This window comes from Streptomyces sp. NPDC058664 (assembly GCF_042716635.1).
In the GTDB taxonomy this organism is placed as follows: domain Bacteria; phylum Actinomycetota; class Actinomycetes; order Streptomycetales; family Streptomycetaceae; genus Streptomyces.
The window spans coordinates 168428-225314 of the sequence record NZ_JBHXRW010000005.1; the positions used below are offsets into that span (position 1 = coordinate 168428).

Sequence of the window (56887 nt, forward strand, 5' to 3'; positions counted from 1 at the left end):
CGGCCGCCCGCAGGTCCGAGGGGTAGAAACCGGACCCGGGCACCAGGACCTTGAGCGCTCCCGCGTACCCGAGCGAGGTGTACAGGTCCAGCTGCCAGTTCACGGCCCCGGCCAGCGCCCCGGCGTACCAGTCGTACCAGTGCGCCACCTGCTCCCGGGTGAACGGCTTCCCCCGGTACGTGCGCTCCCCGGGCCGCCACCCCGGGTAGGGGCTGCTCCGCTGGGCGTGGTCGTCGTACGCCCAGAACTCGCCGGGGCCGTCACTCTCCGACAGGGGGGACGGGTAGGCGAACTCTCCGTTCTCGTTGACGCCGACCCGGACCGCCCAGAAGTTCTCGAGGCCGATCAGCCGGTCCACGGCGCGCGCGTACGCGGCGATGTGTTTCCGTACCGGCCCGCTGAACACCATGTTCGGCGTCTCCGTGGACCGCACGCCGAACTGGTTCACGTAGACGGACTCGGGGAAGGCGTCCGGCAGCCAGGACGGCGGGTGGTTGAGGCCGATCCCCGCCTCCACCCGCAGCCCCGCGTCGCGGAAGGCGTTCAGCCGGTCCCGGACCTCGCGCGCGTACTCCTCGTCGTACTCGCCCCGCTCCGGCTCGAACCTGCTCCAGTCGATCTGGAGGTGGGCCACCCGGATGCCGTGCTCGTACTCGGTGCGCGCCCGGTCCGGTTCGGTCTGGAGGGTGCCGTACCAGTACGGCTGCGGCTCCGGGTGCGGCGCCTCGTCCCGCAGCACGCCGAACACCCCCACGAGCAGCAGGAGCACCGCGAGCAGCGCGGTCGCGGCCGGCGCGCCACGGGAGCCCCTCCACCGCAGCGCCCTCATGACAGCAGTTCCCTGTACAGGGCCGCGTACCGGGCCGCGAACGGCTCGGGCCCGAAGTGCTCCTCGACCAGCGCCCGGCCCCGTTCCGCGAGCACGTCCCAGGAGCGCGGCTGGTCGAGCAGCCAGGCCAGCTGCTGCCCGGTGCGGCGCGCGTCGCCCGCCGGGGCCCGCAGCACCGCGTGGCCGAAGTCGGCGAACTGCGGGAGGTCGCTGAGGATCGCCGGGCGTCCGGAGGCGAGCGCCTGGAGGACGGTGAGCGGTATGTCCGCCTTGCCGCCGAGCACGGGCGGCGGGAACAGCAGCACCTGGACGGAGGCGATCAGCGCGTGCATGTCCTCGACGTAGCCGCGCACCTCGAAGTCCGTGAGCCCCGCCGCACCGGCCCGCTCCCGCAGCGCCTCGTCGAGGACCGCGTTGTCCTGCCCCGGGCGTCCGCGCATCGCGAGCACCAGCCGGAACCTCGCCCCCGTCCGTACCGCCTCCGCCGCCGCGTCGATCGCCAACTCCGCCCCGCCGTCCGCGTCGTGGTGCCCCGCGAACAGCACCACGGGAAACCCCGCGGGGCGCGGCAGGTACGGCCACGCGTCCAGACCGATCATGGGCGGTACGACCCGTACGTCCCCGAAGTCCGCCGCCCTCAGCCGGCGCGCCATCGACCCGGACAGGGCGACCGTCGTCCCCAGCGGCCGGACGTGCGTCAGGTAGCGGGCGTCCATCACCCCGGGCACGGTGTGGACGACCGGCCGCCTCCCGAGCAGCAGCGGGCGCAGCCACGAGAAGGCCGGGAAGGTGCGGCCGATGGTCAGGAAGGCGTGCACCAGGTCGACGCGGCGGGCGAGCACGGCCCCGGCGAGCGCGGACTGGATCCGCTCGGGAACGTGCGGCACACCGTCCCGGGAGAGCATGCGGACGGGCCGCCCGCGTGTCGGCGAGGGCTGCCGCCGGCCCGGCCACTGGGAGAACCAGACGAAGTCCACGTCGGGCAGCTCCTCGAGGACGTCGGCGGCGAGCCGCACGTCACAGCCGTCCGCCCCGTCCAGCGGGCTGCTGGTCAGGAGCAGGACGCGGGGCCGCCGCTCAGCGTGGTGCATCGCCCGCCTCCGCCACGGGAGCCACCGGCCCCGGCGCCGGGAGCAGCGGCCCCGTCACGGCGGAACCGGGCACGGCGAGTTCCGTGACGCTCGGTCCCGGCAGCGGCGACGGCAGCCGGTACAGGGCCAGCGTGCCGTAGGTGGGCCCGTCGAACGCGAACACCGGTCGCAGCCCGTCCGTGAGGCGTTCCACCTCCGCGAGCGTGTAGTGCCCGTATCCCTGTTCGAGGACCTGCCACGGCACGACCATGTACCTGGCGTCGTTGGCCGACCGCTGCTCGGGCGTCAGCCAGTGGCCGAGCCGGTAGGTGTCGTTCAGCGTCCAGTTCGTCACGCCCCGGGTCCGTTGTCCGTCCACGGTGACGATCCCGCTGCCCGCCGGCGCGTGGGTGAGCAGATACGCCTGGAGGCGCTGGAAGCCGTCGTCGGGCGTCCACCGGTCCTTCGCGTAGACCGCGGCGGGGACGGAGAGGAGCGCCGCGAGGACGCCGCAGGCCACCAGGCGCAGCCCGCGCCGCTGCCGGGACGGCATCGGGACGGTGACGGCGAGCGCCACCAGGTTCGGGACGAACAGCAGGTACAGCGCCTGCTCCTCCAGGGTGCCCACGCCGAGCGCGTACCCCAGGGTGACGATCGCCGAGGCGTGGAAGAGCGCGAGCAGCCGGTACACCGGCTCCCTGCGGCGCAGCAGCAGGACGAGCGCCACGGGGGTGAGGACGAGCAGCAGGTACGTCGTCCCGTACGCGGGGAGTTCGGCGAGGAGCCGGCCCGCGAGCGAGGGCGTGCCCTCCGCGTTGAAGCCGGTCTCCTGCACGACCCCGAGGAGCCGGCGCACGCCGGCGGTCTTCGCGTCCCGGAAGGCGTCGAAGTGTCCGAAGACGGCCACCAGGGCCACGTACACGGCGTACGCGAGGACCGCGGTCGCCGTGGTCAGGGCGACGAGGCGCCGGGGCGGGCCCCAGCCGAGGGTCAGGGCGGCGAGCAGCGGAAGCACGGTGATCAGCACCGCGTGATCCTTCGTCAGGATCGCGCACCCGAGGAACAGCCCGGCGAGCAGCGCCCGCGCCCGGGGCCGGGCGGGTGGATCGGGTCCGGTCAGACCCACCAGGACCAGGTACCCGGCGAGGACCCACACCATCGTCCCGGTCTCCAGGAGCACCCGGTCGTTCTGCCGGATGCAGAACTGGTCCAGGGCGAACACCAGGCCGGCGACCACCCCGGCGCCGCGCGAGCGCACCCGGGCGACGAGGAACACCAGGAGGGCCGCGGTGACCCCGGCCAGGAGCGCGTTGAGCACCCGGGAGGAGTGCACGCCCGCGATGACGTCGGCGTGCTCCCCGACCACTTTCGTCCAGCCCGCCTCCACGTAGAAGTAGCCGGGCGGGTGGAGGAAGAACAGGCCCTCGTCGGTGCTGGGGAAGCCGCCCGCGGCGGCGCTCTCCCCGAGCCTCCGGTAGATCGGCTCGTCGATGAACAGGTCGCCGGACCGCCCGATCTGCACGAGCCGCAGGATCACGGTGAGCAGCGCCACCCCCGCCGCGTACACGGCGGTGGGCACGGGGCCGTGCCGCTTGTGCGCACGCGGGGGCGGGGCGGGGACGGTGGACGTTGTCGCTTGGGCGCGGGAGGACGCGGGAGCGGCGGTGCGGGGGACGGTCACGGCGCACCTCCGCCGGTACGGATCCGCGGATCGGGGTCGGGCGGGGAAGCCGGGTCCGTGGCCGGGGACCGGGTCTCGTCGGCCGCCTCGGGCAGCAGATAGACCTCGGGCACGCGCGGGACGCGGCCTTCGGGGAACAGGGCGCGGGCCTGGGTCCGGTACTCCCGGATCAGCTCCGCCTTCCGGTCGAGGCCCCGCTCCCAGGCGCGGGCCACCAGCCGGTGCCGGCCGGTGAACAGGGGGTCGGCGGAGGCGTGCCGGTTGTACGGGAAGTCGCTGTAGTACACGACCCGGCGGCCGCTCCGCTCGGCGGCGGTGCGGACCAGGACGTGGTCGGCGTGCCCGCCCACGCCGAGGGGGGCGAGGAGCAGACCGCCGGTGGGGCCGGGCAGCAGGGCGTCGACGGTCTCCCCGACGGCGCGCAGCGTCCCGGCGTCGTACGGGGAGACGTGCCCCCGGGAGAGGTGCAGCCGGTACGTCGGGTACACGTGGGCCACTTCGGGCAGGAACCGGGCGAGCCGCTCCGTGCCGTACCGGGACCGCGGGAGCCGCCGGAACAGGCCGTCGACCAGGCCCGCGTGACACAGCCGGACACCGAGCCGCTCCAGGGCCCGCCGGTCCTCGGCCCGCCGCTCGGCGTACAGCTCCTCCGCGTCGTCGGCGCCGATCTGCTTCAGGTACTGCCGCGCGGAGAGGGTGTACGGCGGCGGCGCGGCCTCCGTGAACAGCGTGGCGACCGTCACCGGCGCCCGGCGCCCGGCCCATCCGAGCAGTCCGCCGCAGGACAGGACGGCGTCGTCCAGGTGCGGGGAGAGCACCAGGACCGGGGCACCCGATCCGACGACGGTCCGGACGAAACGGGTCAGCGGGTCATCTGCCATGACGCACCTCTCTTCCTCGGCCGTCGTGCGGCGACGGGTGCGTCCAGAAGCCGGTGGGTCAGGGCCAGGTACCGGCCCGTCATCTCGTCCCACGTGTAGTGCTGGGCGACGAGCCCGGCGCGTCGTCCCAAGCGGCGGCGGAGCGCCGCGTCCGTGGCCAGCTCGCCCATCCGCTCGCCGAACGCCGCCACGTCGAACGGCGGCACGGCCACGTCGCCGCCGTCGCGCATCCAGCGCAGCGCGGGCAGGTCGAAGTGGAGGACGGGCTTGCCGTACGACATGCCTTCGAGGGCCACCAGGCCGAAGGTCTCGTGGCGGGACGGCATCACCAGGAAGGCGCTGTCGCGCAGCAGCTGGCGCTTGCGCTCCTCCTCGGCGTATCCCACCCAGTGGATCCGGGTGTCCGGTCCGTGGCCGTGGGCGGCGAGGAGCGCGGCGAACCGGCGCTCCTCGGCCGGGGTTCCGCTGCCCGCGAGGAGCAGGTCCAGCGGCGGCGAGGCCCGCTCGTACGCGTCGAGCAGCAGGTCGAGGCCCTTCACCCAGGTGTCGATCCGCCCCAGACAGAGGATGAACTGCCCCGTTCCGAGCCGGGTCTCGTCGAGCGTGCGCTGCTCGACCCCGTTGGCGATCACCTGCACGTCGGCCCGGGGGCTGAGCCGCTGCACCACCGAACCGTCCGCCGCGTTCATCACCACGATGTGCCGGTAGCAGCGCAGCCCGAGACGCTCCACCACGAAGAAGGGGATGTGGTAGCGCCGCCACAGGACCTCGGCGCTGCGGCCCTGGTCGATGCCGACGACGGGGGCGCCCGTCGACAGGGGCAGGAAACTCGTCGAGAACGGCGGGGTGAAGCTCTCCAGCCACAGGTCGTGCCGGATGCGGCGGGCCACGAACGGCAGCAGCGTCAGGAACAGCAGCTGTCCGCCGCGCGGGCCCGCCCGGCACACGGGCAGCCGGACGTACCGGATGCCGTTCCGCTCCTCGGTGCCGGCGTTCCGGCCCGCCGTCACGACGGTCACCCGGAAGTCCTCGGCGAGCCGGCGGGCCACCTTTCCGATGACCAGGGCGCCGCCGCCCCGGTAGGCGGGGTTCTCCGCGTCGTCGTAGACGGACATCACCACGTGCCGCCTTCGCCGATCCGCCACGGAGGCCTCCTGCCGTACCGCACCTGCTCCTTCCTCTTCCCGTATCGCGTCGAGGATCCGGTCGAGGGCCTCGGACGCCACCAGGGACGGCGGCCGTTCGCCGTCGAGCCGTGCGATCCGCGGCAACCGCCGCGACCAGCTCCGGTAGCGGGCCCACCACACGGTCGGGGGGCCGGCGATCTCCTCCCAGCCCCGGCCCCGCAGGGTGTCGGCCCCGGTCTCCACGAGCAGGGTCAGACCGTAGCGGCCGGCGATCCGGCGGAAGACGGACGCCGCCCCCGAGCCGGCCGGCAGGTCGAACTTCACCAGGCCGTCGAGCGGCCCGCGGTCCGTCAGGACCGCGGCCTCCCCGCCGCGCGCCCGCAGCCCCGCCCGGAGCCCGGCGACCCTGATCCGGGCCGCGAGCTCCCCGGCGTCCAGGAGCGCGTGGGCACGGCGCAGACGGGATCCCCGGCGCTCGGGATCCGTGGCACGCCGTGCCCACTCGCCCCCACCCGGTTCCTCCGTCTCCCTCACCCGTGGCGGAACCGGGAACCGGCGGCACAGGAAGCAGCCGTAGCAGTGCAGGGTGACGACGGTGACCCCGCGCTCGCCGAGCAGTGCGGCGAGCCGGCGGACCAGCGAGGACTTGCCGGCGCCGTCGGGCCCGGACACGGCGACGAGGAGAGGGCCTCGTGAGTTCGTCATGGCACTCGCCTCCGCAGTCTCTTGGTCACCACGAGCGGTACCCGGAGGGACGCCTCACGGGTCGCGGTACGCACCCGGCCCTCACGGAGGAGGTGGCCGGAGTGTTCGGCCCCCGCCCGGAGCGAGGTGCGCACCGGGAGCGGCAACGGCAGGGGTACCGACTCGCCCCGGTCGAGCCGGGCCATCGCCTCGACGGCGGTGGCGAGCACTTGGCGGCCGCCCGTGCACCAGCCCTCGCCGACAGCCTCGTCACGGGCCTCCGTCAGGACGTCGGGGTGCAACAGCGAACGCAGCGCGAGGAGTTCGGACAGGTCCAGGCTCAGGTTCTGGAAGAGGGCGTGTGCCAGCCAGATTCGCAGCCGGTCGGCGGGGCACGGCGTCAACCAGGCGTAGCCGTGCCCGTGATCGTGGCCGTCGGTCCCGCCCTCCGGACACGCGGGTGTTCCGGCGCGGGCGAAGAGACGCTCGGTCGGGACGATCGGCACCCCGAACCACGAGACCGAACCGTGCAGGTGCGCGGCCGGGCCGGTCAGGGGTTCCAGGAGCACCTTGCTGGACCGCTCCAGCCAGTACGTCGTGCGGTGCGCGTACCAGCCGTCGAGCGCGGCCTGTGCCGCCCGCAGCCGTCCCGGAGGCACCACCAGGTCGAAGTTGCCGTACACGTAGTCCCCCGCCAGGTCGGCCTTGATCAGCACGGTCGGGATGCCCGCCGCACGCAGCCGGCCGGTGGACTCGACGAGGTTGCGCCGGAAGAGGCCGGTCGCGTTCTCCACCTCGGCGAGGGTCGCCGCGAGCTGCCCGGGGTACGCGCGGGCCAGCCGGCCCTCGACCTGGTTGCGCCGGGCCACGGCCAGGGCTCCGAGGAGTTCCTCGTCACCGGCGGGCCGGACCCGGCCCCGCCACACGGCGTCGACGAGGAGTGCCACGGACCGCTCACCGGGGGCCGCGGGCAGGGCTTCCGGCCGCGCGGCCGGCCGGACGTCGAGCCGTTCGGCCGTCCACTCCGGCCCGCGGCCCGGAACGGATCCGGTGTCCACACCCGGGGCACTCGCGTCGGCGTCGGGCGGGGGGATCACCCCGGAAGCGGGGACGAGGGCGCGGCGCCACCCGAAGAAGCGCCACAGGGCGCCCGCCGTGACCGTCAGCGCGGCGGCGAACCAGACGACGGTGTACGGGCGGAGCAGCACGAGGGCCCCGGCGAGCGCGAGCAGCGGCAGCACCACGCGTACGAACGGTCGTTTCGCGAGCCCGAACCCGTGGAGACGGGCGTGCCGCGCGGTCAGCAGGGCCAGAGCGGCGACGGTGCCGCACAGCCCGCCGATCGCCATGCCGAGCACTCCACCTGCGACCCAGCCGGACACCAGGGCGGTCACGTACAGGACGAGGCCCACGAGCAACGTCCGCAGACACGCGTAGTCGTTGACGGCCTGCGCGAACGTGACGAGCAACGCGAGCGCGCCGAGCGCGAGACCCGCCGTCGCCGTGCAGACCAGCAGGGTGGAGACCGTCGCGTACCCCGAGGGGAAGACCGCCGTGAGCACCGCGCCCGGCACCGTCGCGGCCACCACCGTCAGCGGCAGTGCCGCCGTCAGGTACATCCGCAGCGCGCCCGCCGTCAGCGGATCACCCGCGTGCCGCCGTGACAGGGCGGGAAGGAAGGCGATCGAGACGGCCCCGGCGAGGAAGAGCGGGACCCGGCCGAGCATGACCGCGGCCTGGTAACTGGCCGCCGCCGCGCGGTCGGTGGGCAGCACCGCGACGAGGACGATGTCCACGGCGGCGAGCAGGGCCACCACGCCCTGGAGCGAGGCGACACCGGCCGCCCGCCGCCACAGCCCCCGGTCGACGGTCACCGCCCGCCACGGGCGGCGCGAACCGCCGCGGAACCGGGGCGGCCGGAAGAACGCGTACGGCAGGACGGCGATCCCGAAGGCCGCGAGGGCGCCCGTCTCGCCGAGGCCGAGCACCGAGACGAAGAACAGCCCCACGCCGAACTTGAGGACGACCTCCACGGTGGTCAGGACCGCCAGGGCCCGCAGCCGTTCGGAGCCCTGGAGCCAGCCGGCGCTGACCCGCGTGAGATAGACGGCGAGGGTGGAGGCGGCGATGACGAGCGTCGTCGGCGTGCTCGCGAACTCCCTCGCCACGCAGCCCACCGCACCCGCCGCGACCGTGCCGCCGACGACGGCCGTGACCATGGCGAAGCGGACCGCCTCGCCGCGCTCGGAGTCCGAGCCGGCCCGGGCGAGCGCCTGCGCCAGCATCCACGGCACGGTGACCACGGCGACCGCGGCGGCGCACACGACGAGCCCCTGGCCCGCGGCGAAGGTGGCGTACTCGGAGACGTCGAGGAGCCGGGTGAGGATCAGGGTGTACGCGTAGTTCAGGACGCCGACGGCGACGACCGCGGTCGCGATCCAGCGCGCGCCGTGCACGGCCGTCACCTCGTCCCGGAGGACGGGGGGCCGTTCCGCGACCCGTCCCGCGGCGGTCACGGCCGCCGCCCCGGGGCCGGGCCGGGCGCGGGACCGCCGTACGGCCGGGCCGCGCCGAGCAGGACGTCGTGGCTGTTGGCCAGGGTGATGTCGGCCTCCGGGACGTCGAGGCGGCGCAGCGCGCTCAACGCCCGTACCTCGTCGCAGCCGTGGAGCAGCAGATGGAAGGCGTCGCCGTCGCGGTGCCAGACGTCGGTCTGCCGCAGGGAATTCCGTACCGCGCGCTCGGTGGTGTCGGGGTCGGGGGAGGTGAAGCGGGTCATGACGGACAGATCGCACGAGGAGCGGCGGGAGCGCCGGTGACGGTGGATCCGGTGAAGGTCCTCGAGGACGACCTGGGCGAGCCGCTCGGCGCTGGCGTCCCAGGAGAAGGCGGCCGCCCAGGTACGGCAGCGGGCCGCGCAGAGCGACCGGGCCTCCGGCGTGGAGAGCGTGTCGAGGGCCGAGGCGATGCCGGCCGCCAGGTCCGCCTCCGGGTCGAGGAGCCAGCCGTTGACGCCCGGCCGGATCGCGTCCCGCAGCCCCGGCACGTCGAAGGCGAGGGCGGGGGTGCCGACGGCGTTCGCCTCGATGACGGTGAGCCCCCAGCCCTCGGCGGCGGACGGCACGACCGTCAGCCATGCCTGGTGGAACAGTTCTTCCTTGCGCGCGTCCGACACGCGCCCGTGGAACACCACGGCGGCCCCGATGCCGAGCCCGGCGGCGAGCTTCCGCAGCGACTCGCCCTCCGGTCCGTCACCGCACAGGTCGACGCGCAGGTCCGGCAGACGCCGCAGCAGCGCGGGCACGGCCCGCAGGACCAGGTCGACGCGCTTCTGCGGCACGAGCCGGCTGACGACGGTGAGCGCGGGGGTCGCGGACCGGTGCCCGGCGGGGGCCGTGAGAGCGGCCCCCGGCCGCCCGTTGGGCACGATGTGGAGAGGATTGCCGAAGCCGAGTTCGCGCCGGGCGCCCTCACGGGTGGAGGGCGAGACGACGACCATCGGCCGCCCCCGGTAGACCCGCCGGCTGACCTGCTTCTCCAGGAGCCGCCCCACGGTGTTCACCGGCCAGTGGAACCGGGTGTCGAACTGGCGCTGGTGGACGTGGTGGATGACGCAGACGTCCGCGGTCCACCGGGGTGTGAACAGCGGCGAGAAGAACGGGATCCCGTTCTGGAAGTCGATCACGGCGTCGTACGCGTGACGGTTCCGCAGCAGGTGCGCCGCGGCGGCCGCGTACACGCCGAACGTGCCGCCGCCGCGCACGATCCGGATCCCGTCGCGGTACTCCCGGGCACGCGCGCCGGGGTGTCGCGAGGAGACGAGGGTGACGTGGGCTCCGGCCGCCGCGAACCGCCGGGCGATCTCCCAGCAGTACGCCTCGGCTCCGCCCGCGTCGGGGTGGTCGGGGTCACGCCAGTTGAGGAAGGCGATGTCGGTACGGGCGAGCCGGTCGAGAGCGGTCACGGGAACCACCGGGTCGACGGGATGCGCGGTCATCGGAATCACCGGGCCACTGAGATGCGCAGGAGATCGGCCATCGAACGCAGTCCGTCGCGCCGTACCGAGAACGTCGAACCGGGTACGTCGTGCCAGACCACCGGCACCTCCACGACGTCCCGCCCGGCACGGACGATCCGGGCGAGCAGTTCCACGTCGAAGGCGAAGCCGTCGACGTGGCAGTCGCGCACGACCGCGCGGGCGAGCCGGCCGGAGAAGAACTTGAACCCGCACTGGGTGTCGGTGACTCCGGGCAGCGACAGACGGGCGAGCGTACGGAACAGCAGGCCGCCGCCCCGCCGCAGGGCCGACTGCTCCACTTCGAGGCGGGCGCCCGGCGCGTGGCGCGAGGCGATGACGGCGCCGTGCCCCGCCCACAGGAGTTCCATCACCCGGTCCAGGGTCTCGACGGGGGTGGCGTTGTCGGCGTCGGCGAAGCCGATGAACCGGGCCGAGGAGGTCTCGATGCCGCGCCGGACCGCCGCGCCCTTGCCCTGGTCGCCGCAGCCGATGGCGTGGACGGGGACGGGGGATCCGGTGAAGCGCTCCAGGACGTCGAGGGTGCCGTCGGCGCTGTTGTTGTCGACCACGACGACCGCCGAGGACCATGGTCGCTCGGACAGGTAGTCGACGGTGGCGGCCACGGTCGACGGCAGTCGGCGCTGCTCGTTGAAGGCCGGGATCAGCAGTTCCAGTTCCACCGGCGGACGGACGAGCCGGCGGGGGAGCGGTGCGTGCGCGCGTGCGGCGGTCATCACGCCTCGCCTCCTCGGGGGAGGGCGCGGGGCGCGGGGCGCACGGTCGCGCGGGGAATCGGTGTGGGGGCCGCCGGGGTGGGGCGCGCGGCGGCGTCACGTGGTGCGGTCGGTCGTGGCGCCGCGGCTGGTCCGGCCGACCCGGACGACCCGCCGGAGCCGCGGCTGCGGCGTGCGGTGCGGGTTCGGGATGTACGGGCACGGCGTCGGCGCACGGCGCCGTGCGGCCTGCACGTCCGGCTCCGGGACGGAGGGACGGCGGCGGTGACCCGGTCGGAAGCCCGGCGTGCCGGGTGGTGGGCGGAGCGACGGAGCGAGCGGTGCCGGGCATCGGCGGGGGGCCAGTCGGTCACCCGCCGCAGAGGATGCGGTCCGGGTGCCGCCGGCGCTCGGCCGAGGGGGGTGGAGGTCACGACGAGCCTCTTCCGGCAACCGACCCTGCCGAGGGCCCACGCTCGCGGTCCAGGGTCTGTCTGGTGGATTTACCTATCCTGAAATGGCGCTCTGTCCTGAAATGATGCTGTTTCCACGGTTAGCACCCCTAAGGGTGGTTCGTCAACCGGAGGAGCCGTGGAGCGAGCGGTGCGCGAGCCGCGACAGGACGTTGTGCGGCCGTTCGTCGAGGAGGGTGCCGAGGATGCGGGCGCCGTCACGGGCGGTGCGGAGGTGTGACGGACCGTGTCGGCTCGGCAGTTCGCGACTGGGCACCTCGGCGACCCGCAGCCCGTAGTGCAGGGCGTGCGCGACGAGTTCCGCACCGAGTTCGACACCGTCCTCGCGCAGATCGAGGAGGTCCACGAAAGACCGCCGGAAAGCACAGAAACCGAACCAGAGATCGGTCAGGTGCTGGCCGTACAGCCGGCGGGCGACCCGGAGCAGCGCGCGGTGACCGAGGCGTCGCGAAAGCGGATAGTCGGCGAAATCCCCGCCCGCGATGAACCGCGACCCCTTGACGAAGTCGTAACCGCTTTCCAAGTAGTGCAGATAATGCGGGATCTCGCGCGGCGACATGCTGCCGTCGGCGTTCATCAGCACGACCAGGTCCCCGGTCGCCGCGAGCAGTCCGGCGTGCGGGACGTCGCCCCGGGCGGAGTCCCAGGGCCCGAGGCCGCGCACGGTGAGACCGGCATGGGAACGGTCGTCCCCGGCCGGCCCGCCCAGCAGGACCACGTCCCGCACGCTCGACGGCACTTGGTCGAGGAGGGGGCCGAGTGCCGGTCCTGGGGCGCCGCCGGGCCGGACCGTGAGGACGAGGCTCACCGTGCCCGCGCCGGAACCGGGTGCGCGGTCCGTCGAACGCCGCAGGGGATGCGCGTCGCTGCTCATGGGTACGGCCCTCCGCGCGGCGGTCCCGCGTTCTCCGGAAATCCCGTACTTCTCAGAGTCCTGCGCCGGAATGGTCCCGTCAAGAACGGCGGAACAATATGCGGGCACCCGGAAAGCGATTCCCGACCGATCGCCCGTGGTTCCCGAGAGGCATACAATCCGGTCATGGCAGGGCGAATTGAGGACTACGCCCTCATCGGTGACCTGGAGACCGCGGCACTCGTCGGGACCGACGGGTCCGTCGACTGGTGGTGCGCTCCGCGCTTCGACTCGCCCGCCTGTCTCGCGGCCCTCCTCGGCGATCCGGGACACGGCCGATGGCTCCTCGCCCCCGTGGGCGACAGCCGTTGCACACGCCGGAGTTACCGGGGTGACACGCTCGTCCTCGACACCGTATGGGAGACCATCGGCGGAACGGTCAGGATCACCGACTTCATGCCCCCGCGCTCGCCGAGCGAGGACTCCCCGAGAATCGTCCGCGTCGTCGAGGGCATCGCCGGACGGGTCGCCGTACGCGGCGAGTTGAGCGTCCGCTTCCACCACGGCAGCATCGTGCCCTGGACCCGCTCGCTGGACCGCCACACCGTCGCATCGGTCGCCGGACCCGACGCCGCCTACCTCTCCTGCGGACCCGGAGTCGAACTCGACGTCACACCGGACCGCACCGCCTTCGAGTTCACCGTCACGGCCGGTCGACGGGTCGCGTTCGTGCTCGGCTGGCGCCCCTCGCACGTGCCGCCCCCGTCCGCCGCCTCGCCCGCGGACATCGACGCCGCCCTCGCCCGTACCCTCGCCTTCTGGAACGACTGGGCCGCCGCGCTCCGTTACGAGGGGCCCGCGCGCGAGGCCGTCATCCGCTCCCTGCTCACCCTCAAGGCCCTCACGTACGCCCCCACCGGCGGCGTCGTCGCCGCGGCCACCGCGTCCCTGCCCGAGTCCATCGGAGGGCAGCGCAACTGGGACTACCGCTTCTGCTGGCTGCGCGACTCCACCTTCACGCTCTCCTGTCTGCTGCGCGGCGGCTACCGGGGGGAGGCGCTCGCCTGGAACGACTGGCTGGTCCGCGCCGTCGCCGGCGACCCCGCCGACCTCCAGCCGCTGTACGGGGTCGAGGGGCAGCGGGGGCTTCCCGAGACGTACGCCGACTGGCTTCCCGGCTACGAGGACTCACGCCCCGTCAGGTTCGGCAACGCGGCCGCCGGCCAGTTCCAGCTCGACATCTACGGCGAGGTCCTCAACACCGTCTACTCGGCCGTCAGGGCCGGGGTCACCCTCGACGCCTCGGCCTGGGCCCTGATGGCCTCGCTCCTGGAGTTCCTCGGCGAGCGCTGGCAGGAGCCGGACGAGGGCATCTGGGAAGTCCGCGGCCCCCGCCGCCACTTCGTCCACTCCAAGGTGATGGCCTGGGTCGCGGCCGACCGCGCCGTCCGCCTCGCCCGCGTCGCGGGGCTCCGCGGCTCCCTCTGTCGCTGGAAGGCCCTGCGCCGCGATCTGCGCGCCGAGATCTGCGCCCGCGGCTGGAACGACGAACAGGGCTCCTTCACCCAGTACTACGGCGGCCGCCAGGTCGACGCCACCGCCCTGCTGATCCCCCGGCTCGGCTTCCTGCCCCCCGACGACGCCCGGGTGCTCGGCACCGTACGGGCCATGGAGCGGCTCGACGACCACGGCTTCCTGCGCCGCTACGGCGACGTCAGGGACGGCGGGACGCACGAGCTCGACGACCTCGGCGGCACCGAAGGGGCCTTCGTCGCCTGCACGTTCTGGTACGCCGACGCGCTCGCCGCGACCGGCCGACCCGACGAGGCCAGGGCCGTCTTCGAGCGCGTCCTCGACGTCCGCAACGACGTCGGCCTCCTCGCCGAGGAATGGGACCCGGTGGCCGGCCGTCAGCTCGGCAACATGCCCCAGGCGCTCAGTCACGTGGCGCTGGTGAACACCGCGTTCACGTTGTACGGGTCGCGCCGCCACGACCGTACGCCCTCCCGTCACCTCGCTGTGGCATGATCGCGCCGGCTTCCGGCGGGGCGCCGGGAGAACGGGGGGCACGCATGGACGGGTACGTCGTCATGCCGAGCGCGCCGGCGCTCCTTCTCCCGGCCCCCGGTACGACGGCGGTATGGCGGCACCGCGCACCGGCTGGGTCGCGTCCTGGCAGCGGCGGCGCGTCTTCCGGCCGGCGCCGTACGGCCGGGGCCGGCGCATGATCGCCGCGGCGTTCGCCTCCCGGGCGGGCGGGCGGTTCGCGGGCGACCGCGCCCTCCGCGCCGGCCTGGGCGTGGCCTCCGTCCTCGGGCTCCTCGGCGGCTTCGTCCCCCTGATCCTGTCCCAGCGCCCCCGCCAGGACCACTGAGCCCGCCTCCGCCGCCGTCGGGACCGCTGCCCCGTCCCGGCCGTGGCCGGGGCACCCTGCCCGCACCCGGCCGCCGTCGTCGGTCGTCCTGCCCGTCCCGGCGTGTCGTTCGGGTGCCTCCAGCGGGCGGGGCCGCCGCGCGTGGGTTCGAATCGGGGCATGGCTTCCTACGACAGGTCCCGCGCGGGCGGCTCCCCGAGGCCGCCGAAGACCGGTGACACCTGGTGGTACGCCGCCGTGGCGGGCGAGGCGCCCGGCTCGTTCACCACACGCGTCCGCACCCGGACCCGGCGTGCCTGCCTCGGCGCCGTCCTCGTCCTCACGGTCGTCTACGCGGGCCTCGTGCTCACCGCCACCGGCCGCCGCTGGGGCGACGCCGCCGTGACCGGCCGGCGCGCCGACGCTGTCGCCGTCACCCTGCTCCGCGAGCACCCCTCACTCGCCGGGCTCACCACCCTCTCCCTGGTCCTCGGCTGCGTCCTGCTGCTCGCCGTCGGCCTCATACGCAAGCGGTACGCCCTCACCGGCATCGCCGCCGGCGCGGTCGTCACCGCCCTCGCGCTCACCGGCCTGCTCCAGCGGTACGCGCCCCGACCCCGCCTCCTCGACACCGGCGGGGCGCTCGTCCCGAGCGGCTTCCCCAGCGCCCAGACCACGCTCGCCCTGGGCATCGCCCTCGGCCTGGCCCTCGTCGTCCCGTACCGGCTGCGCGGCCTCGCCGTCGGCGCGGGCACGCTCTGGGCCGTCGCCGTCGGCACGTACACCATCGCGGCCGGCCTGCACCGGCCGGGCGACGCCATCGCCGCCGTCCTGGTCGTCCTCGCCGTCCACTGCGGCTGCGTCGCCCTCCTCGCCCGCAAGGGAAAGGTGCGCCCCGGCGCCCGGCTCGGCCCCGCCGCCGGTCTCCCCGCGACCCTGCCGCTCGCCCTCATCGCCGCCGCCGGCCTCGGCGCGGGCATCTGGCTGCTCGGCGCCACCCTCACCCTGCCCGCCACCGCGCCCTACGACCCGGCCGAGCTCCGGCTCGCCCACCGCTGCGGCCAGGCCCTCGCCGCGGGCGTTGCCGCCGCAGCGGGGCTGCTCCTGCTCGCCCTGCTCCGCCGCGTCGAGCTGGAGAGTCCCCCGGTCCCGTACCGGATGGGCGGGCCCTTCGTCGAGGCCGCGGGAGTGCCCGCGGACGGCGAGCTCGTGGACCCCTTTACCGAGGACCTCGATCACGAGATATCTTGATGTCGAGCAATCTCGCATACGCAGACGTGGAGCTGGAGAACCCTGGTGACTGACTCGACCATCATCTACACCCACACTGACGAGGCGCCCGCCCTGGCGACGTACTCGTTCCTGCCCGTGATCCAGGCGTATGCCTCGCAGGCCGGCGTCACGGTCGAGACGCGGGACATCTCCCTCGCGGGCCGCATCATCGCCGTCTTCCCCGAGTTCCTGGAGGAGGGCCAGCGCATCGCCGACGCCCTCTCCGAGCTCGGCGACCTGGCCAAGACGCCCGGCGCCAACATCATCAAGCTGCCGAACGTCTCGGCGTCCATCCCGCAGCTGAAGGCCGCGATCGCCGAGCTCCAGGCGCAGGGCTACGCCCTCCCGGACTACCCGGACGACCCGCGGACGGACCAGGACAAGGACGTCCGCGCCCGCTACGACAAGATCAAGGGCTCGGCCGTCAACCCGGTCCTGCGCGAGGGCAACTCCGACCGCCGCGCGCCCGCCTCGGTGAAGAACTACGCCAAGGCCCACCCGCACCGCATGGGCGCCTGGACCCCCGAGTCCAAGACCAACGTCGCCACCATGAGCGAGAACGACTTCGCCTCCACGGAGAAGTCCGTCGTCGTCACCGAGGACGACACCCTCCGCTTCGAGTTCACCGCCGCCGACGGCACCACCAGCGAACTCCGCGAGCCGCTGAAGGTCATCGCCGGCGAGGTCGTCGACGCCGCCGTCATGCGCGCCGCCGCCCTGCGCACCTTCCTGAGCGAGCAGGTCGCCCGCGCCAAGGCCGAGAACGTGCTCTTCTCCGTGCACCTCAAGGCCACGATGATGAAGGTCTCCGACCCGATCGTCTTCGGCCACGTCGTGCGCGCCTTCTTCCCGGCGACCTTCGCCAAGTACGGCGAGGTCCTCGCCGCCGCCGGCCTCTCCCCGAACGACGGCCTCGGCGGCGTCCTCAAGGGTCTGGACTCCGTCCCGCACCTGGGCGAGGAGATCAAGGCCTCCTTCGAGGCCGAGCTCGCCGCGGGCCCCGCCCTGGCGATGGTCGACTCCGACAAGGGCATCACCAACCTGCACGTGCCGTCCGACGTCATCGTCGACGCCTCGATGCCGGCCATGATCCGCACCTCCGGCCACATGTGGGGCCCGGACGGCCAGGAGGCCGACACCCTCGCGGTCCTCCCGGACCACAGCTACTCCGGCGTGTACCAGGTCGTCATCGACGACTGCCGCGCCAACGGCGCCTTCGACCCGTCGACCATGGGCTCCGTCCCGAACGTCGGCCTCATGGCGCAGAAGGCCGAGGAGTACGGCTCCCACGACAAGACCTTCGAGATCGCCCAGGCCGGCACCGTCCGCCTCGTCGACTCCGCGGGCAACGTCGTCCTGGAGCAGGAGGTCGCCGAGGGCGACATCTTCCGCGCCTGCCAGACCAAGGACCTGCCCATCCAGGACTGGGTCAAGCTCGCCGTCACCCGCGCCCGTGCCACCGGCGCCCCGGCCGTCTTCTGGCTGGACGAGAACCGCGCCCACGACGCGCAGCTCATCGCCAAGGTCAGGACGTACCTCGCCGATCACGACACCGAGGGCCTGGACATCAGGATCCTGTCCCCGGTCGAGGCCACCAAGTTCTCCCTGGAGCGCATCCGCCGCGGCGAGGACACCATCTCCGTCACCGGCAACGTCCTCCGCGACTACCTGACCGACCTCTTCCCGATCCTGGAGCTGGGCACCAGCGCCAAGATGCTGTCGGTCGTCCCGCTGATGGCGGGCGGCGGCCTCTTCGAGACCGGCGCCGGCGGCTCCGCCCCGAAGCACGTCCAGCAGCTCGTCAAGGAGAACTACCTCCGCTGGGACAGCCTCGGCGAGTTCTTCGCCCTGGCCGCCAGCTTCGAGCACCTCGCGACCACCACGGGCAACTCCCGCGCCCAGGTCCTCGCCGACACCCTCGACCGCGCCACCGGCACCTTCCTCAACGAGGACAAGTCGCCGACCCGTCGCCTCGGTGGTATCGACAACCGCGGCAGCCACTTCTACCTGGCCCTCTACTGGGCCCAGGAGCTGGCCGCCCAGACCGCGGACGCGGAGCTGGCCAAGGCCTTCGCCCCGCTGGCCGAGACCCTCGCCGCCAACGAGCGGAAGATCGTCGACGAGCTCGTCGCCGTCCAGGGCTCCCCGGCCGACATCGGCGGCTACTACCAGCCCGACCCGGCCAAGGCCGCGGCCGTGATGCGCCCGTCCGCCACGTTCAACGAGGCCGTCGCCTCCCTCGCCTGACCGGCACGAGACCCGTACCGCCCCGGCCGGAACTCCTCCGGCCGGGGTGGCCCTGTCAGTGGCGCATCCGCCGTCCGGGTGTGAACCTGGATGGATGAGCTGGGCATCTTGGACGACCGCCGGTGTCTACACCGGGCGAGGTGGGGTGCTGACCGACGAGGCCGGTGTGGTCACGGGCGATCTGACCGTGCACACGACCTGGGCCGACGGTGAGGCACGCGTGGCCGTGCAGTACAGCGGCGCATCCGACTGGTTCACCATGTCGGGGAGTCCCGTTCCGTGCGCGACGGAGGAGGAGAGCCGAGATCTCCACGACGTCATCGTGGCAGCCGTCCGAGGGGGGAACAGGGCCACGGTCCCGACCCTGCCCGCGGCACCACCGGTGTAGGGTCCACGCGTCACGCACACGCGTCACGCACCGGAGAGAAGTGTTATCCCTCCCGCACCCACGGGTCTCCGAACGACGGGGACTCGGACCAGGGATGAGGGAGCAGATCCATGCACAGCGACGAGCGCCGCACCACCGCGCTTGTGGAGGCGGCCAGGGCCGGTGACGCGCACGCCAGGGACGCGCTGGTACGCGCCTACCTGCCCCTCGTCCACAACATCGTCGGCCGCGCCCTCGACGGCCACGCCGACACCGACGACATCGTCCAGGAGACGATGGTCCGCGCCCTGGACGGCCTGACCGGTCTCCGGGACCCGGCCCGCTTCCGGTCCTGGCTCGTCGCCATCGCCATGAACGGGATACGGCGCCGCTGGCGCGAACGCCAGCAGGCACCCGTGCCCGGCCTCGACCTGGCCACGGAGCTCGCCGACCCGGCCGGCGACTTCACCGAGGTCACCATCCTCCGGCTCGGCCTCTCCGGACAGCGCCGCGACGTCGCCCGCGCCACCCGCTGGCTCGACGAGGACGACCGCGAACTCCTCGCCCTGTGGTGGCTGGAGGCCGCGGGCGAGCTGACCCGCGCCGAACTCGCCGAGGGCCTCGGCGGGATCTCCCCCCAGCACGCCGCCGTCCGCGTCCAGCGGATGAAGGAACGCCTCGAAACCGGCCGGGCCGTCGTCCGCGCCCTGGACGCCGTACCGGAGTGCCCCGGCCTCGCGGAGACCGTCACGGACTGGGACGGCCGCCCCTCCCCGCTCTGGCGCAAGCGCGTCGCCCGCCACCTGCGGAGCTGCGCCGTCTGCACCGCCCGGGTCACCGGCCGCCGCGGCCTCGCCCCCGTCGAAGGCCTCCTCGTCGGCCTCGGCCTCGTGCCCCCGCTGGCCGTCGGGCTCGGAGCCGGCGACTCCCTCGAGCCGGTCGCTCTCGCGGCCGGGGACGGCGGCGCCCGCGAGCCCGCCGCAGGTGCCGGGGACGGTCACACCTCCGCCCTCGACCCCGTCGTACGCGCCGGGGACGGTCACACCCCCGAACCCGTCGCCTTCGAGACCGTCTCCCGCCGGGCACCGCTCCGGCGCGCCGGGCTCGCCGGAGCGGCGGCCGTCGCCGTCCTCGGGGCGGTCACCCTCCTCGTACCGCCGCAGGAGCCACACGCGCGCGTGCAGCCCGGCAGGCCCGCCGCAGCGCCCCCGGCGACCCCTTCCCCGGCCCCGACGACCCCGACCCCGGTCGCCACCGTCGCCGCGCCGGCCCCGACGACCACCCCGCCCGCGCCGCGCCGCACCCCGCGTCCGACGCCGACGCCCGACACCGAGGAGCGGGTGACCGGACTCGTCAACCTGCTCCGGGCGGCGGCGGGCTGCGCGCCGCTGCGCATCGACCCCCGGCTCACCGAAGCGGCCCGCGGATACGCCCGGGACATGGCCGCGCGCGGCTACTACGGACACGCGAGCCCCGAGGGGGACTTCGCGGACACCCGGATCACCGCCGCCGGTTACGACTGGAGCGCCTGGGCCGAGAACCTCGCCCGGGGGGCGACCGATCCGGCGTCCGTCGTCGACGACTGGACGGACGGCGCGATGCACGAGGAGAACATGCTGGACTGCCGGTACCGGGACACCGGAGTGGCGTCGGTGCACGGTCCCGACGGCACGATCTGGGTGCAGAAGCTGGCCGCTCCCGCCTCCTGACCCCTCCGGGGCTCAGCGCTTGGCGCCGAAGTCCTGCACCCACCAGGGGCCGTCGGCGGTGAGGGCCACTCCGACCCCGATGTCCTTGAAGGAGCAGTTGAGGACGTTCGCCCGGTGGCCGGGACTCTCCATCCAGTCGTCCATGGCCTGGGCGGGGGTCTTCGGCCCCCGGTGGATGTTCTCCCCCCAGGTCGACCACGCGTACCCGGCGTCGCTCATCCGGTCGCCCGCGTCACGGCCCTCCGGGTTCTCGTGCTTGTAGTAGTCGCGGGCGGCCATGTCGTCCGCGTGCCCCTGGGCGGCGGCCCGCAGACGGCTCTCGTCGCGGAGCGGACCGCAACCCGCTTTCTCCCGTTCGGCGTTGGCGAGGGCGATCACGTCCCGGACGAGCCGCGAGACCTTCCCCGCCGGAGCCTCGGCTCCCGTGGCCGCGCCCCGCTGCCGACCCTGCTCCCCGGGCCGTGCGGGCTGTTGTTCGCGCAGCCGCTCCGCCACCGCCATGGGTTCCACCCGCGCGGGCGTGGGCCTGGCCGACGGGGCCGGCGCGGTTTTGGCAGTGGGTGCGTCCGAAAGGGTGGCCGGATCGGCGGCGGGTACGGCGGCCGGGGGACGGGCGGGCGGGGAGGCCAGGTACACCCCGGTCGCCACCGTCAGCACGGCGGCCGTGGCTCCGGCGGCGATGACGGCGGTGCGGAAGGACGGACGGCGGGGCAGGGACCGCCGCGCCCCGCCGTCCTTGCGGTGCCGGCCGCTCGCCAGGTCGCCGACGGCCGCCGCCGGATCCTCCACCGGTACGGGCTCGCCCACCGGCCCCTCGGCGAACGGGACCGGATACGCCAGGTGCTCGCCGTGGGCGCGGTCACCGGAGTACGCGGTGCGGCCGGTGTGTTCGGCGTACGGCACGTGCTCGCCGTGCTCGGCGGGTTCAGGGCCGTCAGGGTGACCGGGACGGCCGGGGTGCTCGTGATGACCGTGGTGCTCGGAGGGACCTGGATGGCCGTGGTGCCGCATGGAGCTCCGCTCTCTCGCCGTGGTCGCCGGACGGTCCGGCGCTGGGGAGAGCCACCGGGGCGACGGCGGTAACTCTTTCCGGCCCCGTCCGCCCCGACACTCCTCGTCAACGTGGCGCGTCAACCCGACGCGCTCGCCGGATCGACCATGAGAACCCTTTCAGTCCTGCGGGACGACCGCCACCGGACAGGGCGCGAGGTGGAGCGCCGCGTGCGCCACGGATCCGATCCGCGGCCCGACGGCCCCCCGCTTGGCCCGGCGGCCGACCACCAGGAGCTGGGCGGCCCCCGAGGCGGAGAGCAGCACCTGACCGGCGCTGCCCAGCTCGACGTGCTCGGCGACCGGCACCTCCGGGTGGCGCTCGCGCCACGGTGCCAGCGCCTCGCGCAGCGCCTTCTCCTCGTACGGGACGAGCCCGCCGGCCTCGTCGGCGAGCCGCATCGAGGCCGGGCTGTACGCGAACAGCGGAGGCAGGCTCCACGCGCGCACGGCCCGCACGGAGGCTCCGCGCGCGGCGGCGGTCTCGAAGGCGAAGCGCAGCGCGGCGGCGCTGTCCTCCGGGCCGCCGAGCTGCCCGACGACCACGTGCCCCGTGGGCGGTTCGGCCGGCTCGCCGTCACGGGACCTGACGGCCACCACGGGGCGGCCGGCGGCGGCGATGATCTGCTGCCCGTACGAGCCGAGCAGGAAGCCGGCCACGGCCCCGTGGCCGCGCGAGCCGATGACGAGCATCTCGGCGCGCTCCTCGGTGCCGAGCAGCGCGGCGGCCGGCGTGTCGGGGAGCACCTCGGCCGTGAGGTCGAGCCCCGGGTAGCGCCCGGCGACGGTGGCCGCCGCCTCGCGTACGACGGCGTCCGCGACGCGCTCCTGGGAGGCGCGGTCCTGGACCAGGGGGAGGTCGAGCGGTTCCCAGCGCCAGGCGTGCGCGAGGCGCAGCGGGAGCCCCCGGTGGAGGGCCTCGCGGGCGGCCCAGTCGGCCGCCGCGAGACTCTCCGGGGAACCGTCGACTCCTGCGACGATCTCACGACTCATCAGAAGGCCTCCGTACATGCGGTGTCGGGCCCGCCGGAACGGCGGGCCCTCATCCTCCCAGCCTGGGCCGGTCGGTGGCCCGGTGGGAGGGCCGGACGTCCCGACATGCCGGTCCCTCCGTCCTTTCTCCCGGTCCTCCGGTCCGTGCGGTGATCGCCCCGGTCAGGCCAGCAGGGTGAGCCGTGCGTGGGTGCCGTTGAGGTAGTGGTCCCCGATGTCACGGAGGCGGTGGGCCGCCTGGGTGGGGGCGGTGAGGGTGCGGGCGTTGCGCCAGAAGCGGTCGAAGCCCGGGCCGCCGGCGCGGACGTCGGCGCCCGCCGTCCCGTCGACGAGTTCGAGGACGCGGGTGGTGATGTGCACGGCCGCCCGACCGGTGACCGCCTCGGCCGCCGCCACCAGGACGGCGATGTCGGCGCGTTCCTCCACGCCGAGGGACCGGGCGGCGAGCAGACCGCGAGCGAGGGCGTCCGTCGCCCGCTCCACCACCGCGGCGGCGGCGTGCGCGGCCGTCGCCAGCTCCCCGTAGGCGAGGAGGAGGTACGGGTCGTCCCCGGCGGCGACCGGTACGGAGCCGTCCGTGGCCGGACCGCCGGCCGGTGCCTGTCCCGCCTGCCCGGCCCGGCGGAGGTCCCGGGCCTCGGCGAGCGCCCCCTCCGCGATGCCGAGGGCGACCTGGACGAGGAGCAGCCGCAGGACCTGCGGGGCCAGGGTGGTGAAGGGGGCGACGGCGTGCTCGTCGTGGGGGAGGATCCCGAGGACGTCCTCCGGCGCCACCGGGACCCGGTCGAAGGTGACGGTACCCGCGCCCGTGAGGCGCTGGCCGACCCGTTCCGGCCCGGCGTCGGTGAACACCCCCGGCCGGGCCGGGTCCACCAGGACGACGAGCAGCTCGCCCGTGCCGCCGGGGCGGGCCCCGACGACGAGCCGGTCGGCCACGGTCACGGCGGAGGCGAAGGCACGGCTTCCGTCGAGGATCCATCCGTCGCCCTCGGCGGCGGGGGTGAGCACGAGTCCGGGTCCGGTCTCGTCGCGCGGTGGTTCGACGCCGCCGGCGAGCAGCCAGCGCTCCTCGGCCGCGCGGACGTCGAGGGCATGGGCGTCGAGGGCGGGGACGTCGGGCGCGGGGACGTCGAGCGTGGGGACGTCGAGCGTGGGGCCGGTGGCGCGCCCGGCGCCCGACCCGTCCGTGGGGCCGACCGGACACCCGCTGCCGGACTCCCGTTCGGTGCCGGGCTCCTGCGCGGCGCCGAAGAAGCGGCTGGTCCAGGACAGCGCGTAGTGGTGGGCGAGGAGTTCGCCCACGGAGCTGTCGGCGGCGGAGATCTCCCGTACGACCGCACACGCGGCCCGCCAGTCGGCGCCCCGCCGGTCCGGTCCCGGCGCGGTGAGCAGGGTGGGCAGGCCGGCCTCCTGGAGCCGGGCGACCTCGTCGGACGGCGCCTTCCCTGCCCGGTCCCGCGCGAGGGCGTCGAAGGCCAGGTCGTCGGCGAGTTCACGGGTGACACGGGGCCAGATCTCGTCGTCGGCGGGCCGGTCGGCCGGATGGCCGCCCGGAACACCGACCGGTCCTGAGGTGGTGCGTATCGCTGGTCTCTTCGGCGATTTCCTCGGCGTACTCACGTCACCTCACATGATCCCCAGTATCCCCATTGGAATAGTAGGGATAGTGGCAGAGGGAATGCTCCGGCCCCAAGAGGCGTCCACAGGGTGGACGCGGGCGTCTTGGAAAGTGGGACGAGATCAAGTCGGAGCGGATTGCTCCCGGTTGGGCCCGGTCGGATCCGGCGGTCAGGGGTTGGTCCAGGCCTCCGGGTCGTCCGCGAGCGCGACGATCCCGGCGGGCAGTTCGGCCGCCGCCACCTCCGCGAGGGACACCCCGAGGACCTCGCGGACACTCGCCCTGAGGGCGATCCACAGGGTGAGCAGCGATTCGGCCGGTCCGGTGTACGACAGGTCCGGGGGCCGGTCCCCCCGGACGGACACCAGGGGGCCGTCCACGCAGCGGATGACCTCCGCGACCGAGATCGACTCGGCGGGCCTCGCCAGCCAGTAGCCGCCGTTGCCGCCGCGCTGGCTCTGCACCAGACCGCCCTTGCGCATGTCGCCGAGGATGCCTTCGAGGAACTTGTGCGAGATGCCCTGGCCCTCGGCGATGGCCTCGGCCTTCAGCGGTCCCGCGTCCTGGGCGGCGGCGAGCTGGAGGGCGGCACGCACCGCGTAGTCGGCCCTGGCTGAAATGCGCATGCGCGCATTATCCCGTACGGAGGGAGAGCCGACCCGTACCGCACCCTTGACGTCGTCCGCGACCGGTCGGACACTCGGGACGGGAAGCCGAGTGAACAGGTAGGAAATCATGGGACGCAGCGGCCGGCGGGACACCGTACTCGCCGCACCCCTGCCGCGACCTCTGCCCCTCACCTCCCGCCGTCACATCGATCTGCTGCGGGTCTGCAGCGCCGCGAGTCGCCGCTCCCGCCCGGGTATCCGTCCCACCCGCTGAGACGCCCGTCCGCCGTGGAAACCGGTCGACCGGGACCACCTGTCGCCGGGATCACCCGTCAGCCGGGATCACCTGTCAGCCGGGATCGCCGTCCGCCGGGACCACCTGTCAGCCGGAACCACCGGTCCGCCGAGACCACCCGTCGGCCGGGGGGGCGCCCGACCGTCGGGACCACCCGCCCGCCATGGACGCCCCGCCCCGCGCATTCCGTCCGTCTCCTCCTTCCCGTATCCCTGCTGCCTCCGGCCCCCGCGGCCGGTGCCGTCCTCGCGCTGCCGCGACCGGCGCCGTCGCGCGCCGCCCGACCCAGCACCGAGCACCCCCAGGGAGAAGCATGTCCGTCGTCCCCTCCTCACTGCTGCCCGTCTCCGCCGTGCCCGCCTTCCGCGGCCGGATCGGCCGCGACATGCGCAGCGGCCACTACGCCGTGCCGCACCGCTACCGTCTCCACGTCGCCCTCTCGGATCCCGACTGTCTGAGCGTCGCCCTCACCCACGGCCTCCTCGGACTCGACGACACGCTCCCGCTCACCGTGCTGCCCGACATCCCCGACACGCCCGACGGCGGGTACGCCGCCCTCCGCCCGCTGTACCAGGCGAGCGCGCACCTCTACGACGGGCCGACCGGCGCGCCCGTCCTGAGCGACGACTGGACCGGACGGATCGTCAGCACCCACGTTCCCGACATCCTCCGCGACCTCGCCCTCCGCTTCGGGGGCGAAGGGCCCGAGCTGCTGCCCGAGGGGCGCCGGGGTGAGATCGAGGCGATCACCGACCTGTGCGAGCGGAGCGTCGACCGGGCCGCCCAGCGGGCCGGCGAGCTCGGACTCGACGGCGAGGCGGCCCACCACGACGCGCTCGCCGTCCTCTTCGCGGCGCTCGGCTCCCTGGAACGCCGGCTCGCCCGTCACCCGTACGTGCTCGGCGACGCGCCGACCGCCGCCGACGTACGGGTCTGGGTCACCCTGGTCCGGCTCGACACCGTCCACCGCCGGCACCTCGACGCCACCGCGATGGACCGGATCGCCGGACACCCGGCCCTGTGGGCGTACGCCCGACGCCTGGCCGCCCGCGCCGAGTTCGCACGCCGGCTCGACATCGACGCGGTCACCCGACGCCACCGCGCCCACTGCCGGGGCCGCGAGGCCGCCGGCGCGGCGATCCGCCTCGTCGACCGGCCCGCCCCGGCCCGCTGACGGCTCGTCCGGGCGCGGGGGCGGTAAGGAGCCCGCCCCGAACGGGCCGGTCCGGACGGGTCAGCCGACGCGGTGGCCCGCCATGGGGCGTGTGGAGTCGCCCGCACCCGCGCGCGCCCCGCGCAGGAACGCCTCCAGGGCCTCCTGGGAACTCCGCTCGGGCTCCCACTCCAGCTCCTGCCGGGCCCGCTCCGTCGCGAGGACCGGCATGTGGCGCAGCGCGTCGAAGAGCCCGGGGGACGCCGGGGCGAGCCGCAGGTGCCAGGCCGCCGACAGGGCGCCCCGTACCGCCGCCGCCGGTACCCGTACCGGCCGGGCGTGCAGCATCTCGCCCAGGGTCGCCCCGTCGATCACCGGATCGGCGGCCAGGTTGAACGCGCCGCGGACGTCCCGCAGCACTGCCCTCCGGTAGGCGTCCGCGGCATCCTCCGTGTGCATGACCTGGAAGCGCAGGCCGTCGAACTCCGGCAGCAGCGGCAGCAGTTCGGGCCGCATCAGCTGACCGGGGAAGAAGCGCCCCGCGAAGATCCGCCGCTGCTCGCTCGCCGACTCCTCCTTGAGGAGGAAGGCCGGACGCATCCGGACCACCCGGATCAGCGGGTGGTCCCGCTCGAAGGTGTCGAGGACCCGCTCCAGATAGGCCTTCTCCCGGGTGTACGCGGCGCCCGGCCAGCCGTGCGTCGGCCACGCCTCGGACACCGGGGCACCCCCGGGCGGGCCGGGGGAGTACGCCCCGACCGAGGAGGCGTACACCAGGGCCGGCACGCGCGCCGCGGCGACCGCGTCGAAGACCCGTACCGAGCCGAGGACGTTCGTCCGCCAGGTCTCCACCGGGTCGTGGGTCGGCCCGAACCGCCAGGCCAGGTGCACGACGGCGTCCGCGTCGGCGACATACCGCTCGAGACGCGGCTCGTCGCCCTCCCGGGAGAGGTCGAGCTCGGCCCACTCGACCCCGGGAAGGTCGAGATCCGGCCGGCGCCGGGCGAGCCCCAGGACCGAGCCGACGCGCGGCTCGTCCGCCAGGGCCCGGACCAGGCTGGTGCCCACATTGCCGGTGGCGCCGGTGACGACCACCCGTGAAACAGCGCTCGGGTTCATGTCTCGACCCTCCGCCACACACGGCCGAAGCGCACGCCGGGCAGCGCCGCGGGCCCGATCCGGAGCGGAACCGCAGGGGACGGCGTCACTCAGTGTGCCCGCGCGGGTCGCGGTTGTGACCGGGGGCCGTGAGTATGAAGCAACTCAGGAGACAGGAGGACACCATGCTGCTGCCCGACAGGAACACGGTCGCCCGGCTGCTCCGGCACTACCGCGCCCAGGAGCGGACCGTGCTGGCCAGACCGTGCGACCTGTCGGCGCGCCGGCGCTTCGAGGACACCGCGTACACCCTGTGCGTCCTGATGGGAGAACGCACCGCCCGCGAGGCCGTCCACGCCGCCGAACACTATGTGGCCGGAACGCGCCCCCCGTCCCGGCAGACCCTGGAGGGCCTCCCGGGGGCCTGAACGGGTCTGAGCAGAACAGCCCTGAGCAGGGCAGGTCTGAACAGGGCAGACCTGTGAGCCGCGCTGATCCACTTCGCACCACGGACGATCAGGATTTGAGAAGCATCGCCTCCCGGCCGCCGCTAGCGTGACAGTCATGGACACCGCGACACGGCCGGCATCGGACCCGCCGGGTCGCGTCCACCCGTGTTTCGGCCCCGCGCGACAGCTGGAGAGACGATGAGCAAGGCCCCCAGGACGGACAAGCAGCCGCCGCACCCGGCCGACCGGCACGACCTGATCCGTGTGCACGGCGCGCGGGAGAACAACCTCAAGGACGTCAGCATCGAGATCCCGAAGCGCCGGCTCACGGTCTTCACGGGCGTCTCAGGCTCGGGCAAGAGCTCGCTCGTCTTCGACACGATCGCCGCGGAGTCGCAGCGGCTGATCAACGAGACGTACAGCTCCTTCGTCCAGGGCTTCATGCCGACCCTGGCACGCCCCGATGTCGACGTGCTCGACGGCCTGACCACGGCGATCATCGTCGACCAGCAGCGGATGGGCGCCGACCCCCGCTCCACGGTGGGCACCGCCACCGACGCCAACGCGATGCTCCGCATCCTCTTCAGCCGGCTCGGCAAGCCGCACATCGGCCCGCCCAGCGCGTACGCCTTCAACGTGCCCTCGGTCCGGGCGAGCGGCGCGATCACCGTCGAGGTCGGCAACAAGAAGGCCGTGAAGGCCACCTTCAACCGCACCGGCGGCATGTGCCCGCGCTGCGAGGGCCGGGGCACCGTCTCCGACATCGACCTCACCCAGCTCTACGACGACTCCAAGTCGCTCGCCGAGGGCGCGCTCACCATCCCCGGCTACACGACGGGCGGCTGGAACTACCGCCTCTACAGCGAGTCGGGTCTCGTCGACGCCGACAAGCCGATCAGCGAGTACACCAAGAAGGAGCTCCACGCCTTCCTCCACCACGAGCCCACCCGCATGAAGATCGCGGGCATCAACATGACGTACGAGGGGCTGATCCCGAGGATCCAGAAGTCCTTCCTCGCCAAGGACAAGGAGGGGATGCAGCCGCACATCCGGGCGTTCGTCGAGCGGGCCGTCACCTTCACCACCTGCCCCGAGTGCGACGGCACACGGCTCGCCGAAGGCGCCAGGGCGTCGAAGATCAGGCGGATCAGCATCGCCGACGCCTGCGCGATGCAGATCAGCGACCTGGCCGCCTGGGTGCGCGGGCTGAAGGAGCCGTCGGTGGCGCCGCTGCTCACCGCGCTCCAGCTGACCCTCGACTCGTTCGTGGAGATCGGCCTCGGCTATCTCTCCCTCGACCGGCCGGCGGGCACGCTCTCCGGAGGCGAGGCCCAGCGCGTCAAGATGATCCGGCACCTCGGCTCCTCGCTCACCGACGTCACCTACGTCTTCGACGAGCCCACCGTCGGTCTCCACCCGCACGACATCCAGCGCATGAACGACCTGCTGCTCCAACTGCGCGACAAGGGCAACACGGTGCTCGTCGTGGAGCACAAGCCGGAGACGATCGCGATAGCCGACCACGTCGTGGACCTCGGCCCCGGCGCCGGTACGGCGGGCGGCGCCGTCTGCTTCGAGGGAACCGTCGACGGACTGCGGGCCTCGGGCACCGTCACCGGCCGCCACTTCGACGACCGGGCCGGCGTCAAGGACGAGGTGCGCAAGCCCACCGGCACCCTGGAGATCCGCGGCGCGACCACGCACAACCTGCGGAACGTCGACGTCGACATCCCTCTTGGGGTGCTCGCCGTCGTCACCGGAGTCGCCGGCTCCGGCAAGAGCTCGCTCGTGCACGGTTCGCTGCCCCATCGGCCGGGGGCCGCGAGCGAGGACGTCGTGTCGATCGACCAGAGCCCGATCCGCGGCTCCCGCCGCAGCAACCCGGCCACGTACACCGGACTCCTCGACCCGATCCGGAAGGCGTTCGCCAAGGCCAACGGCGTGAAGCCCGCCCTGTTCAGCGCCAACTCGGAGGGCGCCTGCCCGACCTGCAACGGCGCGGGCGTCATCTACACGGACCTCGGGATGATGGCGGGCGTCTCCTCCACCTGCGAGGACTGCGAGGGCAAGCGGTTCCAGGCCTCGGTCCTCGAATACCTCCTGGGCGGCCGGGACATCAGCGAAGTGCTCGCGATGTCCGTGACCGAGGCCGTGGAGTTCTTCGGCTCGGGCGAGGCGGGCATCCCGGCCGCGCAGCGCGTCCTCGCCCGGCTCGCCGACGTCGGCCTCGGCTACCTCAGCCTCGGCCAGCCGCTGACCACGCTGTCCGGCGGCGAGCGCCAGCGGCTCAAGCTAGCCACGCACATGGGTGAGAAGGGCGGCGTCTACATCCTCGACGAGCCGACCACCGGTCTGCACCTCGCCGACGTGGAGCAGCTGCTCGGACTGCTCGACCGGCTCGTGGACTCGGGGAAGTCGGTCATCGTCGTCGAGCACCACCAGGCGGTCATGGCCCACGCCGACTGGATCATCGACCTCGGCCCCGGCGCCGGTCACGACGGCGGCCGGATCGTCTTCGAGGGGACGCCCGCGGAGCTGGTGGCCGCCCGCTCCACCCTGACGGGCGAGCACCTGGCCGCGTACGTCGGCGCCTGACCCGTACCGGGCGTACGGACACACCGGCGCCTGACCGTGCGAGCGGTCCGGGACGCGTCGGCGCCTGACCGGACCGGCTTCCGGACACGCCGCCCCTGCCTCCGCGGCCGAGCATCGCCGTGGCGGGAGGGGCGGCGCACGCGGTCAGTCCGCCCGGCGGGCCGCCCTCCGGCGCCGGCCCCACAGGACGAGCGCCGCCGCGCAGGCCGAGCCCACCAGGGCCAGCGGAAGGCCGGCAGAGGCGGTCGGGGCGGCATCCTCTCCCGCCGGGTCCTTGCCGGACGCGACCGCCGCCTCCGCCCCGGCGCGAGGCGCCGCCCGTCCGTCGGCCTTCTCCTCCGCCTCACGTCTGCCCCGGGCCACCGCCACGGTACGGGCGTCCGGCTCCGCCGTCGCCTTCGGCCGTACGGGAAGCAGCGAGCCCACCGGCCGCACGCGTCCCGCCGCCTCGAAGCCCCAGTCGAGGAGTTCCCGCGCCTCCTCGTAGACGGCGAGCCCGCCGCCGCCCTGAGGGTTCATCACCGTGACGACCAGGGTCCGGTCGCCCCGCCGGGCCGCGGAGATCAAGGTGTTGCCCGCGTTGCTCGTGTAGCCGTTCTTGATCCCGATGAGCCCCGGATAGCGGGCCACGCCGTCCGCTCCCGTGAGGAGCCGGTTGGTGTTGGCGATGCCGTACGACCAGGAGCCCGCCGGGAAGTCCGCGTACGCCGTCGAGCAGTACCGGGTGAACGCCGGGTCCTGGAGCCCGGCCCGGCCGAACACGGCCAGGTCGTACGCCGAGGACACCTGCCCCGGGGCGTCGTACCCGTCGGGGGACACCACGTTCGTGTCCAGGGCGCCCAGGGACCGGGCCTTCTCCTGCATCTGGCGGGCCGTCGCCTCCCAGCCGCCGTTCATCGCGGCCAGGACGTGCACCGCGTCGTTCCCGGAGCTGAGGAACACACCGTTCCACAGGTCGGAGACCTTGTACGTGTACCCCTCCTTCACTCCGACCAGGCTGCTGCCGTCCCCGATCCCGGTCAGCTCGGAATCGGCCACGGTGTGCTTCGCGGAGGCGTCGTGGCGGGGGAGCGCGGTGAGGGCGAACAGCGCCTTGAGGGTGCTGGCCGGCGGCAGTTTCCGGTGCGCGTTCCGCGCGGCGAGGACCTCGCCCGACGACGCGTCCGCCACCACCCACGACAGCGCGGAGACCGAGGGCACCGCGGGGGCGCCGGGCAGCCGCTGCACCTGCGTGCCCTTCCGGTCGAGCCGTGCCCGATCGACGTACTGCCGCGCGGGCGGCGTGGGCTCCCCCACCGCGCCGTCCGGGGAAGTCCGCAGGACGGAGGACGCCGCCGGGACGGAGGTGACGGACTCGGTCGGGGTGGCAGGAGACGCGGAGGCCGCCGGAACGGGCAGCACGAACAGCACCGCCGCGGTACCGGCGGCGGCATGACGGACAGCTGACGTGACGATCATTCAGCCACCGTAGGAAGGCGCGGCGGGACCCGCAGATCGGAGTGCGCCGACCGGGGGAGCGGGTGTGGCGTACGGCGGCGCGTCGTGAGCCCGCCCGGGTGGTACGGCCTCCGCCGGCCCGCTGTCGGTGCCGCAGGGCATGCTTGTGACGTGCCCTCATACCCGCACCAGAGCAACACGGTTCCGGCCGGAACCACCGGAGCCGCTCCCGCCGGACCGGCCCCCCTGACCGTCCCGGGTCCCACCAGGCCCTCGGGGGCCCCCGGTGGCGGACCCTCCGGCGCGCCCGCCCTCCGGGCCGATCGGCAACTCCGCCGGCCCCCGGCCGGGCACATGATCGTCTGCGGGGACGACGCACTCGCCCACCGCCTCGCGGGCGAGCTGCACGAGGTGTACGGGGAGCGGGTCACCCTCCTGGTGCCGCACCGGCCGGACGTCCCGCGCACGCCCACCGTCCGGGCGGGCCGGGCGCTGGCCCTCTTCGGGCGGGTCACCGCCGCCGTCACCCGCACCACCAACGGTGTCACCGCCGAGGCGGCCGGCGCCGACGGCGGCGAACCCGCCGGCACCCTCCGTGTCGTCGAGGCCGCGGAGGCCGACGACCGGGCCCTGACGGACGCCGGGGTGGAGCGGGCCACCGCGCTCGCCCTCGTCCACGAGGACGACGAGACCAACATCCGGGCCGCGCTCACCGCCCGCCGCCTCAACCCCCGGCTGCGCCTGGTCATCCGCCTCTACAACCGCAAGCTCGGCCAGCACCTCGAGACCCTCCTCGACCAGGCCGCCGCCGTCGCCGAACCGGGCCTCGACCCCGAGAAGCTCGACGCCGCCACCACGGTCCTCTCCGACGTCGACACCGCGGCCCCCGGCCTCGCCGCGGCCGCCGTCGCGGGCACCAGCAAGGTGGTCCAGGCCGGCGGACTGCTGCTGCACGCCGTCGAGCGCCTGCCCGCCGCGGGCGAGGCCCCCGACCCCGGCCTGTGCACGCTCGCCCTGCTCTCCGCCACGGCCGGCGACCCGGCCGGCTGCGAGGGCTCCGAACGCAGCGGCGACCAGGGCCCCCGGCTGCTCCCCGACGACCGGACCGTGGCCGCCGCCACCGGCCGTGCCGCCGTCACCCTCGAAGCGGTCACCCCGGCGGGGCCGTCGCTCTCGCCCGGCCGCCTCGCCGCCTCCGCGCTGCCCGTCGCCTCCCTCTTCTCCCGCCGGCTCCGCTGGTCCCTGGCCGGAGCGGCGGCCGCGGTCCTCGCCCTCGCCCTCGCCTCCACCCTCACCACCGGCGACCACCCCCTGCACGCCGCCTATCTGACGCTGCTCGACATCTTCGCCATCGGCGACCCGGCCGTCGGGGAGCCGACCAGCCGGCAGGTCCTGCAGATCCTCGCGGGGTTCGTCGGACTGCTCCTGCTGCCGGTGATCGTCGCCGCCGTCATCGAGGGCCTCGGCACCTTCCGTACGGCGACCACCCTGCGCAGGCCTCCCCGGGGGCTCTCCGGCCATGTCGTCCTCCTCGGACTCGGCAAGGTCGGCACGCGCGTCCTCGCCCGGCTCCGGGGGCTGAACATCCCCGTGGTGTGCGTCGAGTCCGATCCGGAGGCCCGGGGCGTCGCCGTCGCCCGACGGCTGCGCGTCCCCACCGTCATCGGTGACGTCACGGAGGAGGGTGTCCTGGAGGCCGCCCGGATCCACCGCGCCCACGCCCTCCTCGCGCTGACCAGCGTCGACATCACCAACCTCGAAGCCGCGCTGTCCGCCCGCGCCGTCAGCCCCGACCTGCGGGTCGTCCTGCGCCTGTACGACGACGACTTCGCCACCGCCGTCTTCCGCACCCTGCGCACCGCCCACCCCGCTGCCCTCACCCGGAGCCGCAGCGTCTCCCACCTCGCCGCACCCGCCTTCGCCGGCGCCATGCTGGGCCGGCAGGTGCTCGGGGCCGTGCCGATCGAGCGCAGGGTCCTCCTCTTCGCGGCCGTGGACGTCGCGGACCACCCGCTCCTGGACGGGCTCACCGTGGCCGAGGCCTTCCACGCGGGCGCCTGGCGGGTCATCGCCCTGGACGGCGGTGCCACGCCCGGCGGTACGGCCGCCACGGGTACGACTACCGGTGGCCCGGCCACCGTGGCGGGCCCCCGGTCCGGCGCGCCGGACCGGGGGCAGAGCTGGCGCCTGCGCCCCGAGCGCGTCCTCGGACCGGGGGACCGGGTCGTCGTGGCCGCCACCCGCAGAGGCCTGGCCGAACTCCTCGGCAGGGGCGGGGGAGCGGCCCGGTCCGGCGACGGCGACGCCCCCGGCAACACCGCGCGAACGGAGGGGGGTTGACCGTAGGATCTGACCGCTCACGCCCACCACGGCCGAACCGACCGACCCGCGTCCGCAACCGAACCGGCCCGTACCCGCAACGGAACCGAACCGACCCATGTCCGGAACGGAACGGAACCGAACCGAACCGTGCGCGGAACCGAGCTGTGGTCTCCACCTCTCGCCCCCGCTCCCTCGCACCCGCTCCCTCGCACCCGTCCCGGTCGAACGGCCCCGCCGCCACCCGCAGTCAGGAGTTCCCTCTGTGAACGCACCGCACAGCGCCGCCCCCGGCCGGCCGCCGTACCGCATGGACCCGGCGGGCGGCTGCCCGCACGCGGCGAACGCCCGGCTGCTCGCCGAGGGCGCCGTCACCCCGGTCGTCCTGCCCGGCGGGATCGAGGGCATGGCGGTGCTCGGCCACGACGCCCTGCGTGACTTCCTCTCCCACTCCGACGTCGCCAAGGGCGCCCAGCACTTCGCCGCCCTCGCCGAGGGCCGCATACCCGACGGCTGGCCGTTGCGGACCTTCGCCACCGTGCCCGGCATGACCACCGCCGACGGGGCCGACCACCGCCGGCTGCGCACCCTCGTCAGCAGCGCCTTCACCGCCCGCCGGGTCGAGGAACTCCGGCCGCGCGTCGAGACGGTCACCGCCGGACTGCTCGACGGACTCGCCGAGGCCGCCAGGACCGGCGGCGGCGTCGCGGACCTGCGCCGCCACTACGCGCTCCCGCTGCCGCTCGGCGTCATCTGCGAGCTCCTCGGCGTCGACCCCGTCCACCAGGAGCGGCTGCACCATCTCTCCAGCCTGGTCGTCGCCACCGACACCGAGCCCGCGCGGGCCGTCGCCGCCAACCGTGAACTCGGCGGACTCCTCGCCTCCATCGTCGGCGAGAAGGCCGCCGCCCCCGGCGACGACCTCACCAGCGCCCTCATCGCCGCCCGGGACGCGGGCGGCGACCGGCTCGGCGAACCCGAGCTGATCGGCACCCTGCTCCTGCTGATCATCGCGGGCCACGAGACCACCCTGAACCTGGTCACCAACGCGGTCCGGGCGCTCTGCGCCCACCGCGACCAGCTCGCCCTGGTCACCGAAGGCCGCGCCGACTGGGCCGACGTGGTGGAGGAGACCCTCCGCTGGGACAGCCCGGTCAGCTACTTCCCGTTCCGCTACCCCACCCGCGACCTCACCGTCGACGGCACCCTCATCCCCCGGGGCACCCCCGTCCTGGCCGGATACTCGGCGGCGGGCCGGGACACGAAGGCCCACGGCCCGGACGCCGACCGCTTCGACCTCACCCGGGCCGGGTCGGTGAAGCACCTCTCGCTCGGCCACGGCCCCCACTACTGCCTGGGCGCCCCGCTCGCCCGGATGGAGGCCGCCATCGCCCTGGAGGCGCTCTTCACCCGCTTCCCCGACCTGGACCTGGCCGTCCCGGAGTCCGAGCTGCCCCGCCACTCCGGCTTCGTCGGCAACAGCGTCCGCACGCTCCCCGTCCGCCCGGGCGGCTGACGGACTCCCGACCCGCGTGGGGACGAGGCCGCCTCAGCCGGCGTGCCCCCACGCGGTCGCGGGGGAGGTCCGCAGGGCCGAGACGAGCCGCAGCAGCCGGCCCTCGTTCCCCGCGAGGCCCGCCGCGCGGAGCGCCTCGTCCGCCTCGGCCATCGGATGCGTGAGCATCACCCCCGCGTACGGGGCGAGCCGTGGATCGGTCAGCACGGCCTGGGTGGATTCGAGCAGCCGCAGGTACGCCTGGGCGGCCGCCCGCTCGCTCGCGGTGATCGTGGTCATGTCGGGCTCCCTCTCGACAGTTCGGCGCTGACCACCCTCTCGTACGGGTCTGACAATCCTGCTCAGCCCCGGCCGTCGAGCAGGGCCACGAGCCGTTCGAGGAAGATCCGCTGCCCCGCGACGAGCAGGGGAGCGGCCACCTCGGGGGTGAACCAGCCCACCCGGTCGATCTCGGGGAACTCGGCCCGGACGCCGGACCGGGGCGGCCATTCCATGGTGAAGGTGCCGGGCACGACCCCTGCCGGGTCCAGAGTGCCCTCGACGGCCCAGATGGTGACGAGCTTTCCGTTGCGCTGCCGGGACTCGCCGAGGTCGAGCCACTCGCCCTCGGGGGCCGGGAGCCCCAGTTCCTCCAGGAACTCGCGGCGCGCCGCGGCCTCCGGAGCCTCGTCCGGCTCGTACTCCCCCTTGGGGATCGACCAGGCCGCCTGCTCGTGGGACGACCAGAAGGGCCCGCCCATATGGCCGATGAGGACCTCGACGCCGCCGTCCGTCGTACGGCGGAAGACGAGAAGACCCGCGCTGCGCTTGTCCGGCATGCGGTCCAGTGTCGCCGAACGGTCCCGTCGCCGCAGCGGCGCGCGCCCCGGTCCCGTGCGCCCCGTCTCACTCCTCCGCGCTGATCACCACCGGTCCGCCTTCGAGGTCGAAGCCGCTCGTCCAGTGCGGCGGGAGCCGCACCGAACGCCGGGGAGCGAGCGTGCCGCTCAGCCGTTCCCGCCGCAGCGGGGTCCCGTCCTGGGTGACGGTCAGGACGGGACGTACGAGCGGACGCTCCGGCCGGACGAGCAGCGGGACGGCGTCGGGGCCGAGGAGGCTTGGCGTCACCCACCGCAGCGGCCCCTCCGTCACCACCGGCACCCCGGTCACGGGCCAGGGACCACCGCCGAGCCGGCGCAGTACGGCCTCGGCCACGGCCCGGCCCTCCGCGGCGGCCACCTGCGCCGGTTCCACCCCGCGCAGCAGGTTGCCGACCGCGAAGACGCCCGGCTCCGCGGTGCGGAAGGCGCCGTCCGTCGCCGGCCCCCGGGTGCCCGGGGCGAGCGGCAGCCCGCGGGCGCGGGCGAGTTCGTGGTCGGGGATCCAGTCGCCGGTGAAGACCACGGTGTCGCACCGCAGCGTGCCCGTACGGCCGTCCCCGCCCCGGACGCGGACCCCGGTCAGCCGGCCGCGTCCGAGCAGCTCGGTCACGACCGCTCCGGCCACCACGGGGACGGGCCCGAACGAGGCCCTTCCCCGGGGGACTTCGGTCACGACCGCGACCACGTCCACCCCGGCCGCGCGCAGCGTCCGCACGGAGGCGCGGGCCACGGGATCGCCGCCGACGACCACCGCGCGCCGCCCGACGCGCTCCCGCCGCGCGCCGAAGCGGAGCACCGTCCGCTGGAGTTCGCCCGTGGTCAGCACCCCGGCGGGCCGTGACCCCGGTACGAGCCGGGCGCTGCGGGGCCGTTCCCGCGCCCCGGTCGCGAGGACCACCGCGCGGGCCCTGACCCGTTCGAGGCCGGTCGGGGCGGTGACGTCGAGGGTGAGCGGTCCGGCCCAGCCGGTGGCCGACACGCCGGTACGGACGGTGGCTCCGGCCCGCAGCGCCGCCCGTACCGCACGCCGCGCGTAGGCCGGGCCGTCGAGGGGGCGGCCCAGGGCGTCCGCGCCGAATCCGGTACGGGCGCAGTGCCGGGGGACCCCGCCCGCGGTCCCCTCCCGCTCCAGGACCTCGACGCGGCCCGCGCCGGCCGCCGCGAGCCGGGCGGCCGCGGCGAGCCCGGCGGGTCCCGCGCCGACCACGAGGACGTCGACCGTACGGTTCACCGGGCGCCCTTCCCGTACTCCTCGAACAACGCCCGTACCTCGGCGCCGCAGTCATGGCCCTGGCAGCGGCCGCCACGCGCGCGCGTGCGCCGCCGCAGCCCGTCGAGGCCACCCGGCGGGATCGTCGAGGCGAGCGCGGCCCGGATCTCGCCGCGGGTGACCCGCTCGCAGTGGCAGACGATCGAGCCGAAGTCGGGCTCCCGGGCGATGAGCCGGGCGTCCCGGTACGGACGGGTGAAGGCCTCGCCGAGGTTCGGCATCCGGAGCCGGGCGAGCGGCCGTTCGGGGCCCGGGTCGAGCCCGCAGTCGGCGAGCAGCCCGCGCACGTGCTCGGCGATGGCGAGGGAGGCGGTGAGCCCGGTGGAGCGGATCCCGCCCACCGTCACGTACCGCAGTTCCGGGTGGGCGGCGATCCGGTAGTCCTCCTGCCCGGTGGCGGCGCGCAGCCCCGCGTAGACGGCCGTGACCTCCTCGTCGAGGAGTGCCGGGAGGATCCGGCCGCCCTGCTCGCGCAGGCCGGCGAGCCCCTCCGCCGTCGTGCCGGTGTCCGTCTTGTCGTCCAGGTCCTCGGCGGTGGGCCCGAGCATCACGTTCCCGTACACCGTCGGCGCGATGAGCACCCCCTTGCCGAGGGGGCCGGGTACGGGCAGCAGGATGTGCCGGACCAGGTCACGGGCGAACTTGTCGAAGACGAGCAGCTGGCCCCGGCGCGGGGTGACGGTGAAGTCCTCGCGGCCGAGCAGCGCGTCGAAGGCGTCGGCGTGGAGCCCGCAGGCGTTGACGAGGTGACGGGTCCGCAGCACCCCGCGCCGGGTCACGAGCCGGTGGTACGGATCGCCCGGACGCACCTGCTCCACCCGGCAGTCCAGGTGCAGGTCCACTCCGGAACGGACGGCCTGGGTGGCGTACGCGAGGGTGGTCGTCCACGGGCAGATCACCGACTCGCCCGGCACGTCGAGCGCGGCGAGCGCTCCCCGGCCCAGGTGCGGTTCCCTCGCGCGGAGTTCGGCGGCGGAGAGCAGCCGGGTCGTGCGGTGTCCGTTGCGCCCGGCCTTCTCCGCGAGGCGGGGGAGGGCGGCGCGCTGCTGCTCGTCCCAGGCGACGAGCAGGGCGCCGAGCGGCTCCACGGGGATGCCGGTCTCCCGCGCGTACGCCGAGAGCAGTCGGTGGCCGTCCCGGACGAGCCGCGACTCCAGGGTGCCGGGCACGGCGTCGAAACCGGTGTGCAGGATCGCCGTGTTGGCCTTCGACGTACCGTCGCCGACGTCGTTCGCGGCCTCCACGAGCGCGACCCGCAGGGGGTGGCGGGCCAGCGTGCGGGCGATGGCGGCGCCGACGACCCCCGCGCCGACGACCACGACGTCGTAGGCCGCGTCGTCGCCCAGGGGGAGGGGGCCCGTGCGGGTGACGCTCATACGGTGCCGGTGCCGGTGCCGGAGCCGAAGTGGGTGCCGGTGCCGGTGCCTGTACCGGTGTCCGAGCCCGAGCCGGTGCCGGAACCCGCTCCCGAGCCGTCGCCGCCCGCGAGGGCACCGGGACTCGCCCCCGCGAGGGCACCGGGACCCGCCCCCGCGCGGTCCACCAGTGCCGTCACCTCCGCACGGAACCGGGCGAGGCGTGCCGCCGCCTCGTCGCCCGAGATCCTCGGCTCGTACACCGCCGAGGGCTTCCACTCCGGCACGGCCGCGCGGAGCGTGAGCCCCGGGTCGTGTCCGAGCCGGGCAGCCGCCCCCACGCCCAGTGCCGTCGCGTCGGGCGACGAGGAGACCTCCACCGGGAGTTGGAGCAGGTCCGCCTGGGTCTGCATGAGCAGCGCGGACCGGGTGAGCCCGCCGTCGGCGCGCAGCGAGGTCAGGGGGGCGCCCCGGTCGGCGGCGACGGCCGAGGCGAGCTCGACGACCTGCGCGGCGATGCCCTCGCACAGGGCGCGCACCAGATGGCCCGGGGTGGTGTCCAGACCGAGGCCGGTGAGCGAGCCCCGTACGTCGCCCCGCCACCACGGCGCGGCGAGCCCCGCGAGCGCGGGGACGAAGGTGACCCCGCCGGTGTCCGGCACCCCGCCGCCGACCGGGTCGATCTCCGCCGCCCCGGCGATGACGCCGAGGTCGGTGAGCCAGCGCACGGCCGAGGCGACCGTGTACACCTGGCCGTCCAGGCAGTGGGTGACCTGTCCGCCGAGCCGCCAGGCGACACAGCCGACCAGACCGGAGGAGGCGCGCCGGGGCTCCGGACCGGTCCGGGCGAGGAGGAAGGCGCCCGTGCCGTACGTGCACTTGGCGGCGGCCGGATCGTCGGCGCTCTGGGCGAGCAGCGCCGCCTGCTGGTCCACCAGGAGGCCGGTGAGCGGCAGCGGCGGACCGAAGGCGTGCGTGGTGCCGACGGGCGTGTCGCAGTCGACGATCCGGGGGAGTCGCTCGCCGCCGAGGCCGTACAGGTCGAGGGCGGTCTCCGACCAGGCGACGGTGTCGAGGTCGAGGAGCCCGGTCCGCCCCGCGGTCGCCGCGTCGGTGACGAAGGCGCCGGTGAGCCGGTGGACGAGCCAGGCGTCGCTGGTGGTGACGACGCCGGCGCCGGTGGCGTGGCGACGGATCCAGGCCATCTTGGGCGCGGCGAAATAGGGGTCGACCGGGAGCCCCGTGAGCTGCCGGAGCCGGTCCGCGTGAGGGGCGAGTCCGGCGCAGACGCCAGCCGCCCTGCGGTCCTGCCACACCAGGGCGTCGGTGAGCGGTTCGCCGGTGGCGGGGTCCCAGGCGAGGACGGTCTCCCCCTGGTTGGCGAGGCCCACGGCCACGACCGCTGTGCCCGCGTCGGCGAGCGCGGCCCGCCCCGCGGCGACCACGGAGTCGTACAGCTCACGCGGGTCGGCCTCGACCAGGCCGCCCGGCAGGTAGCGGGGCCGTACCGGGGCCGCACCGCTGCCGATGACTCCGCGTTCGGGGCAGAGGACGAGGGCCTTGGTGCCCGAGGTGCCCTGGTCGACGGCGAGTACCGGGCCGCCCGTCATCGTGCTGCTCCTGTCCCTGGACCGTTCCGTGATCGGCCGATCACCGAAAGGGGTCAGGGTGCCGTCGCCGCGGCCTTCCGTCAAGCCTCGGCGGAAGACCCCGTCAGGTCCGCCGGTCGTACCTGACAGTAAGTCAAATTCAGTCGCTGGCCTGATAGTTACGGTCGAAAAAGAAAGTGGACCGGTCGCGTCCAGCGCCCTCTATAGTGATCGCCGATCAACGGCCGGGACGCCCGCCGGGGGACTGACCACCCCCTCCATCGACCGAGGACCCATGTCATCCACACCACGCTCCACCCCCTGATGTCCGGACACGGCTTCCGGCCCGTCTACCACCCCGCGGGCCATGACCACGCCCTGCGCAACGCCGTCCAGGACTTACGCACCGGCCGCTGGGTGGCGATGGCCCGGCTCCTCGGCGAGACGACCGGCTGGGACAGCTGGACCCGGCGCACCCAGGTCCTCGCCGCCGTCGCCGCCGGCACCGACGTCGTCCACATCTGGCGCGCCGAGCAGCCCGGCAGCCCCGCCGCCACCGTGATGCACTGCCGCGTCACGGTCGAACGTGCCGTACGCGCCCACCGCGCCGGCCACGCCCGCACCCGCGAACTCCGGCAGGAGGCGTGGGCCGCCTGCCGCGAGGCCGCCGACCTCGCGCCCACCGACCCCGTGCCCTGGGTGGCCTTGATCGCCCTCGCCGCCCTCGACGAACAGCAGCGCACGGCCGAGCACCGGCTCCCCCCGCCGGCCCCCATGCTGCCGCCCGGCCCCTGGGGCCTGCTCGCCGAGGCGGAGAAGCGCGACCCGTACAACCGCGAAGCCCACCACCGCATGCTGCAGTTCCTCTACGCCCGCCACTCCGGTCCGCTCGCGGAGGCCGTCGACCACGCCCGCCGCCCCGGCCCCCTCTCCGAGGCCGTCAACTACGCCCACTGGGCGGCCTCCTCGGCACCCGTCGGCTCCGCCCTGCACGCCCTCCCGCTCTACGTGCGCGTCGAACGCTACCGACGCGAGCGCGGCCACGAGCGCGCCCTCGACCTGCACTGGGTCGCCGAGGACGCCGTACGCGACGCCCGGAACGCCCTCGACGACTGGTTCCTGTTCTGCGCCACCGACGAGGCCTCCCTGCTCGACCTCAACCACCTGGCGCACGCCCTCTTCGGGGCCCTCCGCTTCACCGACGCGGCCCGGGTCTTCGAGTCGCTCGGCCCGTACTACACGACGCTGCCGTGGGCGTACCGGACTCCCCGCCCGGACGACCGCGTGCTGGCCGAAGAGGTCTTCCTGCGCGCCCGCGCCCGCTGTCTCGGCGGCTGACGCCCCGGCGCGCGCCCCCGGCTCCCCCGTGCCGCTCCCGCGCCCTGTCCCGCCCCGCCCCGCTTCTCTCCACCCGTTCCCGTTCGCTCCCGTCCCCGGAGGAACCCATGTCCCGCACGACCGCCCCCACCGACGCGATACGCAAGCCACCCCCCGCCGTCCAGGACGAGGAGGCACGGCTGAGAGAGCTCGGCTACCAGCCCGTCCTCGCCCGCCGCATGGGAGGCTTCGGCAACTTCGCGATCAGCTTCTCGGTCATCTCCGTCCTCTCCGGCTGCATGACCCTCTACGGCTTCGGCATGAGCACCGGCGGTCCCGCCGTCATGCTGTGGGGCTGGGCGGGCGTCGGCCTCTTCGTGCTGTGCGTGGGTCTCGCCCTCGCCGAGGTCACCAGCGCCTACCCGACCTCCGGCGCCCTCTACTACATGGCGGACCGGCTCGGCGGGCGCCGCTGGGGCTGGTACACCGGCTGGCTGAACCTGCTCGGTCTGCTCGGCGCGATCGCCGGCATCGACTACGGGGCCGCCCTCTTCACCGGGGCCTTCCTCAACCTCCAGTGGGGCTTCGAGCCCACCGCCGGATCCACCTTCCTGATCTTCCTCGCGATCCTGCTGCTCCACGCCGTCCTGAACCTCTTCGGCGTCCGTCTGGTCAGCGTGCTCAACTCGATCAGCGTCTGGTGGCACCTGGCGGGCGTGGCGGTCATCGTGGGCGCCCTCGCGTTCGTCCCGGACCGGCACCGGTCCGTCGAGTTCGTGTTCACCGAGTTCGTCAACGACACCGGCTGGACCAACCCGTTCTACGTCGCCGCGATCGGCCTGCTCCTCGCCCAGTACACCTTCTCCGGCTACGACGCCTCGGCCCACCTCTCCGAGGAGACCTCCAACGCCTCCGTCTCCGCCGCCAAGGGCATCGTGCGGGCCATCTGGGTCTCCTGGATCGCCGGATTCGCCCTGCTCGCCGGGCTGAGCTTCGCCATCCAGGACTACGCCGCCACACAGAACAGCGCCACCGGCGTCCCACCCGCCCAGATCCTCCTGGACGCGCTCGGCTCCGGCGGCGCCGCCGCCCTGCTCCTCGTGGTGATCGTCGCCCAGCTCTTCTGCGGCAACGCCGAGGTGGCCGCGGCCAGCCGCATGGTCTTCGCCTTCAGCCGCGACAACGCCCTGCCCGGCTCGGCGCTCTGGCGGAAGGTCAGCGCCCGCACGCAGACGCCGGTCCCGGCCGTCTGGCTCGCGGTGGCGGTCGCCGCGCTGCTCGCCGTGCCCTCGCTGTACTCCGCCACCGCCTACGGCGCGGTCACCGCGATCAACGTCATCGGCATCACGCCCGCCTACGCCATCCCCATCTACCTGCGGCTGCGCGCCGGGAACCGCTTCACCCCCGGCCCGTGGAGCCTGGGCCGCTGGAGCAAGCCGATCGGCTGGACCGCCGTCGTCTGGGTGGCGATCGTCACCGTGCTGTTCTGCCTGCCGCAGAAGGCCCCGGTGACGATCGACACCATGAACTACGCGGTGATCGCGCTCGTCGTCGTCCTCGTCCTGGCCAGCGTCTGGTGGTACGTCGCCCGCCGCTCGTACGGCACGCCGACGGCGTACGGCACGGCCCGCGAGGAGGCGGAGATCGCCGAGGGCATCGTCTGACGGCGGGACCCGCCCCTCACCCCGTCCCGGCCCCGGGCGCGTCCCGGCACCGGTACGGGTGAGGAAGGGCACCGGTCCCGGGCGGCGCCTCCCCGTGCCGCTCTCAGGCGCTGAACTCGTAGGTCCAGGCCGCTGCCCGGGCCGAGAAGTCGATGTCCGTGATCTCCAGGGCGTGCCCGTGCTGGTCGCTCACCACCCGGTGGACGACCAGCCGGGCCGCCCCGCCCCCGGCCGTCGTGGTCGGGCCGGGCGGCACGCCGACCGACTCCCGGTGGGTGATCCGCAGCCCCGCCTGGTGCATCCAGTGGTAGAGCAGCCGCAGATCCGGCTGCCGGTGGCCGTCCCGGTCCCGCCGGTACCGGGAGAGCTGGGGGATCTCGGTGAGCGCCGGCCGGGAGAACCACGACACCGCCCGCTGGAGCGCCCCGCCGTGCGGTCCGAGCACGACGTGCCGGTGTACGAGCGTCGGCTCGCCCGGGGCGAGCAGGAGCCGCGCCGTCAGCGGGGTGGGCGGCGGCTCCCAGGCCAGCGAGGCCCGCACCAGTGCCCCGGCCGCGCGGGGTCCGCCGGGGAACGTCGGACGGCGGGCCGTCAGGGCCGGGGCGACGGGCTCGCCCCCGGCGGCCGCGAAGGTGCCGCGCCGGTCGGTGACCACGAGCCTCTCGTCCCGCAGGAGCTGGAGCGCGCTGCGTACGGTCTGACGGTTGACGTGGTACCGCTGGGACAGGGATCGTTCCGAGGGGAGCCGGGTGCCGGGGGAGATGCGCCGGTGGGCGAGATCCTCGCGCAGCGCGGCGGCGACCCGGAGATAGAGCGGCGTGTCCGCCGCCGCCTCGGAATCGGGCTCGGCCATGATCAGACCCTCTCTTCGCTCAGCGTGACCGCATGGGTCGTACGGGTGACCCATTCCTATCATTGGTCTAAACCATTTAGCCAGTGCGGTCCGGAAGAGTGGCCGAAACGAACGCCGCCCCTTGTAATGAGGTACCAGGTGACGGGGGACGAGACCGCGGCGACGGAAGAGGCGGGTGAGGCCGGATGACGACACCGTCGGAGCGCGCCGCACGGGGAAGGGCGGCCCGCAAGCGCGTACCCCGCTCCTCCCACGGCCGCTGGATACCCAGTTCCCAGCGCCCCCACCCGATCGACGTCCTCGAACGCCAGGCCCGGGACCGCCTGCCCGACCTCGTCCCCCTCCGGTACGGCCGGATGGCGGCCTCCCCCTTCGCCTTCCTCCGCGGCGCCGCGGCCGTCATGGCCGCCGACCTCGCCGCCCAGCCCCACACCGGACTCACCGTCCAGCTCTGCGGCGACGCCCACCTCCTCAACTTCGGTGTCTACGCCTCACCCGAACGGACGCTTCTCTTCGACGTGAACGACTTCGACGAGACGCTCCCCGGCCCCTTCGAATGGGACGTGAAACGGCTCGCCGCCAGCGTCGCCGTCGCCGCCCTCCAGAACGGCAGCACCAAGCCCAAGGCCCACCGGGCGGCCCTCGTGGCCACCGAGTCGTACCGGACGACGGTGCGCCGCCTCGCCGGCCTCGGTGAGCTCGCCGTCTGGTACGAGCGGATCGCCGCCGACGACCTCGTCCCCCTCGTGCACCGCGACGAACGCGCCCGGGTCAGGAACCGGCTCGCCCGCGCCCGCCGCCGCACCAGCCTCCAGGCCCTCACCAAGCTCACCGAGGCCGACGCGAGCGGAGTCCGGCACCTGGTCAACGACCCGCCGCTCCTCGAACGGACCACGGACATCGACCGGGTCACGTTCGGCAAGGTCTTCAGCGACTACCGCAGCTCGCTCGCCGAGGAACGCCGGGTCCTCCTCGACCGCTACCGCTTCCGCGACGCCGCCCGCAAGGCCGGCGGGGTCGGCAGCGTCGGCACCCGCTGCTTCGTCCTCCTCCTCGAAGGCCGGGACGAGAAGGACCCGCTCATCCTCCAGATCAAGGAGGCCGGCCCGTCCGTCCTCGAGCCGTACCTGCCGCCGAGCGCGTACAGCCACCAGGGACGCCGTGTCGTCTGCGGCCAGCGTCTCATCCAGGCGGCGAGCGACATCTTCCTCGGCTGGATGACCGGCCCCGAGGAACGCCACTTCTACTGGCGCCAGCTGCGCGACATGCAGGGCTCCGCCGAGGTGGAGACCATGACCCCCGCCATGCTGCGGAACTACGCGCGGTTCTGCGGCAGGGCCCTGGCTCGCGCCCACGCCCGCTCCGGCGACCGCATCGCCATCGCGGCCTACCTCGGCGGCTCGGACGTCTTCGACCGCGGTGTCGCCGACTTCGCCCTCGCCTACGCGGGCCAGAACGCCGACGACTACGCGGCACTCGGCGCGGCCGTCGCCGCGGGCATGGTGGCCGCGGCCCCGGGTGCCTGAGAGGCAGACCCGGGCGCCCGGGCTCCTGGGCGTCCGAGAGGCCCGGGCGCCTGAGGGACCTGGGGCGCCTGAGCCCTCGAAGGACCCGCCGGCCCAGCCGGAGAGCTCTCCGCGATGCCCGCCGAGTCCCCGGGGCCCCACCGGCCGGGCCGAAGGGTCCTCCGCGGTGCCCGCCCGAGCCCCCTCGGGGACCCTTCGGCCGGGGCCAAGGGTCCTCCGCGGTGCTCACCCGGTGACCACTGCCCCGGACGCCGTTCCGGGGCGCAGGGCATGCCCGGCGCCCCGGCCCTGATCCGCCGGACGCGCCCGGCGCGCCCTACGCCCCCTACGCCCTACGCGTCCCGGCGCAGCGGCGGTTCCGCCGGAGTCTCGGCGACCGGTCCGAACAGCACCGCCCGCGCCACCGCGGGCGCGAAGAGACTGGTCAGCGGGGCGGTCAGGTGCAGCGCCGCACGGAACGGCGCTCCCACGACCGGATCACCCGCCGCCCGCGCCTGCACCCGGCCCAGGTACCAGCCGACCGCCTTGTCCAGCGGCCCCGGGCGCGCCGCGTCACCGATCACACCGGGCATCTTCTTGTCGGCGCCCGCCGAGATGTCCCAGGCCTGCCGGGAGGCGCCGAGCAGCGCACGCTGCACCTGCCGGGTGGTCGGCGTGCGCCTGGGGTCGGCGAGCGCCCGGCGCAGCGCCACGGCGCTGAGCGCGGCGACCGCCATCCCCTGCCCGTAGATCGGGTTGAACGCGCACAGCGCGTCGCCGGTGGCGAGGAACCCGGCCGGACGGCGGCCCGGACGGTCGTACCGGCGCCGGACGTTGGCCGTCCTGCGGAACCCGTACACCGGGGACTCCGGCTCGGCCCGCGCGAGCCAGTCGCTGAGCACCGGGTGCGGCAGCCGCTTCGCGTACTCCTCGAACGCGGTCTCGGCGGTGGGCGGTTCGTCGCCCCTCAGTCCCGAGAAGGTCACCAGGTGGCGCCCGTCGCCCAGCGGCAGCACGACACCGCCGTACACCTGGGCCGGATTGGGCACGATGTAGTAGCCGGTCGTGTCCGCCTCCGGGTCCCCGGCCGGAGCGCGGTAGACCCGGGTGCTGTACGCGAGACCGGTGTCGAGGGTCTCCTCGTGCGGGGCCTCCGCGCCGATGTCCGCCAGCCAGTCGGCGGCCTTCGTGGACCGCCCCGAGGCGTCCACGACGAGATCGGCCGCGAGCGTACGCGGCTGCTTCTCGGCCCCCGCGCCGCGCTCCCGCAGCCGTACGCCCCGGACGCGCGACGAGTCGCCGGTCAGCCCCACCGTCTCCGTGCCCTCGACCAGCTCGATGCGCGGGTCGGCGAGCACCCGCTGCCGCACCAGCCACTCCAGCTGGGCACGCGGACCGCTGTAGAAGCAGGTGGTCGCGGGCGTCCGGTGGAACCACCGGCCGTTCTGCCACTGGATCATGTCCTCGGGAACGCCCACCTCGGGCGCCCCGAGCTCGCGCAGCTCCGTCATGAACCCCGGGAGCAGCTCGTCGAGCGCCTGTTGCCCGCCCGCGATCAGCACGTGCAGATGCCGGCCCTGCGGCACGCCCGGCCGGGCCTCGGGCCCGTCCGGGAGGCGGTCGCGCTCGACGACCGTCACCTTCTCCGCGTGCTCGGCCAGCACTCGTGCGGCAAGCAGCCCAGCGAGACTTCCCCCGATGACCACCGCGTGACGTGTCGCGCGGCGCCCCAAGTCGTCGGCCATACCCGCCCTTTCACTCGTGGAACTCCGACCGCCCAGTATCCACGCCGGTACGCGCCCCGTCGTGCCTCGTCACCCCGGCGGCGGCCACGGCCGCACAGTTTCGGCCTACCGGCCACGGCACGCGCCTCCCGGCACGTCGCCCGCGGGCCTCGCTCCGGCTCGTCCGACTCTCCGTACGGCGTCCGTCACGCGGAAGAGGCCCCGGGGCGAATGGATTCCGGGCATCCGGGCAGAGGCCGGGACCGAGGCTGTCCAGAACCGAGGAGGGAAGGGGGAACGAACGTGATGGCAGTCTCCCGGCACCACGACCTCAAGGGCCCGGGGGCCGCCGCCCGAGCACGACAGGAGGTGCACCGCCTCGCCGGTGACGCCCTGCGCGCCGGGCACCCACTGCCACCGGCCGTCGAGAACGACGCGGTCCTCGTCGTCAGCGAACTGGTCACCAACGCCATCCGCTACGCCGACGGCGAGTGCACCCTCGACCTCGCCCTGGAAGGGGACGGCATCGGCATCGACGTCCACGACCACAACCCCGAACCACCGCGGCCGAAGGAAGCCGACCCGGGCCGGGAGGGCGGGTTCGGCCTGGGCATCGTCTTCCGCCTCGTCGACAGCCTGACCGTCCGCCGCGACCCCGACGGCAAGACCGTCCACGCGCACCTGGACCACTGAGGGGTGTCGTGGACGGCTCGGCGCGGACGGGGCCGGAACGGGGCCCGGACGTCACTCGGTACCGAGTTCCGCCAGCGCGTCCGTCAGCCATTCCACCCAGAAGCGCTCCATGTCGATCCCGCCCCGCAGTACGAGATGGCGCAGCCGGTCCGGCTCCGACCGGCGCCGTTCCGCGGGGAAGTCCCGCGTCTCGATCGCCAGGTACTCCACCAGCTGCTCCTGGTGCAGGGCGAGGTGGCGGGACAGCTCGGCGCGGAGGCCCGCCGCGCCGACCACGGCGGCCGCCCGCATCCGCAGCAGGAGGGCGGCCCGCAGCGGCTTCGGGTCCTCGGACCTGGCGACCCAGCCGCCGAGCTCGGCGCGGCCCGCGGGCAGCACCTCGTACTCCTTCCGCTGCCCCCGCACCGGAACCGGGGCGGGCAGGGCGCGGATGTGCCCCGCCTGCTCCAGCTTTCCCAGCTCGCGGTAGATCTGCTGGTGCGTGGCCGACCAGAAATAGCCGATCGACTTGTCGAAACGGCGCGTCAGTTCGAGACCGGAGGACGGCTTCTCGAGCAGCGCGGTCAGGATCGCGTGCGGGAGTGACATGCACGCATCCTAGAAGTGGCCGGCCACGGCGATCACAGCGTCGCCGCGAGCCGGGTGCCCTGGTCGATGGCCCGCTTGGCGTCCAGCTCGGCGGCGACGTCCGCACCGCCGATCAGGTGCGTCACACGGCCCGCCGCCACCAGCTCCTCGTAGAGGTCCCGGCGCGGGTCCTGGCCCGCGCAGAGCACGACGGTGTCGACCGGAAGCAGCTGCGCCTCGCCGTCGATCGTGACGTGCAGGCCCTCGTCGTCGATCCGGTCGTACGACACGCCCGCCACCATGGCCACGCCCCGGTGCTTGAGCTCGGTGCGGTGGATCCACCCGGTCGTCTTGCCGAGACCGGCGCCGACCTTGGTGGTCTTGCGCTGGAGCAGGTGCACCTGGCGCGGCGGCGCGTTCCGCTCGGGCGCGCGCAGGCCTCCCCGGTTCTCGTACGAGGTGTCCACGCCCCACTGGCGGAAGTACGTCTCGGGGTCCTGGCTCGCGCCCTCCCCGCCGTCCGTGAGGAACTCGGCGACGTCGAAGCCGATGCCGCCCGCGCCGATGATCGCGACCCGCTCGCCGACCGGCGCGCCGTCCCGCAGCACGTCCAGGTAGCTGAGGACGCTCGGGTGGTCGACGCCGGGGATGGCGGGCGTACGGGGCGAGACGCCGGTGGCGACGACGACCTCGTCGTAACCGTCGAGGTCACCCGCCGCGACCCGGGTGTTCAGGCGCACCTCGACACCGTGCTCGGCGAGCTGCACGCGGAAGTAGCGGAGCGTCTCGTCGAACTCGTCCTTGCCCGGCACCCGCTTGGCGATGTTCAGCTGGCCGCCGATCTCGGCGGCGGCGTCGAAGAGGGTCACGGCGTGGCCGCGCTCGGCCGCCGACACCGCGCAGGAGAGGCCGGCCGGGCCCGCGCCGACGACGGCGATCCGCTTGGCGCGGCGGGTGGGGGAGAGGACCAGCTCGGTCTCGTGGCAGGCGCGCGGGTTGACCAGGCAGGAGGTGATCTTCAGGTTGAAGGTGTGGTCGAGGCAGGCCTGGTTGCAGCCGATGCAGGTGTTGATGGTGTCGGCACGGTCGGCCGTGGCCTTGGCGACGAAGTCGGGGTCGGCGAGGAAGGGGCGGGCGAGCGAGACGAGGTCGGCGCGGCCGTCGGCGAGGATCTCCTCGGCGACCTCGGGGGTGTTGATGCGGTTGCTGGTGACGAGCGGTACGGAGACCGCGCCCATCAGCTTCTTCGTCACCCAGGTGTAGGCGCCGCGCGGCACGGAGGTGGCGATGGTGGGGATGCGCGCCTCGTGCCAGCCGATGCCGGTGTTGATGATGGTGGCGCCCGCGGCCTCGATCTCCTTGGCCAGCCGGACGACCTCCTCCAGGGTGGAGCCGCCGGGGACGAGGTCCAGCATGGAGAGGCGGTAGACGAGGATGAAGTCCTCGCCCACGCGCTCGCGGATGCGGCGGACGATCTCCAGCGGGAAGCGGACGCGGTTCTCGTAGGAGCCGCCCCACCGGTCGGTGCGCTGATTGGTGGCGGCGGCGATGAACTCGTTGATGAGGTAGCCCTCGGAGCCCATCACCTCGACGCCGTCGTACCCGGCCTCCTTGGCGAGTTCGGCGCAGCGCGCGTAGTCCTCGACGGTCTGCTCGACCTCGGCGTCGGTCAGCTCGTTCGGTACGAAGGGGCTGATCGGGGCCTTGATCGCGCTGGGTGCGACGAGGGCGGGGTGGTACGCGTACCGGCCGAAGTGCAGGATCTGCATCGCGATCCGGCCGCCCGCCTCGTGCACGGCGCCGGTGATCAGCCGGTGCTCGGCGACCTCCTCGGCGGTGGTGAGCTTGGCCCCGCCGTCCCACGGGCGGCCGGCGTCGTTGGGCGCGATGCCGCCGGTGACGATGAGGCCGACGCCACCGCGGGCGCGCTCGGCGTAGAAGGCGGCCATGCGCTCGAAGCCGTGCTCGGCCTCTTCGAGACCGACGTGCATCGATCCCATGATCACCCGGTTGGGCAGGGTGGTGAACCCGAGGTCGAGCGGGCTCAGCAGATGCGGGTACGGGGTCATGAGGGCGCCTCCTCGCGCAGGAACGTCGACCTCAGTTGTAGGGGACCCCTTCCCGTTGTGCAACTAGTTGCAGAAGATCTGGGACGTGATGTCCACTACTCGGTGGCGACGGCTTCCGCGGCCGTCCCCAGCCACGCGTCCAGGTCCTCCGGCGTCCGCGGCTCCGCTGCCCCGGCCCCGAGCAGTCCGCGTGCCCGCAGCAGCCGGGCCACGGCCGTGCCCCAGGGACGTCGCAGCCCGGCCGCGTCGAGCAGCGCGTCGTCCGCGAGGAGCTCGGCCACCGGGCCGGTGCGCAGGCCGGCCGGGGAGAGCACCGCCGCCTCGTCCGCCCAGCGCAGCGCCAGGTCCACGTCGTGCGTCGCCATCAGCACCGTCGTACCGGCCGCCCGGAGCCGCCCGAGCGCGTCGAGCAGCCGTTCCTGCCCGTGCGGGTCGAGCCCGGCCGTCGGCTCGTCCATGATCAGGACCCGGGGCCGCATCGCCACGGCGCCCGCGATCGCGGCCCGCTTGCGCTGCCCGTACGACAGCAGATGCGTCGGCCGGTCCGCGAGCGCCGTGATGTCCAGGGCCTCCAGGGCCTCCGCCACCCGGAGCCGTACCTCCTCCTCCGGCAGCCCCAGGTTCATCGGGCCGAACGACACGTCCTGCGCCACCGAGGCGGCGAACAGCTGGTCGTCCGGATCCTGCACCACCAGCTGCACGGTGGTCCGCAGCCGGGTCAGTCCCCTCCGGTCGTACGCCACCTCCGCCCCGTCCAGGAGCAGCGACCCGCTCCCGCACCGCAGCCCGCCGCTGAGCAGCCGCAGCAGGGTCGTCTTGCCACTGCCGTTGCGGCCGAGCAGCGCGACCGCGCGCCCCTCCGCCACCGGGAAGTCCACGCCGGACAGGACCGCGGGCCCGTCCTCGTACGAGAAGCCCGCGTTCACCAGCTCCACCACGGGAGCCGGAAGGGAGGGGACCGTCGTGGACGTCACGGGAGAAGCCTTTCCAGTACGAGGGTGAGCACGACGAGCCCCGTCAGGAGCACGCCCGTCGCGGCGAGGAACCGGCGGGACGGCGCGCACGCGGGCACGAGCACCCGCAGCGTCCCGTCGTACCCCCGCCCGGCGAGCCCCGACTGCAGGCGCTGCGCCCGGTCGAAGGCCCGCACGAACGTGGTCGCGCCGAGCCCCGCGAGCGAACGCCAGGTCGCGGCCCGGGTGGTGTGCCCGAGCCGGGCCGCCTGCGCCTGCCGGATCTTGGACAGCGAGTCGAGGAGCAGGAAGATGATCCGGTACATCACGAGGGCCACGTCCACCACGGGCGCCGGCACCCCGGCCCGGACCAGCCGGGGAAGGACGTCGGAGACCGGCGTGGTGAACGCGAACAGCAGCACCCCGAGCGAGGCCGACGCGGTCCGCAGCAGCAGCTCGACCGCCTGCGCCGGACCGCCCGGGGCGAACGCGACCGCGCCCCGGGCACCGCCCACCTCGAACAGCAGCGGAATCGCACCCGTGACACAGAACCCGAGCGGGACGCGGAACGCCCGCCACAGCGCCCGTCCCGGCACACCGGCCGGGCCGAGCAGCACCCCGAGCGTGACCGCGGCCACGAGCGGCGCGCCCGGCCACGGCGGCAGAGAGACCGCGCACAGGGTCAGACCGAAGCCGAGCAGCGCCTTCTCGGCGGGATGACGGCGGCGCCAGCGACTGCTGTGCGCCGCCGCGTCGATCGGCAGCATCGGCGGCTACGCGCCCGGCTCGCCGGGGCCCCCGGGGGAGCCCCCGTCCGGCGAGGCCTTCCTTTCGGCCGCCACGCTGCCCGTACCGTGAGGGGCCTTCACCCCGGCCGCCTCCGCCAGGGCCGCCCCCTGCCTGCGGCCTCGCCGCAGGCCGAAGTAGTACGCCAGGACGCCGGCACCCAGCGCGGCCTGGAGGGAGAACAGCGCGGACTCGATCTCCCCGGACGGCGGCTCGTACAAGGGGCTGAACCACGGCTCGTAGTCCGGGTGGAGCTCCGTGATCGCGGTCTCCGCCTCCCCGTCCGCCCCCGTGAACGGCTCCTCCTTGTGGTCCCCGAGCCCCAGCGCGAGCGGCAGTACCGCGAGCGCCGCGACGACGAGCAGCAGCAGGGCGTTGATCCTCGCGTTCCGGCTCATCACGCGGTCGCCTCCTTGCGTCGCTCCGCCGTGCGTCCGCCGAGGACACCGAGCCGGGTCAGTTCGCCCTTGCTGGACTGCGTGAGCAACCGCATCACGAGCACGGTGAGCAGGCCCTCGCTGACAGCCAGGGGGAGCTGCGTCACGGCGAAGATCCCGCCGAACTTGGCGAGCGCCCCGGGCACACCGCTGCCCGGGTCCGGGAAGGCGAGCGCCAGCTGCACGCTGGTCACGCAGTACGTGGACAGGTCGGCGACGAACGCGCCGAAGAAGACGGCGACCATCAGCGGCGCACCGAACCGGCGCAGCAGCAGGTACGTCCCGTATCCCGCCCAGGGCCCGACGATCGCCATCGAGAAGACGTTCGCACCGAGCGTGGTCAGCCCGCCGTGGGCGAGCAGCAGGGCCTGGAACAGCAGGGTGATCGTCCCGAGGACCGCCATGATCGGCGGCCGGAACAGGATCGCACCCAGACCCGTACCGGTCGGATGCGAACAACTGCCCGTCACGGACGGCAGCTTGAGCGCCGAGAGGACGAAGGTGAAGGCGCCCGAAGCGCCGAGCAGAAGCGTGGACTCGGGGTTCGACCGTACTTCACGGGTCAGCGCGCGGACCCCGTGGACGACGAACGGCGCGGACGCGACGCCCCAGGCGGCCGCGTGCACAGGGGGTAGGTACCCCTCGGCTATATGCATGGTTGGGAGACCCTCTCCAGCACCTCGTGGATGGACAACGCACCCTGGCCGGTCTCCTGGCTGACGGTCATACGCCCGACTCCGCCTTCCCACACCACGACGGTCTCCCGTCGCGGTCCAGTGGCTTCCCCGAGGGCGTTCCCCGCGGGGGTGGAGCCGGACATCCCGATCACAGTGGCGAGGGCCGCACCGGTACTGCACCGGTTTCCCGTACACCAAGGCGCTGTGACACTAGTGCGTTGACCAGGTACATCACAACACGACGGCCACCCTGTGCGGCTTCTCACTCACTCCGCGCAGTCACTCCTTGCGGTAGGCGTACGCCTCCGAGGCCGCCGCCGTCACCGCGTCGATGTCCCCTCCCGCGCTCGCCGTGACCAGCGCGGCGACCGCGCCCTCGACGAACGGCGCGTCCACCAGACGGGAGCCCTCGGGAAGCTCGTCGCCCTCGGCGAGCAGCGCCTTCACGGTGAGCACCGCGCTCCCCAGATCGACCAGGATCGCCACGCCCGCGCCCCGGTCCACGTCCCTCGCCGCCTGGCGGATCAGCTCGGAACTCGTCCCCAGGCCGCCGTCCGGGGCCCCGCCGGCCGGGAGGACCGGCGCCAGGTCACCGCCGCCGGAAAGCCCCCGGGCCAGCTCGGCCACGGCCGTCGCGACGGCGGCACTGTGCGAGACGAGCACGATGCCGACGCGGGTCCCGGCACTCACGACGCCCCCTCCCCACGGGCGGCCTCGTCGAGCGCGGCGAACAGCAGCGCGGAGGACGTGGCCCCCGGATCCTGGTGCCCCACCGACCGCTCGCCCAGATAACTGGCCCTGCCCTTCCGCGCCCGCAGGGGTACGGTCCCGAGGGCGCCCTCCTCGGCGGCGGCGCGGCCCGCCCCGAACGACGCCCGCAGCCCCTCCACGGCCGGAACGAGCGCGTCCAGCATCGTCTTGTCGCCCACCTGGGCACCGCCCAGCTGCGACACGGCGGCCACTCCGGATCCGAGGGCCTCCGCCAGCTGCTCCCGGCTGATCCGGTCCCCGTCGCCCAGCGCCTTGCCGGTACGGCGCAGCAGCGTGCCGTACAGAGGTCCCGACGCGCCGCCCACGGTGGAGATCAGCTGCCGTCCGGCCGTGGTGAGCACCGCGCCGGGCGTCGCCGGCGGCTCCTTGGCGAGGGTCTCCGAGACGGCGGCGAACCCCCGTTTCAGATTCGCGCCGTGGTCGGCGTCGCCGATGGCCGAGTCAAGCTCGGTGAGCCGGTCCGCCTCGCGGTCGACGGCCTCGGCCACCGCGGCCAGCCACCGCACCAGGAAGTCCGCGCCGAAGGTCTCCGTCATTCCGGTCCCCTCTCCCATCCCTCGTCTCACCTGCCCCAGCGCAGCGCGGGCGTCTGTACGGGCGCGTCCCACAGGCGAAGGAGGTCTTCGTCCACTTCGCACAGGGTCACCGAGCAGCCGGCCATGTCGAGCGAGGTCACGTAGTTCCCGACGAGAGTACGGGCGACCGGCACCCGCCGCTCGCCGAGCACACGCTGCACCTCCGCGTTGAAGCCGTACAGCTCCAGGAGCGGGGTGGCGCCCATCCCGTTCACCAGCGCGATCACCGGCCCGGACGGGCGGAGGTCCTCGACGACGACGTCGACGGCGAAGTCCGCGATCTCCCGGGAGGTCATCATCGGCCGCCGCTCACGCCCCGGTTCGCCGTGGATCCCGATGCCCAACTCCAGTTCGCCCGCGGGGAGATCGAAGGTGGGGCTGCCCTTGGCGGGGGTGGTGCAGGCGCTCAGGGCCACGCCGAAGGACCGGCAGCGCCCGTTGACCCGACGGGCGATCGCCTCCACCCGCTCGAGGGGCGCGCCCTCCTCGGCGGCGGCGCCCGCGATCTTCTCCACGAAGAGCGTGCCGCCGGTCCCTCGCCGGCCGGCGGTGTACAGACTGTCCGTGACGGCGACGTCGTCGTCGACGAGGACCTTGGCGACCTGGATGCCCTCGTCCTCCGCGAGCTCCGCCGCCATCTCGAAGTTGAGCACGTCCCCGGTGTAGTTCTTGACGACGAACAACACCCCGGCCCCACTGTCGACGGCAGCCGCGGCCCGCACCATCTGATCGGGCACCGGGGAGGTGAACACCTCCCCGGGGCACGCGGCCGCCAGCATCCCGGGCCCCACGAACCCTCCGTGCAAGGGCTCGTGCCCGGATCCGCCTCCGGAGACCAGCGCGACCTTCCCCGCCACGGGCGCGTCCCGCCGCACCACGACCCGCTGCTCCACGTCCACGGTGAGCTCGGGATGAGCGGCCGCCATCCCCCGCAGCGCGTCGGCGACGACGGTCTCGGGAACGTTGATGAGCATCCTCATGGATACCTCCGGGTGAGATTGACAGGTAAGCCACTGGACAGGGCTTTTGCAGGTCAGAGCAGGCGCGCCGAATTGTTGATCTTGGCGGTTCATGGCGCTGGAGGGCTGCTTCCAGCGGTACTGATGCTGACTGAACGCTGACTTCCGTGATGGAGTGTCAGGTTTGAGTCGCCAGGACGAGCTTTGCGAATGCGCATCACGGCGCAATTATCGGTGCACGGATGTGAGCGCGCACTGGTGCGCCACCGGTCGGATCCGGACGATCTCGATCCCAGGGCGCTCCGAGGCCGGGAGGCGCGGGGCCAGGCGTCGGAGGGGCCATGGCAATGTGGGCGTCTTCACGGATACCGGATCACGGATGCCGCACCGGTGCCAGGCGGGACGAGAAGGCGGGTTGGGCCCGGGCGGGTCACGGTCGGGGCTGTGAGGTGGGCGAGTCGACCAGCGAGGGTTTCGCCTCGCCGTGGCTCGGGTGCGAGATCGCAAGGGCCTGGCTTGGAAGAGCGTCCTCGCCAAGGTGGGCGCGAGCTTCCTGGACAAGGTGGAGAGCGACGGGGTCGGCCATGGAAACCAGGTGAACATCTTCCAGATCCTCAAGACCATCCTGCGAGGCGCGTATGCCAAGGGGGCCATGGTGGACGATCCGGTGAAGGGCGTCCAGGAACCGGAATACGTGCGGGGAACGGTCGCCATCCCGTCTCTCGCCTATGTGAAGCAGGCGCTGGCTGTTGCCGACGAGGACCTGGCGCTGGAGATCGTCCTGATGACGGGATGCGGCCTGCGCAACGGTGAGGCGCGGGCGGTGAACATCAACAATGTCGTGGCGCAGGACGT

The 56887-nt window shown here is 74.1% G+C and carries 47 protein-coding genes and 1 riboswitch (2 of these 48 cut by a window edge); of the genes, 16 read left to right on the forward strand and 31 right to left on the reverse strand.

What is annotated here, in order from left to right:
* The 9 genes from ACFWUY_RS06550 to ACFWUY_RS06590 form a co-directional block, all read right to left on the reverse strand.
* Nucleotides 1–829, reverse strand: the 5' portion of a protein-coding gene (locus tag ACFWUY_RS06550; protein WP_384102724.1) for a beta-galactosidase. The gene continues 452 nt to the left of window position 1, outside the view; only the first 829 of its 1281 coding nucleotides appear in the window; it begins with the start codon at nt 827–829; its stop codon lies off the left edge, out of view.
* Entirely contained in the window at nt 826–1920 is a 1095-nt protein-coding gene (locus tag ACFWUY_RS06555; RefSeq protein ID WP_384102726.1) for a glycosyltransferase family 4 protein, read from the reverse strand. The genes ACFWUY_RS06550 and ACFWUY_RS06555 overlap by 4 nt, the downstream gene beginning before the upstream one ends.
* Nucleotides 1907–3580, reverse strand: a complete 1674-nt coding sequence (locus ACFWUY_RS06560) for an ArnT family glycosyltransferase (protein WP_384102728.1) — start codon at nt 3578–3580, stop codon at nt 1907–1909. The genes ACFWUY_RS06555 and ACFWUY_RS06560 overlap by 14 nt, the downstream gene beginning before the upstream one ends.
* A complete protein-coding gene (locus tag ACFWUY_RS06565) occupies nt 3577–4461 on the reverse strand; it encodes a PIG-L deacetylase family protein (RefSeq protein ID WP_384102731.1) in 885 nt (294 codons plus the stop codon). The genes ACFWUY_RS06560 and ACFWUY_RS06565 overlap by 4 nt, the downstream gene beginning before the upstream one ends.
* Nucleotides 4443–6293: a glycosyltransferase gene (locus ACFWUY_RS06570; protein ID WP_384102733.1), complete on the reverse strand. Its 1851-nt coding sequence runs from the start codon at nt 6291–6293 to the stop codon at nt 4443–4445. The genes ACFWUY_RS06565 and ACFWUY_RS06570 overlap by 19 nt, the downstream gene beginning before the upstream one ends.
* The gene (locus tag ACFWUY_RS06575) at nt 6290–8788 is read right to left on the reverse strand and encodes a lipopolysaccharide biosynthesis protein (RefSeq protein WP_384102735.1); all 2499 of its coding nucleotides are present in this window, start codon (nt 8786–8788) and stop codon (nt 6290–6292) included. Before ACFWUY_RS06575 ends, ACFWUY_RS06570 begins: the two co-directional genes overlap by 4 nt.
* A complete protein-coding gene (locus tag ACFWUY_RS06580; RefSeq protein WP_384102737.1) occupies nt 8785–10269 on the reverse strand; it encodes a glycosyltransferase family 4 protein in 1485 nt (494 codons plus the stop codon). Before ACFWUY_RS06580 ends, ACFWUY_RS06575 begins: the two co-directional genes overlap by 4 nt.
* A gap of 5 nt (nt 10270–10274) precedes the next feature.
* Entirely contained in the window at nt 10275–11024 is a 750-nt protein-coding gene (locus ACFWUY_RS06585) for a dolichyl-phosphate beta-glucosyltransferase (protein ID WP_384102738.1), read from the reverse strand.
* A gap of 555 nt (nt 11025–11579) precedes the next feature.
* Nucleotides 11580–12350, reverse strand: coding sequence for a glycosyltransferase family 2 protein (locus ACFWUY_RS06590; RefSeq protein ID WP_384102740.1), 771 nt, complete (start codon nt 12348–12350; stop codon nt 11580–11582).
* Nucleotides 12351–12515: 165 nt separating this feature from the next.
* Here ACFWUY_RS06590 and ACFWUY_RS06595 point away from each other — a divergent pair, with 165 nt between their 5' ends.
* The 6 genes from ACFWUY_RS06595 (at nt 12516) to ACFWUY_RS06620 (ending at nt 20277) form a co-directional block, all read left to right on the forward strand.
* Complete coding sequence (locus ACFWUY_RS06595; RefSeq protein WP_384102742.1) at nt 12516–14357, forward strand: glycoside hydrolase family 15 protein; 1842 nt, start codon at nt 12516–12518, stop codon at nt 14355–14357.
* 112 nt (nt 14358–14469) lie between these two features.
* A complete protein-coding gene (locus tag ACFWUY_RS06600; RefSeq protein ID WP_384102744.1) occupies nt 14470–14703 on the forward strand; it encodes a hypothetical protein in 234 nt (77 codons plus the stop codon).
* Nucleotides 14704–14862: 159 nt separating this feature from the next.
* A complete protein-coding gene (locus ACFWUY_RS06605; RefSeq protein ID WP_384102746.1) occupies nt 14863–15933 on the forward strand; it encodes a phosphatase PAP2 family protein in 1071 nt (356 codons plus the stop codon).
* 45 nt (nt 15934–15978) lie between these two features.
* A complete protein-coding gene (locus ACFWUY_RS06610; RefSeq protein WP_384102748.1) occupies nt 15979–18201 on the forward strand; it encodes an NADP-dependent isocitrate dehydrogenase in 2223 nt (740 codons plus the stop codon).
* A 94-nt stretch (nt 18202–18295) separates the two neighbouring features.
* Complete coding sequence (locus ACFWUY_RS06615; protein ID WP_384102750.1) at nt 18296–18589, forward strand: hypothetical protein; 294 nt, start codon at nt 18296–18298, stop codon at nt 18587–18589.
* Between the two features lie 110 nt (nt 18590–18699).
* Nucleotides 18700–20277, forward strand: coding sequence for a sigma-70 family RNA polymerase sigma factor (locus ACFWUY_RS06620; RefSeq protein ID WP_384102752.1), 1578 nt, complete (start codon nt 18700–18702; stop codon nt 20275–20277).
* A 12-nt stretch (nt 20278–20289) separates the two neighbouring features.
* On the opposite strand, the gene ACFWUY_RS06625 is transcribed toward ACFWUY_RS06620, so the two are convergent.
* From ACFWUY_RS06625 to ACFWUY_RS06640, 4 genes are all read right to left on the reverse strand, one after another.
* Nucleotides 20290–21288, reverse strand: a complete 999-nt coding sequence (locus ACFWUY_RS06625) for a CAP domain-containing protein (RefSeq protein ID WP_384102754.1) — start codon at nt 21286–21288, stop codon at nt 20290–20292.
* Nucleotides 21289–21447: 159 nt separating this feature from the next.
* Complete coding sequence (locus tag ACFWUY_RS06630) at nt 21448–22320, reverse strand: universal stress protein (RefSeq protein WP_384102756.1); 873 nt, start codon at nt 22318–22320, stop codon at nt 21448–21450.
* 162 nt (nt 22321–22482) lie between these two features.
* Nucleotides 22483–23940: an acyl-CoA dehydrogenase gene (locus ACFWUY_RS06635; protein ID WP_384102758.1), complete on the reverse strand. Its 1458-nt coding sequence runs from the start codon at nt 23938–23940 to the stop codon at nt 22483–22485.
* Nucleotides 23941–24108: 168 nt separating this feature from the next.
* Nucleotides 24109–24564 (reverse strand): RrF2 family transcriptional regulator, encoded by a 456-nt coding sequence (locus ACFWUY_RS06640; protein WP_384102762.1) that lies wholly within the window; start codon nt 24562–24564, stop codon nt 24109–24111.
* 590 nt (nt 24565–25154) lie between these two features.
* On the opposite strand from ACFWUY_RS06640, the gene ACFWUY_RS06645 reads away from it, so the two are divergent.
* Nucleotides 25155–26015, forward strand: coding sequence for a glutathione S-transferase C-terminal domain-containing protein (locus tag ACFWUY_RS06645; protein WP_384102764.1), 861 nt, complete (start codon nt 25155–25157; stop codon nt 26013–26015).
* A gap of 60 nt (nt 26016–26075) precedes the next feature.
* On the opposite strand, the gene ACFWUY_RS06650 is transcribed toward ACFWUY_RS06645, so the two are convergent.
* Nucleotides 26076–27113 carry an NAD-dependent epimerase/dehydratase family protein gene (locus tag ACFWUY_RS06650; RefSeq protein WP_384102766.1) on the reverse strand — a complete coding sequence of 346 codons (1038 nt, stop codon included), beginning with the start codon at nt 27111–27113 and terminating at the stop codon, nt 26076–26078.
* Between the two features lie 164 nt (nt 27114–27277).
* Between ACFWUY_RS06650 and ACFWUY_RS06655 the strand changes: the two genes are divergently transcribed.
* Complete coding sequence (locus ACFWUY_RS06655; protein WP_384102768.1) at nt 27278–27520, forward strand: DUF5133 domain-containing protein; 243 nt, start codon at nt 27278–27280, stop codon at nt 27518–27520.
* 219 nt (nt 27521–27739) lie between these two features.
* Nucleotides 27740–30136: an ATP-binding cassette domain-containing protein gene (locus tag ACFWUY_RS06660; protein WP_384102770.1), complete on the forward strand. Its 2397-nt coding sequence runs from the start codon at nt 27740–27742 to the stop codon at nt 30134–30136.
* A 144-nt stretch (nt 30137–30280) separates the two neighbouring features.
* Here ACFWUY_RS06660 and ACFWUY_RS06665 read toward each other — a convergent pair whose 3' ends face one another.
* A complete protein-coding gene (locus tag ACFWUY_RS06665; RefSeq protein ID WP_384102772.1) occupies nt 30281–31594 on the reverse strand; it encodes a D-alanyl-D-alanine carboxypeptidase family protein in 1314 nt (437 codons plus the stop codon).
* Between the two features lie 333 nt (nt 31595–31927).
* Here ACFWUY_RS06665 and ACFWUY_RS06670 point away from each other — a divergent pair, with 333 nt between their 5' ends.
* Both ACFWUY_RS06670 and ACFWUY_RS06675 read left to right on the forward strand, forming a co-directional pair.
* A complete protein-coding gene (locus tag ACFWUY_RS06670; protein WP_384102837.1) occupies nt 31928–33913 on the forward strand; it encodes an NAD-binding protein in 1986 nt (661 codons plus the stop codon).
* 289 nt (nt 33914–34202) lie between these two features.
* Nucleotides 34203–35408, forward strand: a complete 1206-nt coding sequence (locus ACFWUY_RS06675) for a cytochrome P450 (protein ID WP_384102839.1) — start codon at nt 34203–34205, stop codon at nt 35406–35408.
* Nucleotides 35409–35441: 33 nt separating this feature from the next.
* On the opposite strand, the gene ACFWUY_RS06680 is transcribed toward ACFWUY_RS06675, so the two are convergent.
* The 5 genes from ACFWUY_RS06680 to ACFWUY_RS06700 form a co-directional block, all read right to left on the reverse strand.
* Nucleotides 35442–35687 (reverse strand): hypothetical protein, encoded by a 246-nt coding sequence (locus ACFWUY_RS06680; protein ID WP_384102774.1) that lies wholly within the window; start codon nt 35685–35687, stop codon nt 35442–35444.
* A gap of 62 nt (nt 35688–35749) precedes the next feature.
* Complete coding sequence (locus ACFWUY_RS06685; RefSeq protein ID WP_384102776.1) at nt 35750–36226, reverse strand: NUDIX domain-containing protein; 477 nt, start codon at nt 36224–36226, stop codon at nt 35750–35752.
* Nucleotides 36227–36293: 67 nt separating this feature from the next.
* On the reverse strand, nt 36294–37499 hold the full coding sequence (locus ACFWUY_RS06690; RefSeq protein ID WP_384102778.1) for an FAD-dependent oxidoreductase: 1206 nt from the start codon (nt 37497–37499) through the stop codon (nt 36294–36296).
* On the reverse strand, nt 37496–38914 hold the full coding sequence (locus tag ACFWUY_RS06695; RefSeq protein ID WP_384102780.1) for an FAD-dependent oxidoreductase: 1419 nt from the start codon (nt 38912–38914) through the stop codon (nt 37496–37498). The genes ACFWUY_RS06690 and ACFWUY_RS06695 overlap by 4 nt, the downstream gene beginning before the upstream one ends.
* Nucleotides 38911–40503, reverse strand: coding sequence for an FGGY family carbohydrate kinase (locus ACFWUY_RS06700; RefSeq protein ID WP_384102782.1), 1593 nt, complete (start codon nt 40501–40503; stop codon nt 38911–38913). The genes ACFWUY_RS06695 and ACFWUY_RS06700 overlap by 4 nt, the downstream gene beginning before the upstream one ends.
* Nucleotides 40504–40806: 303 nt before the next feature.
* Between ACFWUY_RS06700 and ACFWUY_RS06705 the strand changes: the two genes are divergently transcribed.
* Both ACFWUY_RS06705 and ACFWUY_RS06710 read left to right on the forward strand, forming a co-directional pair.
* Nucleotides 40807–41820, forward strand: coding sequence for a hypothetical protein (locus ACFWUY_RS06705; RefSeq protein ID WP_384102784.1), 1014 nt, complete (start codon nt 40807–40809; stop codon nt 41818–41820).
* 107 nt (nt 41821–41927) lie between these two features.
* On the forward strand, nt 41928–43463 hold the full coding sequence (locus ACFWUY_RS06710) for an amino acid permease (protein WP_384102786.1): 1536 nt from the start codon (nt 41928–41930) through the stop codon (nt 43461–43463).
* A 103-nt stretch (nt 43464–43566) separates the two neighbouring features.
* Here the strand turns inward: ACFWUY_RS06710 and ACFWUY_RS06715 are convergent, their stop codons facing one another.
* Entirely contained in the window at nt 43567–44316 is a 750-nt protein-coding gene (locus tag ACFWUY_RS06715; RefSeq protein ID WP_384102788.1) for a GntR family transcriptional regulator, read from the reverse strand.
* Nucleotides 44317–44501: 185 nt separating this feature from the next.
* Between ACFWUY_RS06715 and ACFWUY_RS06720 the strand changes: the two genes are divergently transcribed.
* Complete coding sequence (locus ACFWUY_RS06720; RefSeq protein ID WP_384102790.1) at nt 44502–45842, forward strand: DUF2252 domain-containing protein; 1341 nt, start codon at nt 44502–44504, stop codon at nt 45840–45842.
* 332 nt (nt 45843–46174) lie between these two features.
* Here the strand turns inward: ACFWUY_RS06720 and ACFWUY_RS06725 are convergent, their stop codons facing one another.
* On the reverse strand, nt 46175–47566 hold the full coding sequence (locus ACFWUY_RS06725; RefSeq protein ID WP_384102792.1) for an NAD(P)/FAD-dependent oxidoreductase: 1392 nt from the start codon (nt 47564–47566) through the stop codon (nt 46175–46177).
* A 285-nt stretch (nt 47567–47851) separates the two neighbouring features.
* Here ACFWUY_RS06725 and ACFWUY_RS06730 point away from each other — a divergent pair, with 285 nt between their 5' ends.
* Nucleotides 47852–48238 carry an ATP-binding protein gene (locus ACFWUY_RS06730; RefSeq protein ID WP_384102794.1) on the forward strand — a complete coding sequence of 129 codons (387 nt, stop codon included), beginning with the start codon at nt 47852–47854 and terminating at the stop codon, nt 48236–48238.
* A 51-nt stretch (nt 48239–48289) separates the two neighbouring features.
* On the opposite strand, the gene ACFWUY_RS06735 is transcribed toward ACFWUY_RS06730, so the two are convergent.
* The 9 genes from ACFWUY_RS06735 to dhaK all read right to left on the reverse strand — a co-directional run bounded on the left by ACFWUY_RS06735 (nt 48290) and on the right by dhaK (nt 56053).
* Nucleotides 48290–48826 carry a PadR family transcriptional regulator gene (locus tag ACFWUY_RS06735; protein WP_384102796.1) on the reverse strand — a complete coding sequence of 179 codons (537 nt, stop codon included), beginning with the start codon at nt 48824–48826 and terminating at the stop codon, nt 48290–48292.
* A gap of 32 nt (nt 48827–48858) precedes the next feature.
* Nucleotides 48859–50874 (reverse strand): FAD-dependent oxidoreductase, encoded by a 2016-nt coding sequence (locus ACFWUY_RS06740; protein ID WP_384102798.1) that lies wholly within the window; start codon nt 50872–50874, stop codon nt 48859–48861.
* 95 nt (nt 50875–50969) lie between these two features.
* The gene (locus ACFWUY_RS06745) at nt 50970–51848 is read right to left on the reverse strand and encodes an energy-coupling factor ABC transporter ATP-binding protein (RefSeq protein ID WP_384102800.1); all 879 of its coding nucleotides are present in this window, start codon (nt 51846–51848) and stop codon (nt 50970–50972) included.
* Entirely contained in the window at nt 51845–52594 is a 750-nt protein-coding gene (gene cbiQ, locus ACFWUY_RS06750) for a cobalt ECF transporter T component CbiQ (protein ID WP_384102802.1), read from the reverse strand. The genes ACFWUY_RS06745 and cbiQ overlap by 4 nt, the downstream gene beginning before the upstream one ends.
* Nucleotides 52595–52600: 6 nt before the next feature.
* Nucleotides 52601–53011: an energy-coupling factor ABC transporter substrate-binding protein gene (locus ACFWUY_RS06755; protein ID WP_384102804.1), complete on the reverse strand. Its 411-nt coding sequence runs from the start codon at nt 53009–53011 to the stop codon at nt 52601–52603.
* Nucleotides 53011–53706 carry an energy-coupling factor ABC transporter permease gene (locus ACFWUY_RS06760; protein WP_384102806.1) on the reverse strand — a complete coding sequence of 232 codons (696 nt, stop codon included), beginning with the start codon at nt 53704–53706 and terminating at the stop codon, nt 53011–53013. Before ACFWUY_RS06760 ends, ACFWUY_RS06755 begins: the two co-directional genes overlap by 1 nt.
* Nucleotides 53707–53734: 28 nt before the next feature.
* Nucleotides 53735–53969: riboswitch (cobalamin riboswitch) on the reverse strand.
* 37 nt (nt 53970–54006) lie between these two features.
* Nucleotides 54007–54417 carry a PTS-dependent dihydroxyacetone kinase phosphotransferase subunit DhaM gene (locus tag ACFWUY_RS06765; RefSeq protein WP_384102808.1) on the reverse strand — a complete coding sequence of 137 codons (411 nt, stop codon included), beginning with the start codon at nt 54415–54417 and terminating at the stop codon, nt 54007–54009.
* Nucleotides 54414–55034, reverse strand: a complete 621-nt coding sequence (gene dhaL / locus ACFWUY_RS06770) for a dihydroxyacetone kinase subunit DhaL (RefSeq protein WP_384102810.1) — start codon at nt 55032–55034, stop codon at nt 54414–54416. The genes ACFWUY_RS06765 and dhaL overlap by 4 nt, the downstream gene beginning before the upstream one ends.
* A gap of 26 nt (nt 55035–55060) precedes the next feature.
* Nucleotides 55061–56053, reverse strand: coding sequence for a dihydroxyacetone kinase subunit DhaK (dhaK, locus tag ACFWUY_RS06775; RefSeq protein WP_384102812.1), 993 nt, complete (start codon nt 56051–56053; stop codon nt 55061–55063).
* Between the two features lie 472 nt (nt 56054–56525).
* Here dhaK and ACFWUY_RS06780 point away from each other — a divergent pair, with 472 nt between their 5' ends.
* Nucleotides 56526–56887: the 5' portion of a tyrosine-type recombinase/integrase gene (locus tag ACFWUY_RS06780; protein WP_384102814.1), read on the forward strand. Its footprint extends 439 nt past the window's final position; the window shows 362 of its 801 coding nt (coding positions 1–362); its start codon is at nt 56526–56528; the stop codon falls past the right edge of the window.

Excerpts from the sequence above, each read along its gene's own strand:
- ACFWUY_RS06555 (WP_384102726.1), bottom strand. The coding sequence starts at position 1,920 with ATGCACCACGCTGAGCGGCGGCCCCGCGTCCTGCTCCTGACCAGCAGC.
- ACFWUY_RS06565 (WP_384102731.1), bottom strand. The coding sequence starts at position 4,461 with ATGGCAGATGACCCGCTGACCCGTTTCGTCCGGACCGTCGTCGGATCG.
- ACFWUY_RS06570 (WP_384102733.1), bottom strand. The coding sequence starts at position 6,293 with ATGACGAACTCACGAGGCCCTCTCCTCGTCGCCGTGTCCGGGCCCGAC.
- ACFWUY_RS06580 (WP_384102737.1), bottom strand. The coding sequence starts at position 10,269 with ATGACCGCGCATCCCGTCGACCCGGTGGTTCCCGTGACCGCTCTCGAC.
- ACFWUY_RS06585 (WP_384102738.1), bottom strand. The coding sequence starts at position 11,024 with ATGACCGCCGCACGCGCGCACGCACCGCTCCCCCGCCGGCTCGTCCGT.
- ACFWUY_RS06590 (WP_384102740.1), bottom strand. The coding sequence starts at position 12,350 with ATGAGCAGCGACGCGCATCCCCTGCGGCGTTCGACGGACCGCGCACCC.
- ACFWUY_RS06595 (WP_384102742.1), top strand. The coding sequence starts at position 12,516 with ATGGCAGGGCGAATTGAGGACTACGCCCTCATCGGTGACCTGGAGACC.
- ACFWUY_RS06600 (WP_384102744.1), top strand. The coding sequence starts at position 14,470 with ATGGCGGCACCGCGCACCGGCTGGGTCGCGTCCTGGCAGCGGCGGCGC.
- ACFWUY_RS06605 (WP_384102746.1), top strand. The coding sequence starts at position 14,863 with ATGGCTTCCTACGACAGGTCCCGCGCGGGCGGCTCCCCGAGGCCGCCG.
- ACFWUY_RS06615 (WP_384102750.1), top strand. The coding sequence starts at position 18,296 with ATGAGCTGGGCATCTTGGACGACCGCCGGTGTCTACACCGGGCGAGGT.
- ACFWUY_RS06620 (WP_384102752.1), top strand. The coding sequence starts at position 18,700 with ATGCACAGCGACGAGCGCCGCACCACCGCGCTTGTGGAGGCGGCCAGG.
- ACFWUY_RS06625 (WP_384102754.1), bottom strand. The coding sequence starts at position 21,288 with ATGCGGCACCACGGCCATCCAGGTCCCTCCGAGCACCACGGTCATCAC.
- ACFWUY_RS06630 (WP_384102756.1), bottom strand. The coding sequence starts at position 22,320 with ATGAGTCGTGAGATCGTCGCAGGAGTCGACGGTTCCCCGGAGAGTCTC.
- ACFWUY_RS06640 (WP_384102762.1), bottom strand. The coding sequence starts at position 24,564 with ATGCGCATTTCAGCCAGGGCCGACTACGCGGTGCGTGCCGCCCTCCAG.
- ACFWUY_RS06645 (WP_384102764.1), top strand. The coding sequence starts at position 25,155 with ATGTCCGTCGTCCCCTCCTCACTGCTGCCCGTCTCCGCCGTGCCCGCC.
- ACFWUY_RS06650 (WP_384102766.1), bottom strand. The coding sequence starts at position 27,113 with ATGAACCCGAGCGCTGTTTCACGGGTGGTCGTCACCGGCGCCACCGGC.
- ACFWUY_RS06655 (WP_384102768.1), top strand. The coding sequence starts at position 27,278 with ATGCTGCTGCCCGACAGGAACACGGTCGCCCGGCTGCTCCGGCACTAC.
- ACFWUY_RS06660 (WP_384102770.1), top strand. The coding sequence starts at position 27,740 with ATGAGCAAGGCCCCCAGGACGGACAAGCAGCCGCCGCACCCGGCCGAC.
- ACFWUY_RS06665 (WP_384102772.1), bottom strand. The coding sequence starts at position 31,594 with ATGATCGTCACGTCAGCTGTCCGTCATGCCGCCGCCGGTACCGCGGCG.
- ACFWUY_RS06670 (WP_384102837.1), top strand. The coding sequence starts at position 31,928 with ATGATCGTCTGCGGGGACGACGCACTCGCCCACCGCCTCGCGGGCGAG.
- ACFWUY_RS06675 (WP_384102839.1), top strand. The coding sequence starts at position 34,203 with ATGGACCCGGCGGGCGGCTGCCCGCACGCGGCGAACGCCCGGCTGCTC.
- ACFWUY_RS06680 (WP_384102774.1), bottom strand. The coding sequence starts at position 35,687 with ATGACCACGATCACCGCGAGCGAGCGGGCGGCCGCCCAGGCGTACCTG.
- ACFWUY_RS06685 (WP_384102776.1), bottom strand. The coding sequence starts at position 36,226 with ATGCCGGACAAGCGCAGCGCGGGTCTTCTCGTCTTCCGCCGTACGACG.
- ACFWUY_RS06695 (WP_384102780.1), bottom strand. The coding sequence starts at position 38,914 with ATGAGCGTCACCCGCACGGGCCCCCTCCCCCTGGGCGACGACGCGGCC.
- ACFWUY_RS06700 (WP_384102782.1), bottom strand. The coding sequence starts at position 40,503 with ATGACGGGCGGCCCGGTACTCGCCGTCGACCAGGGCACCTCGGGCACC.
- ACFWUY_RS06705 (WP_384102784.1), top strand. The coding sequence starts at position 40,807 with ATGTCCGGACACGGCTTCCGGCCCGTCTACCACCCCGCGGGCCATGAC.
- ACFWUY_RS06710 (WP_384102786.1), top strand. The coding sequence starts at position 41,928 with ATGTCCCGCACGACCGCCCCCACCGACGCGATACGCAAGCCACCCCCC.
- ACFWUY_RS06715 (WP_384102788.1), bottom strand. The coding sequence starts at position 44,316 with ATGGCCGAGCCCGATTCCGAGGCGGCGGCGGACACGCCGCTCTATCTC.
- ACFWUY_RS06720 (WP_384102790.1), top strand. The coding sequence starts at position 44,502 with ATGACGACACCGTCGGAGCGCGCCGCACGGGGAAGGGCGGCCCGCAAG.
- ACFWUY_RS06725 (WP_384102792.1), bottom strand. The coding sequence starts at position 47,566 with ATGGCCGACGACTTGGGGCGCCGCGCGACACGTCACGCGGTGGTCATC.
- ACFWUY_RS06730 (WP_384102794.1), top strand. The coding sequence starts at position 47,852 with ATGGCAGTCTCCCGGCACCACGACCTCAAGGGCCCGGGGGCCGCCGCC.
- ACFWUY_RS06735 (WP_384102796.1), bottom strand. The coding sequence starts at position 48,826 with ATGTCACTCCCGCACGCGATCCTGACCGCGCTGCTCGAGAAGCCGTCC.
- ACFWUY_RS06740 (WP_384102798.1), bottom strand. The coding sequence starts at position 50,874 with ATGACCCCGTACCCGCATCTGCTGAGCCCGCTCGACCTCGGGTTCACC.
- cbiQ (WP_384102802.1), bottom strand. The coding sequence starts at position 52,594 with ATGCTGCCGATCGACGCGGCGGCGCACAGCAGTCGCTGGCGCCGCCGT.
- ACFWUY_RS06755 (WP_384102804.1), bottom strand. The coding sequence starts at position 53,011 with ATGAGCCGGAACGCGAGGATCAACGCCCTGCTGCTGCTCGTCGTCGCG.
- ACFWUY_RS06760 (WP_384102806.1), bottom strand. The coding sequence starts at position 53,706 with ATGCATATAGCCGAGGGGTACCTACCCCCTGTGCACGCGGCCGCCTGG.
- dhaL (WP_384102810.1), bottom strand. The coding sequence starts at position 55,034 with ATGACGGAGACCTTCGGCGCGGACTTCCTGGTGCGGTGGCTGGCCGCG.
- dhaK (WP_384102812.1), bottom strand. The coding sequence starts at position 56,053 with ATGAGGATGCTCATCAACGTTCCCGAGACCGTCGTCGCCGACGCGCTG.